This window comes from Alteromonas gracilis, assembly GCF_043642145.1.
Lineage (GTDB): Bacteria > Pseudomonadota > Gammaproteobacteria > Enterobacterales > Alteromonadaceae > Alteromonas > Alteromonas gracilis_B.
The window spans coordinates 403,700-444,676 of the sequence record NZ_JBHZRZ010000003.1 but is presented as its reverse complement, the minus strand read 5'-3'; the positions used below and the strand labels follow the sequence as shown (position 1 = coordinate 444,676).

Below are 40,977 nucleotides of genomic sequence, written 5' to 3'. Positions count from 1 at the left end.
GGCGCGTGTGGAAGGATTCGAACCTCCGACCGCCTGGTTCGTAGCCAGGTACTCTATCCAGCTGAGCTACACACGCGTTAACTTTTATACTTTCGACTTTCACATCGAAAGGTGACGCTTTGAAGTAAGTGGCGCGTGTGGAAGGATTCGAACCTCCGACCGCCTGGTTCGTAGCCAGGTACTCTATCCAGCTGAGCTACACACGCGCAAAAAACTAATTGTCGACCGTCACTGCCAACGAATAATGGCGGAGAGGGAGGGATTCGAACCCTCGATACGCGTATATGCGTATGGTTCCTTAGCAGGGAACTGGTTTCAGCCACTCACCCACCTCTCCTTGACTGCGGGGTGCATTTTACGGATTCGTTGGCTCGAGTCAAACCTTTTTTATAAAGAAATTGTTTACTCGCTGCCATTTTAAACGATTCGACCAAAAAACCAGTAATTTGTTCGTAATACAAGCAATTAAATAAAACTATTCAACGCCTCGTCATGCATTTTTTCTTCGCTGCTCTCTAATACAATGGCACAAAACTGTAAAATTAGTATCTATTTTAAATAAATTAATTACATTCTTCTTTTATATTTTAAGTTCTGCTCTTTTAAACCTGATTTTTTATCGTATTTATCGTTCTCAAAAAGAACACTTAAACACTTTGCCCTACCAGATGAGAAAAATGTTAGGTAAGAATGAGTGATTGAAAACAAAAAAGGCCAGCATAAGCTGACCTTTTCCAATGAAGCGTATAATGCAATTATTCTGCAGAGCCTGGCTGACCGCCTTTCTCTGCTTGAATGCGCATATATATTTCTTCACGGTGCACAGAAACTTCTTTAGGTGCATTCACACCGATACGTACCTGATTCCCTTTTACGCCTAGCACAGTGACAGTTACATCGTCACCTACCATAAGCGTTTCACCAACTCGACGAGTCAAAATAAGCATTCGCTTGCTCCTGTTCCTTAATGCTGAACATCATCCTTTAAAAATTGCTAACCCAGCGGCACGACCCGATGGTAGCGACAGTGATTCCTTGTTTCTGCGTCACTTCAAAAACTCACCGTTATATACAGGAATAATTATAGCTTATCCTGTAACCAAGCGTTAACCGAATCTAACGCTTGGCTTAAGTTTTCAGGCTTGTCACCCCCTGCCTGTGCCATATCAGGGCGACCACCGCCCTTGCCACCGACTTGTGATGCTACAAAGTTCACTAACTCGCCTGCTTTAACTTTACCAGTGAGGTTTTTCGTTACGCCAGCAATAAGATTCACTTTCGCGTCATTAGCCACACCTAATACTACGACACCTTCACCAATTCGGTTCTTAATGTCATCCATCATTGAACGCAATGATTTAGCTTCGACACCTTCCAAATTAGCAACAAGTACTTTTACGCCGTTTATCTCTACTGCATCACTAAGCATATCAGCACCTTGCTGACTCGCCAGTTTTTGTTTTGCAGAATTAAGCGCTTTTTCTAATTCTTTAGTTTGGTTTTGCAAAGCAACCACGCGATCAAGCACATTTTGGCTGTCTGTTTTAAGTAAGCCAGACAGCGAAGCCAACGTGGCTTGTTGAGACTGAACTACTTCAAGTGCTTGCTCACCCGTTACCGCCTCTATGCGTCGAACGCCAGAAGCGATACCTGCCTCGCTGGTGATTTTAAACAAGCCAATATCGCCTGTGCGCTTAACGTGCGTACCGCCACATAGTTCAACAGAGAATGGTCCCATTGTTACCACACGAACTTTTTCATCGTACTTTTCACCAAACAACGCCATGGCACCTGACGCTTTGGCTTCATCTAGATCCATAAGTTCAGTAGCGAGCGTGTGGTTTGCGCGTATTTCTTGGTTAACGCGCTTTTCAATCTCTGCAAGCTGCTGTGCGGTCACCGCTTCAAAGTGCGAGAAGTCGAAACGCATGCGAGGGGCTTCAACAAGTGAACCTTTCTGCGTTACGTGCTCACCAAGAATTTCACGAAGCGCTGCATGCAGTAAATGCGTAGCACTGTGATTCTTTTTAATGGCTTCGCGGTTTGCAGAATCAATTGCTGCGGTTGCCGTATCGCCTTTAGAAACCGAACCTTTTGCAATACCTTTGTGCGCGAATGCATTACCCATTTTTTGGGTGTCGGTTACGATGAATTCACCGTTGGCCACGCGAAGTACACCTTTGTCACCTGCCTGACCACCGCTCTCTGCGTAAAACGGTGTGCTATCTAAAACAACCACACCTTCTTGACCATCTTCTAGCTTCTCGACAAACGCGTTGTCAGCGATAAGCTCAACCACATTAGCTTGGCCTTCTACATCGGTATAGCCTGTGAATGAAGTAGTGTGATCTACTGCCAACTTGCTGTTGTAGTCAGCACCGAAGTTGCTTGCCTGCTGTGCACGAGCACGCTGCGCTTGCATAGCGGCTTCAAAACCTTCCTCATCAATTTTGAGGTCGTGCTCACGCGCTACGTCGTTGGTTAAGTCAGTTGGGAAACCGTAGGTATCATAAAGCTTAAATACCACATCACCCGGTACTGTATCGCCTTCTAGCGTTTCTAACGTTTCGTTAAGTATGGCCATTCCGCGGGCTAGTGTTTTACTGAACTGCTCTTCTTCAACACGAAGTACTTTTTCTAAAACAGGTCGCTGTTCTACAAGCTCGGGATACGCTTCGCCCATTTCGTTAGCAAGTGAAGCAACAAGCTTATAGAAGAAGATGTCGTTAGCACCCAGCTGATAACCGTGACGAACCGCGCGACGAATAATGCGACGTAATACGTAGCCGCGACCTTCATTTGAAGGCATTACACCATCGCAAATTAAGAAACTGCATGAACGAATATGGTCGGCAATTACACGTAGCGATTTATTTTCTAAATCTTCTGTACCAACCGTAGCGGCTGCAGACTTGATTAAGTTTTGGAACAGGTCAATCTCGTAGTTACTGTGTACGTTCTGCAAAATGGCAGAAATACGCTCTAAACCCATGCCCGTGTCGATTGATGGTTTAGGAAGGGGTTCCATGGTACCGTCAGCTTGTTTGTTAAACTGCATGAATACCAAGTTCCAAATTTCGATAAACCGGTCACCGTCTTCTTCAGGCGTTCCTGGAGGACCACCCCAAATATGCGCACCATGATCGTAGAAGATTTCAGAGCAAGGGCCACATGGGCCAGTGTCACCCATTGACCAGAAGTTGTCTGACGTGCTGATACGAATAATCTTTTCTTTTGGCACACCAATATGGTTTTCCCAGATATCGAAGGCTTCGTCATCTTCAGAGTAAACGGTTACTAGAAGCTTTTCTTTAGGGAGACCAATTTCGCTGGTTAGGAAATTCCACGCAAACTCAATTGCTTCTTTTTTGAAATAGTCGCCAAAGCTGAAGTTACCTAACATTTCGAAAAAAGTATGGTGACGAGCGGTATAACCTACGTTCTCAAGGTCGTTGTGTTTACCACCTGCACGCACACAACGCTGTGAAGAAACAGCACGAGTATAGCTGCGCTTTTCTGCACCTAAGAAGCAGTCTTTAAACTGATTCATGCCCGCGTTGGTAAAAAGAAGTGTGGGATCATCTGCAGGTACCAATGACGAGCTCGCTACTGCCTGATGGCCATGGCTTTTAAAATAATCGATAAACTTGTTACGTAAGTCAGCAGTTGATAATGTCATTGAAAACCTAACTTCCTTTATTCTATTTTTGAAAAGTGTGCGTTGCCTGTTCTGATGAGTCTTATAATCGGGGCACTTTGCTATTACACAACGTGCGATTTTGCACTACAAATCTCAGGATAAATAAAATGCACACAAATTTGCGCAACAATACCATGGATAGCGCAAATTTGTTAAGTGTCACAGGGGTGAGTTAGCACCTAATTTTGCTTTAAATCGACAAAAATAGCCGTTATTCACATGAATGATTACAACAAGTGGCGTTTTAACCTAATACGTTAGCTATTCTCGTTCGCATTCACCGCATAATCTATGTGCTCTTGATAGAAGCCACGATACTGCAGAAACTGTTTTTGCTTTTGCCTTAAAGCAAATTCGCTCTCAAAAAACTCGCCAAATTTTTTTTCTTTAACCCTTTTTGCGCTTTCGAACCAATCGGCCTCAATTTCTCGCATGGCATGTTCTGCTGTACTCTCATCTACTCCGTAATGCTGCAAGTCTAGTTTAATGGCACGCGGCCCCTTTCCTTTCAAATATAATGCACGTACCCTACTTTCTGCAAAACGCGCATCGCTTTGGATATCTGCGTCTTTGAACTCTTCCAAAATAGGAATGAACGCATCACTTGATATGCCCTTTTGCTGCAGCTTTCGCATGATCTCACTAAAGCTATACTCTCGTCGTGCCAGCATGCGAGTAATCGCGTCGGTAATGATTTTTCGGTCGAACTCTGACATTTTTGTGAACTTACTCTTGTGTATTAAACGTAGAAATCGCGGTATTTTAGCGCTAAATGTTTATAAAAAGCATCGATAAATAGCATTCTCACATAATGACGATGACAGCCCAAACGCCCCGAAACCTCTACATGATTTATACTGCATGAACGCAATAAACTATCGAATAAAAGTAATCGATTCTGTCGACCAGCTTTCAAAAACGCAATGGAACAAACTTGCGCAAGGTGCAGGTCCGTTCCTTTCCTATGATTTTTTACACGCGCTAGAACAAAGTGGGTCTTGCTGCAATGCGTCTGGCTGGCAGTCGTGTCATTTAGTTATTCATAGTTCACAAGATATTGTTCATGTCATAATACCTGGCTATTTAAAAACCCATAGTTATGGGGAATATGTGTTCGACCACGCTTGGGCAAACGCGTATTCACAGCACGGGTTAGACTATTATCCGAAGTGGATATCTGCGGTGCCATTTACGCCTGTTACCGGCCCTAGAATCTTAAGTGATGGTACCGTTGAATTTACTCCAGAGCTTTTTAATGCACTTGAGCAAATGCTTGTTAGCTACGTTGCTTCAACGTTTGGTGAAACTCTATCATCTCTTCACTATTTGTTTAGCGATATAAATACAACTGCGCTGGTTAAGCCTTCCAGCACAGCATTACCTAACGATGTGACAGAACCCAACGATGCGACAGAACCTAACAACGAAACAAACAGTTCAGCGCATTTTTTGACTCGCTACACGGTTCAGTTTCAATGGCATAATTACAATTACTCACAGTTCGATGACTTTTTAGATACGCTCACGTCGCGCAAACGCAAAGATATAAAGAAAAGTCGACGTAAGTTGACTGATCGTGGCGTTAGCTTTACCTACGCAACTGGCGAACAAATTACGCCAGACACACTGCACTTTTTCACAAAGTGTTACAAGGCTACCTATTTAAAGCGAAGCGGACACGTGGGATATTTAAATGATGATTTCTTTGCACAGCTTGTAGAAAATTTCAGTGAAAATATGCTTATTGTGACAGCGAAGGAAAATAACGACGCGGTTGCTAGTGCGCTGTTCTTTTATGATGAAACAGGCTTGTATGGCCGGTATTGGGGGGCGCTGAAAGAAATAGACGGACTGCACTTCGCTTGCTGCTATTTTGAAGGCATTGAATTTGCAATTGCAAACTCGCTCCCGCTGTTTAACCCAGGCACTCAGGGTGAGCACAAGATATTACGTGGCTTCGAGCCTATTTATTGCCGCTCTCACCACAAATTGCGGCACGCCTCGTTTCATAGTGCCGTAGCAGACTTTTTACACCGAGAAACGCCGCATATCGCTGGCTATTTCAATCAAGCAAAGAATGCTTTACCGTTTAACCAAGCATTCATACCCAATTTAAAAACAAGTAGTGTTATTGCTCCTAACGACGACACTCATAATTACAACGAGAAAAACGATGAAATATAAACTTCTTGCCGTAGCGATTGCGGCATCACTAGGCCTTGCAGGTTGTAGCCAACCTGAGCAGACAAAAGAACAAACGAGCACTGTTGATGCTTCTGAAGTGTCAGGTGAAGCGGAATTAGGCTCTTTCGGCGTTGACTTAACTGCACGAAATGAAGCCGTCAAACCAGGCGATGACTTCTTTATGTATGCAAGCGGAACATGGTATGACAACTATGAACTGCCTGCGGACAAAACGCGTTACGGTGCCTTTACCGGCCTTGCCGAACGCAGCGAAGAGCAAGTGAAGAATATCATTGATGGTCTTATGGAAAAATCATCACTAAACGCCGAAGAACAGCTTGTTCACGACTTCTTTGTTGCTTACATGGACACCGATACCATTAATGAAAAAGGTATTGAGCCTATCAAAGATGTTTTAACCTCTATTGATAGCATCGAAAATAGAACAGAACTGACAAAAGCTTTTGGTAACAGCTGGTTAGTGGGTTCAACTACGCCAATCGCGGGCGGTATGTGGTACAACCGCTTAGACCCTAACGAATATCAACTTAGCGTTGGCGTAAGTGGTTTAGGCCTTCCTGATCGCGATTACTACCTTAGCGACAGCGAACGTTTTGTTAAAATTCGTGAAGCATACGTAGCGCATATTGAGCAAATGCTAAACTTTGCTAATGTTGAAAATGCCGCAGAAAAAGCGGCAAACATTCTAGCTCTGGAAACGCAAATAGCAGATATACAGTGGCCTCGCGAAAAGCGTCGCGACCGCGACCTTACCTTAAACCAAATTGAACGTAGCAAGCTTTCTGATGAGTACCCTGGCTTTGACTGGGATACCTATTTTGCACAAATTGGTTACAAGGTACCTGAGCTAAATATTACTCAGCCTGAACCAGTAAAAAATGTTATCAAGATCATAAACGAAGCTGATCTAGCCGACTGGAAGGCGTACTTGAAATATCACACTATTTCTAACAATTCAGGCTTCCTGTCAGAAGATATTTACCTTGCTAACTTTGACTTCTTTGGTCGCACACTAAGCGGGCAACAGGAGCCTCGCCCTCGCTGGAAGCGCGCCGTTAGCCAAATGTCAGGTACAGAATCATTAGGCTTTGCTATCGGTAAGATTTACGTTAACGAATATTTCCCTGAAAGCTCGAAAGAGCAAATGGCTGAACTGGTTGAGAACCTTCGTACCGCTTTGGGTGAGCGTATTGAGAACCTAGACTGGATGAGTGAAGAAACCAAGGTTAATGCAAAAGAAAAGCTAATGGCATTTAACCCTAAAATTGGCTACCCAGACGAGTGGCAGTCTTTTGAGGGCTTAACGATTAGCGACAAAGATCTTGTGGGCAACGTACGAAACCTGCGCACCTTCTTCCAAGATCAGTCAGTTGAGCGCGAGCTTGAGAAGACAGATCGCAACCGCTGGGGCATGACACCACAGCGCGTAAATGCATACTACAATAGCTCGTTTAACGAAATTGTATTCCCTGCTGCCATATTGCAACCGCCATTCTTCGACCCTAACGCCGACCCTGCTGTTAATTACGGTGCCATCGGTGCGGTAATTGGTCACGAAATGGGTCATGGCTTTGATGACCAAGGTTCAAAGTCTGACGCTAATGGTATTCAGCGTAACTGGTGGACAGATGCCGACAGAGCCGCGTTCGAGCAAAAAGCTGATATGCTTGCCGAGCAATATAGCCAATACGAGCCAATTGAAGGCAATTTTGTAAACGGTCGCAACAGCCTTGGTGAAAATATTGGTGACGTTGGTGGTCTAGCAATGGCTTACCACGCCTACAAGCTAAGCCTTGATGGCAAAGAAGCACCAGTTATTGATGGCCTAACGGGCGATCAACGTTTCTTCTTAGCTTGGGCTCAAGTGTGGAAAGAAAAGCGCACAGAAGAAAGCATGCTTAATCAACTGCGCGCTGGTACACACGCGCCTGGCAGATACCGTGCACAAGCACCAAGAAACCACGACGCTTGGTACGAAGCCTTTGACGTGAAGCCAGGCGACGCGCTATACCTTGCGCCAGAGGAACGCGTAAGAATTTGGTAAAGGATGAGGCTAGCTAATGTAGCGCTTTCGCATTGCATCAGCTACACATGTCTTTAAACATATAAAAAGGGCGGTACGATGCCTAATATCGTACCGCCCTTTCTATTTTGAACAGTTTGTAGCGTTAGTTTTATCCCGTGTGATTAAGCATCAGGCAGCTTACTTACCGTGTTACTTGCCATATTGCGCTACTACATCACGAACGCATTGTTTACAGCGCACCACCGCTTCTGAAAAGTCGCCATTGCCCACGCTTCCCATAGCATATCTTAACCAATATCCGTCGATTAACGCAGCGGTGGATGCAGCAGCGTGTTTGACCTGCTCCGGCTTCAATAACTTGCGAAAGCTAAACGCAAGGTTGCGTTCTAAACGCTTGTGATTAATACATTGCAACCGGTGTAAGCCGTCGTTATGTAAAGACAAAGCCCAAAAGTTAAACCATGTGTTGGTTGCAGAACTTGCACCCTGTGTTTGAGAGAAATTGTTTTCTATAATGAAATCGATGCGTTTTAGCGGGTCATCAATGCGTTTAGTTATTTTTAACGCATTCAGAAGATGCCGCATGGTTGCTTCAATCAACCCTTGTTTATCACCAAAATAGTGACTAATAATTCCTGAAGAAAGCCCAGCTCTTTTACTTATTAAACTGATCGTTGTACCGTGGTAGCCAACCTCTGCCATCACTTCCAATGTTGCTTCAATCAATTGTTTTTTACGAACTGGCTCCATTCCCACCTTGGGCATGCTACAACTCCAACCTTAAATCTGAAAAATAACCTGCGGCAACGCCGCGCTGTCGCAGGCATGATATCACGATTAGAAGGTTAAGCGTGCGTTGACTGCAACGGCTCGTGGAGCACCAATCCAAAACGCATTCGGAGCAATAGTAGACGCGTAATCTTCATCAAATACATTGTTTACAGTTAAGCGCACTTCTAGTTCTTCTACGCCAGGTCCGATGTTTTCGATGAACCCACCAATGTAGAAGTCACTCACGATATAATCGTCAACCGCTGCATTATTCTCAATATCAATGAAGCGACGGTCCACGTATTTAGTTGATAAGCCTGCAAAGTAATTATCACGTGCCCAATCTAAGCTTAATACAGCCATGGTGTCTGGCGTACCAATAACCGTATTACCTTCGATAGCGACTAATGACGTTTCAGGATTATTTGGGTCATCGATAGCAGCTTGCGCATCAGCAAGGGTGTCGTACTGAGTACCAGAACTCCCTACCGTGGCAACATGCTCAGACTCACTTAATGTGATCGAGGAAAACAATGAAAACTCGTCAGTTAACGCAATATCTGCTGAAATTTCAAAACCGTTAGATTCAATGCCGCCCACATTCTTGTATCCACCTGCAGCTGCTTCAAGGAAATCGATACCTTCTGACGTTTCGTTACTGGTAAACTGAATGCGATCGTTAAACTCTATATTGTAATATGTCACGCTAGCATTGAAGCCTGGCGACGCATAGCGAAAGCCAATATCAATGTTGTCTGCCGTCTCGGGTTGAATGAACCTTAGGTCAGTATCGTTTCGCTCTAGTTGTGCATCTTTGATTGCTGCAAAGTTTTCACCAAACCCGGCAAACACTTCAACGCCTTCTATAGGCAGCGGCGCTACAATACCTGCTGAAAACAATGTGTCTGAATCGGTATTAACTGAAAGATTGTTCACAGAATCAAAATTGTCGGTTTTCTCTATATCAACGTTAAACTTTTTCGCGCCTGCGCGAATGCGTGCAAAGCCCACATCAAGCTCATCTTCCACGTAATACATCAGCGTATCGACAGGAAAGGTTCTGTCGTACTGCACCCAGTAAGGAACGTTATCGTAATCAACACTTATAGATGAGTTGGTAATTTTATGCCAGTCCCGAGACTCACCGCGCTCGTAGTCTTCCCACCAAATACCAACACGTACGGTATTATCAAAATCTCCAATTTTGGTGTACCAGATTGCATCAGCGTTGATGCCTATGCGCTGCTTGTCATAGTGCGTGTGGCGGTATGAGCCCACGGGTATAGCGCCTTGCTCATAGCAACCTGGATCGTATTCGGGCCCTGCTCCACCATAAGGAAACGTTAGTGAGCTTTGACAACCTTCTATGGGGCTTAACTGATTGCCCTGTCTATCGACAAAAAAGATTTGTCCAAGCTCTTGTCCACCAAATACCGTATTACCAACCACCAGCTCTGAATGACCTTGTGCACCATCATCAGTGATATCTACAACGTAAGGAGGTACCCACTCACCGCGTCCTTCGTTATCGTGATAATACACGTTGGTCATGAAATCGACTTGGCCTATGGTAAATTCAGCCTGTAAATAAGCGAATAAGTTTTCACGAAGCGTAGACCAACCGCGACGATACGCCTGATCTTGATAGGGCACGCCTGTCCACTCATCGGTGAGTTGATCCCAGTCTGGGTTCTGTTCATATTGCGCAAGGCTGTAAATACGCTGATAGTTATCTTCATGTGTATCGTCGTAAGACAAATATCCAGATAACGCGACCTCGTTTACTGTTGAGACAAACTTCATAGCAAGGTGATCGCGTGTATTTTCTGCTGCTTGCTGCATGAAGTCAGAGCTTTCTTGACTTGAAAGGCTAATCCAAGCGTATGTGTCTTTAAGTATTTCACCCGTCTCATAACGAACATAATACTTTGATGCATCGAACGAGCCTGCCGTTAGGCTTGTCACTAACCCCTGCTGCATAGATGGGTCGATGGTCGTGAAATTAAGAGTTCCGCCCAACGCTTCATGGGAACGAGAGGCAATATCTGCTGTTCCCTGCGATACCTCTATAGCCTGAAGATTTTCAGTATCAATATAGCGATTCGCTTTAGCACCACCACCGTAGTTAGAATTTCCGTTGGCAATGCCGTCAACTGTCATACCAATTTGCTGTTCATTTAAGTTAACCTGAAAGCCACGAATAACGATGGAGGTAGACCAATCATCAGCACCAAACGTATCACCTTCGTTAATGAGCACACCCGGTAAATTATCAACCGCAGCTAACACGCTACTCAAGTTTGCTTGCTGCTTAAACATTTCGTCACTGGTAGCGTTGTTAGCATATGAAACGCTTCGGCCAACCACCATAATTTCTTCTATACGCTCTTCACTATCACGCTTTGCGTTTTGTGCCATAACGTGTGATGGTAGAGACATAGTTGACAAAGCGCTTAATATAGCCAACGCCAATTTATTGTGTGTTTTCATGTTATTCCCTAAAAAGGTTATGTAATGTTTTTATTTACCTTAGGGAGTGTTTGTTACAGTTAGGTTAACTTTAATTGAACAATCAATTAATTTAAAAAGACACATTTTCATCGCGATGAATAAGCACAAAAAAGCCCTCGCAAAGGAGGGCTAAAAAAGGGAAAGGTTTAACTGACCGTTAACTAGTTATGCGGCTTGAAAGCTAGAGCCTTTGCTCTCAGTCTCGGCTACTTGCTTTTTGGCGTAAACCAGCGCGTCGTGAAGCGTGGCAAAGTTAGGAATACCAGGATGCGCTTCATTTACGCCTTCCAGCACTTTGTTTACTGAGGCGTTTGCACCACAAATAACTAGCTGTCGACCCGCCGCCAATGCGTCTGATGTAACCGTATCTACCGCCATCGCAGCAGACACATCCATCAACGGAACACGTGAAAAGTCTAATATAGTCATTGAACCTGGCTTTACGCTCTCACGTACGTGATGCCCTAAATCTGCTGCCGCGCCAAAGCTTAACGGACCGCCAAAACTAAAGATTGATACTTTGTTTTTTAGCGAGGCAAGTAGTTCGTTATCTTTCGGATCGTCAAGCGAGTCAGGGATCTTCTTAAGCTCTTCAATTTGTAATTGAGCAATTTGTTTAACGTACGCTAGTGCAGCTAGAACCACACCTACACCTACAGCGGTAATAAGGTCTACAAACACGGTAAGTGAAAGCACCATAATCATTAGGGCGAAATCCCAACGCGGGCCTTTATGAGCGCGTTTTGCATAGCTCCAGTCAATAATGTCTAAACCGACTTTAACTAGGATACCAGCAAGCACAGCATGAGGAATTTGCGCAGCTAACGGGCTTAAACCAAGTACGATAGCGAGCAATACCAGAGCATGGACCATACCAGATATGTTGTACATACCGCCGCTGCGAATATTTACCACGGTACGCATGGTTGCACCAGCACCCGCGATACCGCCTATAAGACCAGCAATCGTATTACCGATACCTTGCCCAATTAGCTCTTTTCGGCTGTCATGGCGCGTGCGCGTCATGTTGTCTGCAACTAACGACGTTAACAAACTATCAATAGCGCCTAGAACGGCAAGAATGAACGCTGCTTTAAGGATTAGCCACGCTTTGCTTTGGTCAAATACTGGAAGGTGAAGACTTGGCAAACCGGTAGGGATATCACCTAAAACAGGAACAGCTAAGAATAAGCTGACCAGCGTACCGATAATAAGCGCAGCTAGTGCGCCAGGCACAAATTTACCTAGTTGAGGTGGCCACTTGTAAGCAATGATTAGCGTACCCAGACCCAAAGCAAGGGTTGAGAAATTAATGTCAGCCATTGCAGTAGGCAAATACGTAAGTGCTCCAATAGTACCGCTTGGAGGCTCATGACCTAGCAATCGCCCTATCTGCAAGATGATAATAATGGCACCAATGCCCGACATAAAGCCTGATATAACCGGATAGGGAACTAAGCGAATGTACTGCCCTACCCCAATGACACCAAAAATGATTTGGAATATACCTGCCAAAATAACAGCAGTAAAAATTAGGCTAGCGTCACCAGAAAGACTGGCAAACAAGCCTGCAAGTACTACTACCATTGGCCCTGTTGGGCCTGAAATTTGCGCTGGTGTACCACCAAACAAAGCGGCGAAAAAGCCAACGGCGATAGCACCATACAGGCCAGCCATTGGGCCAAGCCCTGAAGCTACACCCAAAGCAAGTGCCAGCGGCAAGGCCACAATACCAGCCGTAAGACCGCCGGTGAAATCACCGCGTAAATTAGAAAGATTTATTTTTACCATTACAACTGGCCTTATTCGTCTCGTGAAAGTTGCGCTTCTGCCGCTGATTGGTCCATGGCTTCAAATTCGCCATTTTCACTGTTGTAGCAAAGCACATCTCCTGAGCCAATGTTATAAACCCAACCGTGAAGCTTTACTTGCCCCGTCGCAATTTTGGCCGCAACAGCAGGATGAGTACGAAGATGCTGAATCTGTTGAACTACGTTCTCTTTTGTTACAGCTTCTAAGTCTTCAATAGAAAGTTCGTTGTGACCACAGCGCTCTTTAACAACTTCTGTTGCTGCACGGCAGTGCCCTAACCACTCTTTAACGTGGGGAAGCGAATCAAGCCCTTCTAAGTCGATTGCACCTTTCATAGCACCACAGTCAGTATGACCACAGATAACGATGTGAGATACACCAAGGGCTGCGACTGCAAATTCAATAGACGCTGTCATACCACCAGTTTGGTTGCTGTGAGGAGGTACAATGTTGCCCGCGTTACGACAAATGAAAAGCTCGCCTGGGTCGGTTTGCGTAACAAGGTTTGGGTCGATACGTGAGTCTGAGCAAGTAATGAATAAAACTTCTGGATTTTGGCCGTTAGCCAGTTTCTGAAACGTTGCTTTCTTGTTCGGATAAACTTCCTTCTGGAATTTTGCAACACCAGATATAACGTGATCCATATAAAACCCCCAAATTTTTTAATATTTGTAATCATTATGTAATAGGTCAGTTTCACCTGATAGATTAATAGTTTAATATACTAACTCGCGATAGCTATTTGCTATCACCGCACAGTCGGCACCTTTTGTAAGTTTAGTAAGAGAGCTAAATTCAACATGCAATTTAACGGTAAAACCCCGTCAATCAACCAGATCCGCTATTTTGTAGCAGTGGCAAAATACCTCAGTTTTAGGCAAGCGGCTGGCATTCTGGGTATAAGCCAACCAACTCTGACCAGTCAGATTAGTGCATTAGAAAGTCTTTTAGGGATAACGTTGTTTGAGCGATCTCGAACTGGCACACTATTATCACCGCAGGGAAAAGCGTTATTAGATGCAGCGGAAGAAGTATTGCAGGCTACCCAGCGCTTCGGTGAAATTGCTCGCGATTTGTCAGAAGGTGAAGTGGTCACTTATCGATTGGGCATTCCTCCAACGCTTGGCCCCTATTTACTTCCTTTTGTGTTACCAGATTTGCACAAGCGAAAACCTGGATTGCGCTTTTATGTTCGTGAGGGCGCGCCCAACGCACTGCAACACGGTTTACTACGTGGCGAATATGATTTAATTCTTTCTCCTCTTTCAGGTGAAAACTCGCAATTGATCACGCAACCGCTTTTTAAAGAGCCGCTAAAATTCGTCATGCCTTCCGACCATAAGCTAACAGGCAAAGCTTTTGTGAAGCCTGAAGAGATAAGTGGTGAGAAAATTCTCACACTGGAAGATAGACATCACTTTCATCATCAAGTACAGCGTATTTGCGATGAAATAGGCGCAGACTTGCAGCGAGATTACGAAGGGACCAGCTTAGATACACTGCGTCAGATGGTTGTTATGGGCATGGGAGTTGCTTTTCTTCCCGGCCTTTACATTCATTCAGAATTGCACAAGCCCGAAGCACTTCACGTGTGCGAAATTGCAGATATGCCCATTGAACGTCAACACTCACTCGCTTGGAGAAACACTGCGCCAGGAAGAAAGACCTTCAGAGAAATCTCAATTATTATTAAAGAGATTATTGAGGCCCGCCTTTCTAACGCCGTGACGATTGTCAACGATATGCCTAAATCCACCCAAAAACGTTAATACAGTTGTGAGCCGCTATGATTGATAGACAACACTTGCGAATAGTTAAAGCGATTGATGACGAAGGCACAATGACGGAGGCAGCAAAATCTCTTTTTCTGACCCAATCGGCGTTAAGTCACGCCATGAAAAAGCTGGAAGCACACTTTGAAGTGCCATTATGGAAAAAAGACGGGAGAAGACTCACGCTTACTCAGGCAGGCCAGAGTGTGCTTGCGCTAGCACATCGTGTGCTACCGCAGTTTGAACATACAGAGGCTCAACTTCGCCGCTTCGCTGACGGCAAGCAAGGTATTTTGCGCATTGGTATGGAGTGCTACCCTTGCTTTGAATGGCTGTTAAAGGTAGTTGCGCCTTTTTTAAAAGCATTTCCAGACGTAGACGTCGATGTGCGCAGAGCATTTTCTTTTGGCGGGCTTCAAGCATTGCATGGATATGATATCGATATACTGCTGACGCCAGACCCGCTCTCCCTCGAAACCATAACCTACACCCCTGTATTTGAGTATGAGCAAGTTCTAGTTATGGACAAGCACCACCCATTGGCGGATAAATCTTATATTCTGCCTCAAGATTTGGCCAGTGAAACACTTATTACCTACCCTGTGGAATTAAGTCGGCTTGATGTATTCACGCATTTTCTTACGCCAGCTAATTGTACAGTGAAGCAGCACAAAACCATTGAAACAACCGAAATAATCTTACAAATGGTGGCAGCAAGTCGCGGCGTTACAGCTCTTCCTAAGTGGTTAATTGAGGAATCGCAAGAGCGGGAACTGTTAGCCTTTCGTTCACTAGGCGAATACGGCGTGTCAAAAACGCTGTATTTGGGGCACAGAAAAGCGCAAGATGTCTTAGGATTTGTTGATGACTTTATCAACCTCTCTCAGGCGCACAAACCTTAGTTTTGGCTTAAGTATTACACTTTGAGGAAGTTGGCCAGTTGGCCGCTCAGCCAGTCAATGTTGCGCATGAGCTAACTGAGCGTTCTTAATTAAGCAGGTCTTTTTTCCCTTCTCGCTAAATTTTAAATTGCCCTACTAAGTCTTTTAAGTCACCAGAAACAGCGCTTAGTTGAGTGGCTTCAACAGCAAGTTCTTCAGCGTGCTGGCTTGTTCTATCGCTTAGGCCAGTAATGGTGACAAGCGATTTATTAATATCTTGTGCAACTTCAGTTTGCTGCTCAGTTGCCATAGCGATATGAGTGCTTTGCTCGTGAACTAGACCAATTGACTGGGTAATATCTCGCAGCGTTTCCACAACTTTTTCGGTTTTCTCCACGCCAGATTGTGAGCGTGTTTTACCTTCTTGCATTACGCTATTGGTCTGCTCAGACATTGCTTGTAATCGTTCCACCATTTTCCTGATATCGGTTGTCGATTCTTGTGTCCGGCTTGCTAACGAACGCACCTCATCGGCAACTACAGCGAAACCTCTGCCTTGCTCACCTGCTCTGGCTGCCTCTATTGCAGCGTTTAGCGCAAGTAAGTTGGTTTGTTCTGCAATACTATTAATAACATCAATCACCGCGCCAATGTTGTCTGACTCTTGACTTAAACCGCTAACGACTTCAACACCCTGGCTTATTGCATCGGCAAGCGAACGAATTTCTCTCATGGCTTCTTGAACCTGTTCGCTGCCGCTTTGCACTAGATCATCGGCCTTAGTGGCTGCGTCACTCGACTGTGCTGCATTTTTAGAAATTTCGACCACTGTCGCGGCCATTTGTGTTACTGCGCTAGACACGTTATCTACTTGACTGCGCTCTTGGTTAATTTCCTGACTTGTCGCACGGCTAACATCGCGAAGATGATCCGCCGCATCAGACACAGCTCTAGTACTTATTGCTGTATCTTTAAGCAGTGCTCTAAGTTTGTCAGTGAAGGTATTAAACTCTACAGCAAGTGCGCCAATTTCATCGTTGCTCTTTACTTCTAAACGTTTTGTTAAGTCACCATCACCGTGAGCGATCTCAGCCATAGCATTGCGCATCTCAAGCAAAGGCTGGGTCAATTTTGCACTGGCAAAATAAGTGATTAGCGCAATCAAACCAATAATGACGATGGCGACTACAATGGCTGTAGTAATAGCACTATTAATTGGGCTATTTATAATACTTGCAGGAATAAGGATCCCTAACGACCAGTTCATTTGAGGGTTGGTCAATTTAGCGTGCTCAAAAACTGCAACATAATCTTCCCCTTTCCAAGTAACATGTACGATACCAGATTCATTAGCTGCAATATTACTAGCCAGCTTTCCAAAACCTTCAGTGTCATCAAACACACTGTCAAAGTTGCGAATAGCGGAGCTTAATGGTAACGCCTTGCTTTGCTTGGGAAAATAAACAATGTTCTGATTTTCGTCGAGCAAAAACGCTGTACCTTGGTTTTCATAGCGAATAGCATCAACTACTTTACCCACGGTACTAATCAATATATCAACACCGCCAACACCTAACAGCGCACCATTTTTATAAATTGGCGTTTGTACTACTGCAGACACACTCCCATCTTGAGAGTCTACAGCAGGCGGTGTTACATACAGCTTTCCTTTCTCTATAGCAGTAGTGAACCACGGTCTTTTAGTTGCGAAATAACCTGCGTTAGAGTTACCAGCGTCTGGACCTGACGTATCAACGCCCACACGCCCTTCTTCATAAAAGTATTCACCTGTTTTCGCAGAGCCGAAAAACGCCGACTTAATAATAGGATCTTGGCTGCTGATGTTTTCGAAAGTGGCGTAAATTTCTTTTGAATTTGTTAGTTGCGCCTCAGCCGCTCCACGCGTGGTATGCTGCTCGAAAAAGTCTTGAAAAAACGGGCTACTTAAAAAAGCGCTAGCCACACCTCCATAAGTCGCAAAAAATCCTTCGACATCATTTGCTTCGCGAGCAACTAAGGATTTCACTTCTTTTTCAACGCGAATTCGCGTGTTATCTGCAACAGTGTTTACTAAGAAAAGGGCGGTGATTAGTAGCATTAACGCTATGCTACCGCCAACGATAAGCATGAACTTTTTTTGGAGTGATATGGACTTCATCTATACTTCTCTTTGTTTACTAACCGCCATAATGAGTGATTTGTGATTTCCAGCACTAAGAATTCGCACACATTACGGGTTTAGTTTTATTAGTATTAAAGACGGTACTGTTTAAAGTTTACAACCGTCTTCATTACTTTGAGATATACAGAGAAATTTTACAACCTTAGTTTGTCAATTCGACGAAAGTTTGAATTGATGCGCAACATCATCATACACGCAGAAAAGGAATTGGCAGATACGTTTTCTTTGATAGAAATTAACGCTTAGCCTTTAGCCGAAAAATTTTGCGAAGACTTACAGCGCTTCCTCATGGTCTACGCCTTTTGCCAAACAAGCATGTGGTTATTAGCTGGCATGTCTATAGTTTTTATTAATCTTAACCCAGGCGCCCATTCGGTGAGCTCATTAATATCGCGATAGCCACCGTAACCACGCTCTAGAAGCGATAAATGAAAGGCTTGGTTACTTTCAGATGTAAATTTTCCGCTGTGTGTAAAAGGGCCATACTGGCAAAACATTCCCCCTTGGGGTAAGTGCGATGCCACTAATTCCATCAGCAACTTCACCTCTTCTCTTTGCATAATATGCGCTGTGTTAGCTGTAAACACACCGTCTACATCAATATGAGGAAAAGCATCATGCCCAATAGTAAAAGGTATGGGATGTTTTAGATTTCCTACGTTTGCCTCATCAATCCACGCACTGATACCTTGGTGATAATGAGGCTGATCGCTAGTATGCCAAATAAGGTGAGGCAGGTGTTCGGCCAAAAACACAGCGTGTTGGCCAGTACCACTGCCTATTTCTAATACTTGGCGACAATTAGCAAAAGCCTGCTCTAACACGCGCAATATTACACGCTTGTTGTTCTCGCAGGCCTGACTAAATGGCTTATCGTTTGGTATATGATTCATTTGCTTCCAGCAAGCCTTAATCGCTCAAGTTGGGGCCTAGCCATTTTTCTGCTTCTTCTAACGTCCAGCCTTTGCGCTCGGCATAGTCTTCAACTTGGTCTGCCTGAATTTTAGCAACCGCGAAATACTTAGCTTCTGGATGCGCAAAGTACCACCCTGACACCGATGCGCCCGGCCACATGGCGTAACTTTCCGTCAACTTCATGCCCGTGTGCTGCTCTGCCGATAGCAAATCCCAAATAAGCTGCTTTTCCGTGTGTTCAGGGCATGCCGCGTAGCCTGGGGCGGGTCGAATGCCCTGATACTTTTCGCGAATAAGCTCTTCATTGCTTAGTGATTCGTCAGCGGCATATCCCCAATAATGCTTACGTACTTGCTCATGAAGGTATTCAGCGAATGCTTCAGCTAATCTATCTGCCACGGCTTTAACCATAATGCCATTGTAATCATCACCCGCATTGCTGTAGCTATCGGCCAGCTCATCTTCACCAATGCCGCCTGTTACCGCAAAAGCGCCTACATAATCGTTTATGCCGCTAGCCTTTTCGGCCACGAAGTCAGCTAAACAATAGTTAGCGAACTTATCTTTCAAGGTTTGCTGACGCAGATGATGGGCAACGCCTTGAATTTGGCTTCTTGTCTCATCGCTGTAAATTTCAACATCATCATTTACGCGGTTTGCAGGAAACAAACCGATTACGCCCTTCGCCTTGAGCGTGTTGTCTTCAATAATTTTATCCAGCATGGCGTTGGCATCGTCAAAAAGCGACTGTGCCTGCTCGCCCACTACTTCGTCTTGCAAAATGCGCGGGTATTTTCCTGCCAATGACCAGGTTAAGAAGAACGGTGTCCAATCAATATAGTTACGTAGTGTCGCTAAGTCAGCAGTAACCGGCGTAACACCTAAGCTTACAGGCTTTACAGGCAAGGTCGTAAAATCTGGCTTAAAGGCGTTTTCTCTGGCCTGAACTAACGTTACTGGCTTACTGCGCGGCTTTTTACGAGCGTGCTGTTCGCGCACAGTATCGTATTCTTTGGCAAGTTCTTGGGCGTAAATATCTCGCGATGATTTATTTAATAAGCGCTGACAAACTCCCACAGCTCGACTTGCATTGGGAACGTAAGCCACAGGCGCGTGATAATTTTGTTCTATTTTTACTGCGGTATGCGCTTTTGACGTGGTTGCACCGCCAATAAGTAGTGGAATATCAAAGCCCTGACGCTCCATCTCCTTAGCCACGTGCACCATTTCATCAAGCGAAGGCGTAATGAGACCTGACAAACCTATCATGTCCACGTTTTCGTCTTTAGCCGTTTGTAAAATGGTTGCCGCTGGCACCATTACGCCTAAATCAATCACTTCGAAGTTATTACATTGAAGCACCACACCCACAATGTTTTTACCAATATCGTGAACGTCGCCTTTTACTGTGGCTAATAGAATTTTTCCGTTACTCTTAGCATCGTCTGACTTTTCGGCCTCGATATACGGCTGCAAATGCGCTACCGCTTTTTTCATTACGCGAGCCGACTTCACCACCTGTGGAAGGAACATTTTCCCTTCACCAAACAAATCACCCACCACATTCATGCCATCCATCAATGGCCCTTCAATAACGTGTAGCGGACGCTCAGCCTGCTGTCGAGCTTCTTCGGTGTCTTCAATGATGTAGTCGGTGATGCCTTTGACAAGGGCGTGCTCCAAGCGCTTGTTCACCTCTTGCTCCCGCCAGCTTAAATCTTCTTTTGCTGCCGCTTTACCGTCACCCTGATAATTAGGCGCTATGTCTAGCAAGCGCTCGGTGGCATCACTTCTGCGATTTAAAATAACATCTTCAACTGCATCGCGAAGCTCAGTGGGAATTTCGTCATACACCTCTAGCTGGCCTGCGTTAACAATGGCCATGTCCATGCCCGCACGAATGGCGTGATATAAAAATACCGAGTGCATGGCCTCACGAACTGGGTTATTCCCCCTGAATGAGAAAGATATGTTAGAAAGACCGCCCGAAATATGGGAATACGGACAGGTTTTGCGTATTTCACGGGTAGCTTCAATGAAATCAACCGCATAGTTATCGTGCTCTTCGATACCTGTGGCTACTGCGAAAATGTTCGGATCGAAAATAATGTCTTCAGGTGGAAAGCCTATTTCTTCGGTTAGCAGCTTGTAGCTGCGCTGACAAATCTCTACTTTGCGTGCCTGCGTGTCGGCCTGACCGGTTTCGTCAAACGCCATAACCACCGTTGCAGCACCATAGCGCTTTATTAACTTAGCTTGATTTAAAAATAGTTCTTCCCCTTCTTTTAAGCTAATTGAATTAACAATTGCTTTGCCCTGTACACACTTAAGCCCGGCTTCGATAACGTCCCATTTAGATGAATCAATCATAATGGGCACGCGACTGATATCAGGCTCAGAGGCTATTAGGTTCAAAAAGGTGATCATGGCTTGCTTGGAATCAAGCATGGCCTCATCCATGTTGATATCGATGATTTGTGCGCCGTTTTCGACTTGCTGTCGCGCGACATCAAGGGCGGCCTCGTAATCACCATCAAGAATAAGGCGTTTAAAGCGAGCGGAGCCAGTTACGTTGGTTCGCTCACCGATGTTAATAAATGTGGAAAATTCTGCGCTCATTATGCCCTCCTAGTGTACAAACGGCTCTAGGCCTGACAAACGCATTTTAGGTTCAAATTGCGGTACGTTGCGCGGCGCTATACCCTCAACCGCATCGGCAATATCACGAATATGCTCAGGTGTGCTTCCGCAACAACCGCCCACAATATTCACCAGCCCTGACTGTGCCCACTCTTTGATGTGTTCGGCCATCTCAGGACCTTGCATATCGTATTCACCAAACTCATTAGGCAAGCCCGCGTTTGGGTGCGCAGAGATAAAACATTCGCTAATTGTGGCAACTTCGTCAACGTACTGACGCAGTAAATCAGGGCCCAGTGCACAGTTCAAACCGAAAGAAAAAGGGTTAATATGGCGCATTGAATAGTAAAAGGCTTCTGCCGTTTGTCCTGATAGGGTGCGTCCTGAAGCGTCGGTTATGGTACCTGATACCATTACAGGCAATGATTTACCAAGCTTTTCAAATACAGATTCAACAGCGTATGCCGCCGCCTTGGCATTTAACGTATCAAAAATAGTCTCTAGCATGATCAGATCAGCACCACCTTCTATCAGCGCCTCAGTCGACTCGCTATACGCTTCAACGAGTTCATCAAAGGTTACATTGCGCTTTCCTGGGTCGTTAACATCAGGTGATATAGATGCCGTACGGTTTGTTGGACCCAGTACGCCAGCAACAAAGCGAGGTTTATCAGGCGTTTTTGCTGTGAATGCATCGGCAGCTTTTCGTGCCAACTTTGCTGCAGCAAGGTTGATATCGCGAGACTGGGCCTGCATGTCGTAATCGGCCATAGCGATGGTTGTGGCATTGAAGGTATTGGTTTCAACGATATCCGCGCCCGCTTCAAAGTAGTCACAATGAATTTGATAGATAATATCGGGCTGAGTGAGCACCAGTAAGTCATTATTACCTTTAACATCACAGTGCCAGTCGGCGAACTGTGTACCGCGGTAGTCTTCTTCTTCGAGTTTGTGACGCTGGATCATGGTACCCATTGCGCCATCAAGTATTAGTATGCGTTGTTTAGCGGCTTCTGTAAGCGTTGCCTGCGCGTTAGAAGGGTTTCTTTGGCTCACGTGCTACCTCTTTGGCTGTGACTTTTCAGCAAGCTGACTTAAATCATAAGGTGTAGTTTGATAGACATAGTAATTCAGCCAGTTCGTAAACAATAGGCTGCCGTGTGAGCGCCACTGTACAATTGGAGAGTTGGCTGGATCATTGTCTTCAAAATAATGCGTTGGTATTGCCGGTGATTGTCCGGCGGCAACGTCTCTAAAATATTCTTCCTTCAGTGTATCTGGATCGTATTCTGGATGGCCAGTTACAAAAACCATACGTTTATCGTCAGATGCAACTATATATGCACCAACATCATCAGATTCTGCCACAACACTTAACCCTTCAACACTGTTATAAAGTGAAGTGTCAATGTGGCCATAACGAGAATGGGGCGCGTAAAAGGTTGGGTCGAAACCTCGAAGCAACTCATTGTGAGGGTCGTTCACTTTATGCTTGAAGACACCGGAGAACTTTTCCTCTCTCAGTTCGCGCGTTATACCGTAAAAATGATACATGGCAGCATGCGCAGCCCAGCATAAATACAGGGTGGAGTTAACGTGACGCTGCGCCCACTCAAGTATGGTAGTCATGGTGTCCCAGTATTTCACTTTTTCATAGTCGATAAGGGCAAGGGGAGCACCGGTCACAATAAGGCCGTCGTATTTCTTATTCGCCACCGCAGAGAAGTCATGATAAAAAGCGTCCATATGCGATTGCGGCGTATTTTTAGGCGCCTGGTTATCAATGCGAATAAGGTCTACATTAATTTGCAGTGGCGTATTCGACAGCAAGCGCAGCAGCTGAACTTCTGTCTCGATTTTGTTGGGCATTAAATTAAGAATACCAACTTCGAGAGGACGAATATCTTGATTGGCTGCCCTGTCCATGTCCATAGTGAAAATGTTTTCACCTAACAGTACATTCTGTGCAGGTAATTGCTCAGGAATACGAATTGGCATAGCGGGCTCCAGTGATAAATGACAATATCTGTATTGTGTCTATAACTGGCAATATGTCAACATCTTTACGTCTAGACGTCTAAACGTTTTTTTAAATAGCTGCTTTAGTGAAGCTAGCTGTTTTGCTTGTGCACCATCACCAGCATTTCAGCTTCTGCTCGAGGGATGTCACAGGCTTCAATAATTTCATCGATACTGGCCCCTTGTTTAACCAGATCGGCCGCTCGTTGGTAAAGTCGCAGTGATGGGTCTTGCATTTTAAGCTCGCGAAGCTGGTTCTCAACTTCAGTCTGCTTTTCGTCTAATTCTTGAAGGTGACGAGTAATAACCAACGTTCTGGCCTGCGCCTCTGTCTGCTGGTTATTAGCATTTTTCGCTAACGCTTCTACGCGCATTAATGCTTCGGTATTTTTGTCTTCGCTGTCTTTAAGTGCATGGCGAAGTTTTCGTATATGCGAATACATTACGACCATAGCGGCAGTAAGTACAACGATAAGAACACACAGGATAAGTTCAAATAAGGTAGGTGCAGCAAGCTGCCAATCCATGGACGTAACCCTTGGGCAAAAGAAGGCAGCGTCTATTAAGACACTGCCTTTTTACTTATTTAGATATTGCTAAGCTCATCCCACTCTTCATCGCTTAACAACTTATTAAGGTCTACAAGAATAAGTAGTTCGCCATCGCGGTTACTCACACCTTGTATAAACTTGGCGCTTTCTTCTGTGCCGACGTTCGGTGCGCTATCAATCTCTGAAGATTTCAAGTAAACCACTTCTGCAACACTGTCTACCAAGATTCCAACGACTTGTTCGTCAGATTCAATAATAACAATACGCGTATTATCGGTAATTTCTGTTGGCGGTAAACCAAAGCGGGCGCGGGTATCAATGACCGTAACCACGTTACCACGCAAATTTATAATACCTAGCACGTAATCAGGTGCACCAGGTACTGGGGCTATTTCGGTATATCGTAATACTTCCTGCACTTGCATTACGTTAATACCATACGTTTCTTCACCTAAGCGGTACGTTACCCATTGAAGGACTTCGTCGTTGCTGTCGGTTGTGTTGCTATTTGAACTTTTTTCGCTCATGAACCTGGCTCCCAATACTATGGCGTCTGGTCGTTACTGCCTAAGCCTTTGTTAAGCATAGATATTAATTCTTCAACGTCAATTAACGCGCACATTTTTTCTTTAACCATCCCTGCTAACCAGGGGCGTTTACCTGTGGACTCGCGCCATTTAACATCATCGGTAGTCAAATTGACCGTATTAACAAGTTTCTCGCTTGCTAGACCCCAGGCACTCTCTCCTAACATTATAAGATATCGGTAGTTAAGCGATTGTGCGAGGTTTTCATCATATTTTTCTGGCATTACCCATTTTGCAGAGTCGACAACATTGAGTTTAGACTCTCTGTACAACATTACACCCATAAACCAATCAGGTTTTCCAAATAATGGACCTACCTTCTCAATTTGGTGGATTCCACCTAGCGATGTTAATGGTACCGCAAGGGTTAACCCAGCAACTTCAAAGAATAACGCTTGAAAACGAAAACCTAGCGTATCCTTTAGTGGAACTTTTGTTTTTTCAGAGCAACTTAACTCTGCTTTTTGCTCTTCGGCTATTGGCGCTTCACTTGCCTGTTGCTCATCGTCAATCTCTTCTACTTTTCGAGTTTCAATTAACGAGGTAACCTTTTGTGCTATCGCGTCTTGCTCATTGGGTAGCGACTCTGTGTCTTTAGCAGTGGCTGCAAGCGCCGACTCAGCCATTTGCTGAGAGGCCTTTTCAAGCAATTTTGCCGTGCGTGCAGTAACATCTTCCGGTGTTTCTGGCTCTTTGAGAAGGCTGTCAAGATATGCCTCCATCACTTCTTCACGGGCAAATGGCGATTGCTTGCTCATTATTTTATTAGTGCTCCAACACAGCTAAAAGTTTTTCATACGCAGACACGCCACGTGTTTTGGGGTACGCCGCAGATATGGGCAGCTGTACCAAACTGGCATCTCTGAAATGTGTATCGACTGGAACTACTCCATCCCACACGCGTTCGCCATAGTCATTCATTAAACGTTTTCTCGACGCCAACGCAGCATTCGTACGCTTGTCAAACATTGTTGGAATGATGACTGTATCAAATGTTTTATCCAATGAACGCCCCATTATCTCCATGGTACGAATCATTCTATCTAAACCTTTAAGTGCCAAGTATTCCGTCTGCGTAGGTACAATTACCTTGTCACATGCAGCCAAAGCGTTAACCATAAGCACGCCCAACACTGGCGGGCAATCTATAATAGCAACGTCAAATTCATCGGCTATTTTGGCCAAGGCTTTTTTAAGTACTAAGCCCATGCCCTGCTCGCTTCCCATCGTTCTGTCTAACGTTGCGAGCGCCATAGTTGCAGGAAGCACATACAAGTTGTCCAACTTTGTTGGGCACAAACAGTCCATTACGTTATCGGCAGTAATGTCGTTTGACTTAATAAAAATGTCGTAAACTGAGTGACTTGATGCCTCAGCGTCAATTCCGAAATAATAGCTCAACGAAGCGTGAGGATCTGTATCAATCATCAGTACCCGGTTGCCTTTCTGTGCAAGCAGCCCACCAAGGCTTACCGTAGTGGTTGTCTTCCCCACTCCACCTTTTTGATTCGCAACTGTCCACACTTTCATATCTGCTATTCCATTACGGTGTAAACCGCTATCGCATTTCGGTTTGAATGCAACTGCTTATATCATCGATATTAATATTTTTACTGGATATATTTGCGGCAGCTACAGCCTGAGGCATGCCATATACTACGCAAGAATCCTGATCCTGAGCCCAGATGGTCGCGCCCTTATCTTTGAGCATGCGACAACCTTCTCTGCCATCAGCTCCCATCCCTGTTAATATAACGCCAAGCACATCCCCTCCGTATGCTTTCGCTACAGAGCTGAAAGTAAGGTCAACGCTTGGTTTATAACTAACTTTGTCGTTTTCACTTGCGTCTACAATCGCAATGCGTTTATTCGTACCGACGGTTTCAAGCAGCATTTGTTTGCCACCGGGTGCAAGGTAAGCGTGACCAGGTTTTAGAATATCACCATGCTCTGCTTCCTTAACGCTAATCTTACAATTTGTATTTAAACGCTGTGCGAATGCCGAAGTAAAAGTGCCGGGCATGTGTTGTACAAGCAATATGGGATGCGGAAACGTTGCCGGCAGTGGAGAGAGCACTTTCTGAAGTGCTACAGGTCCACCTGTTGAAGCCCCGATTGCTAAACACTTGTATTGTTTTCCCGTTGCTCGCACTGATGAGACAGTCGGTTGTATTGCGGCATCTTTATGACCTGACAACAAACCCGACGTTTTAAAAAACGCTTGTTTGGGCGCATTGTCTGGAAGCTTCCTCGTTTCAACAGAGCGAAACGACGGGCGTTTAAGACCGATACCTCTTCGTGCAATCAATCGAACTTTCGTACACAAAAGTCGCGATGCATCTTTTCTATCTTGAGCAATGTCTTCGAATTTCTTTGGCAGAAAGTCGAGCGCGCCTGCTTCAAGTGCATCTAAGGTAGCTTGAGCACCATGATGCGTTAGCGAGGAAAACATAAGAATAGGCGTTGGCCGTTTTTCCATTATGGCCTTAACTGCTGAAATACCGTCCATGACGGGCATTTCAACATCCATCGTTATAACATCCGGTTTGAGCGCTTCTGCTTTTTCGAGTGCATCACGCCCGTTTTTCGCTTCCCCAACAACTTCAAGTTCCCTATCGCCATCGAGTATTTCTCTTACTCGACGACGATAAAAGGTCGAGTCGTCCACGACAAGGACTTTAAAGACCATGGATTATTATTCCTATTAATTCATCGCCTTACTTGATGGGTTTACGCGCGTACCGTTTTAGCAGGCTCGGAATATCTAAAATTAGTGCAATACCACCGTCTGACGTGATCGTTGCGCCAGCCATACCAGGCGTGCCCTGCAACAATGCATCAAGCGGCTTTATAACCACTTCTTCTTGGCCTATTAGCGCGTCTACAACGAATCCAACCTGTTGGGTACCAATTTGTACAACAACAACGTGCCCCTTTTCTCTGTCGATATTTTTGGGGCCTCGAATTAACCATTCACCAAGGAAGAACAGCGGAATTGCTTTTGAACGAACTATCATTGTTAGCTGGCCATCAACCGTGTTGGTTTTCTTGATGTCCATGTTTATTATTTCGTTCACTGCGCCTAATGGTAACGCAAAGGTTTGTTTTCCTACAACAATCATTAAGGTAGGAAGAATAGCTAACGTCAACGGAACTTTAATATCCAGTCGCGTGCCTTTGCCTAACTGAGAATCAATATTCACAGTACCATTGAGTTGGTTAATTTTAGTTTTAACCACGTCCATGCCTACACCACGACCAGAAATATCACTAATTTCGGTTTTGGTAGAGAAGCCTGGAGCAAAGATTAAGTTAAACGCTTCTACGTCAGACATACGTGCTGCCGCATCTGCATCTAACACGCCACGGCTAATGGCGATCTCTTTAAGTTTTTCAGGGTCCATCCCTTTACCATCGTCTTCAATAGTAAGAAGGATATGATCACCTTCTTGAGACGCTGATAACTGCACTGTACCCATACGAGGTTTACCAGCCGCAGCGCGGTCATCTGGCATTTCAATACCGTGGTCGACTGAGTTTCTCACCAAATGCACAAGCGGGTCGGCCAGTGCTTCAACCAGGTTTTTATCTAAATCGGTTTCTTCACCCACCAGCTCAAGGGTGATTTCTTTCTTCAAGCTTCTTGCAAGGTCACGTACAACGCGAGGGAAACGACCAAACACCTTTTTAATAGGCTGCATGCGGGTTTTCATTACCGCACCTTGAAGGTCTCCTGTCACCACGTCAAGATTAGCGATGGCTTTAGACATGCTTTCGTCGTTGCTGTTTATGCCCAAACTAATCAGTCTGTTTCGAACCAGTACCAACTCACCCACCATATTCATAATTTGGTCTAGGCGTTTGGTATCTACACGTACTGTTGTTTCTGCAGGAGGAGCAGCGGGAGCCGCTTTCTTCTCTTCTTTTTTAGGGGCTGCACTCGATGCTTTTGTGCTTGCAGGTGCGCTTGCTTTGGCTGAAGAAGCACTAGGTGCGGCAGATGCTTTTGGCGCAGCTGGAGCCGCTTGCTTAGCTTTTTGAACTGCTTCGGTTGCCACCTTATCTACAGGTGGTTCAGGTGCCTTGGAAACAGCGTCTTGTTTGGTAGGACCTTGTCCAGAACCATGTAGCTGATCTAGCAATGCTTCGAATTCGTCATCGGTGATCTCTTCATCACCAGCGGCGCTTGGCGCTGCAGAAGAAGGGGCTGGCGCAGATTCAACAACACTTTGCTCTTCACCACCAAACTTGCCTTTACCGTGCAGATCATCGAGTAAAGCTTCAAATTCTTCGTCTGTGATATCGTCGCTATCATTACTAGGGGCTGGCGCTGAGACTTTTGCAGGCTCGGTTTTGGCCGCGGTTGATTGACCCGGCGCTCTTGAACCGTGAAGCTCATCAAGTAGCGCTTCAAACTCGTCTTCTGTAATCTCGTCAATACCACCGCTGCTATCGCTTGCGCTAGCTGCCTGTGCAGTAGGTTCTTCAACAACTAATTCAGGCTCGTCAGCAACAGGCTCAGGCTCTGCAGCCGCTGCGCTTTGCTCGCCAAAAATGTTTTCATCTGGAGATTCTGGGCGACTTAGTTTGTGTAGCAAGTCGACTAGATGTGCATCTGCAGGCTCTAGCGGCTCTCGCGCTTTTACCTTTTCAAACATTTCCACCACCACATCAGTGGCTCGCAAAATGGTGTCCATCAATTCAGGTGTGAGTGTTCTTTGACCATTTCTCATAACATCAAAGACGTTTTCTGCACCATGACAGATTTCAACTAGCTCAGTGAGTGAAAGAAAACCTGCTCCACCTTTTACTGTGTGATAGCCGCGGAAAATTGCGTTGAGCAAATCCGCATCTTCAGGATTGTTCTCAAGATCAACGAGCTGTTCTTGTAATTGTTCAAGTATCTCTCCAGCCTCAACTAGAAAGTCCTGTAATATATCCTCGTCAACATCAAACGACATGCGCCCGCTCCCTTAAAAACCTAAGCTAGACAGAAGGTCATCAACATCATCTTGGCCAGACACAACGTCGTCGCGCTGGTCGGCATCAATGATTGGGCCCTCTGCCTCTACACCATCAACTTTATCGGCCTTAACGCTAGAAGGTTTAGCTTGTTCTGTACCTTCGCGTTCACCAAACATGGTCAGCATGTTAACCAAACTATCTTCAACTTCTTTAACCAAGTCGATAACGCGACGAATGACCTGACCCGTTAAGTCTTGGTAGCCTTGAGCCATCAATACTTCGGTGAGTAATTGTGTTAGTTTAGCTGACTGTGTGGAACCTTCTTCCAATAATTCGTCTAAGTCTGCGCAAAGTGCCTTAAATTCGCCTAGTTCAATCTGGCGATTCATTAACTTTTTCCACTCTGGCATTACTTTATCGATACGTGCTGAAAGCATTTCTGCAATAGGCATGCTCGCTTCAACAGCATCCATAGTAGTATTAGCAGCTTTTTCTGTTTCTTCAATTACATAGGTTAGGCGGGTCTGCGCATCGGGAATATCATCAGTTGCAAGATTTTTGATGCGATCGTCTATTTGAAAGTTATTGAGCGCGTCATGGAGTTGACGTGTCAATTTCCCTACCTCAGCAAACAACTCAACATTTTCCTTCATTGAGGCAGCTTCAAGTAGGGCGTTAGCCGAAGCGTTGTCACCTTCTTCTAGAAAAGCGACAAGTTGTTTTGCTTCTTCCAACGAAATTGGAACGTTTACATTCGTTGACATCCAGTAAACCTCATATCTCTGGTGAGCGTCTGGATCAACCTAAACGTTCGAAAATTTTATCTAATTTTTCTTTAAGTGTTGCTGCTGTGAACGGCTTAACTACATAGCCATTAACACCGGCTTGCGCTGCGGCAACAATTTGTTCTTTTTTCGCTTCGGCTGTAACCATAAGTACTGGAAGGTGCTTAAGTTTGTCATCGGCTCTGATAGCGCGAAGCAAATCTATACCTTGCATACCCGGCATGTTCCAATCGGTAACAACGAAATCGAAATCACCTTGCTGTAGCATAGGCAATGCAGTGCTTCCGTCATCCGCTTCCTGGATGTTGGAAAAACCCAAATCTTTTAATAGGTTTTTGATGATACGTCTCATGGTAGAAAAATCGTCAACCACAAGAATTTTCATGCTTTTGTCCAAAATAGCCTCCAGTGAGGGGTTAATTGTTATTAATTTCTATTCTTCGTCAGTTTGCCACGACTTCATTCGTGATTTGAGTTTTAACATGGCCTGACTGTGAATCTGACTGACTCTCGACTCGCTCACGTCAAGAACTTCACCAATTTCTCTTAGGTTTAGTTCTTCATCATAATACAGCGAAAGTACAATCGCTTCTCGCTCAGGTAATGTCGTAATGGCATGGGCGAGCGCTTTTTGAAAAGCCCCTTGCATCAAATCTTCTAACGGTGCGTCGCTACCCCGATTTTGTTCAGTCGAAATAACATCTTCAGACACACCTAAATCTTCAATACCAACCAGCTTTCCGGCATTTACTTCATTAAGCATTTGGTGATAGTCCTGTAAGCTTACATTAAGCTTATCAGCAATATCAGAATCTCTGGCATCTCGGCCCGTTTCGCTCTCAACCTGAGAAATAGCCTGTGTGATGGCGCGACCATTTCTGTGTACTGAACGCGGCGTCCAGTCTCCTTTGCGTATTTCATCTAGCATAGCACCGCGAATGCGAATACCTGCAAAGGTCTCAAAACTTGCACCTTTTGAACCGTCAAAATTTCGTGCAGCTTCCAATAGGCCTATCATGCCTGATTGAATCAAGTCGTCAACAAGCACACTTGCAGGCAATCGCGCTATCAAATGATGCGCTATACGCTTAACCAAAGGCGCATGTCTTTCGACTAACTGCGACTTATCGGTTTGTTGTTGATAAGCGGCTGCCTTGCTGTTCAACGCTGATTTCCTACGGCTTTTTCTGCAACTAACTGCTCAATAAAAAATTCTAAGTGACCACCAGGCTGAGCTGGTATGGGCCACGTAAGGGCTTTACTTGCCAGTTGTGTGATTGCAACAGCCGCTGGAGAACCGGGATAAGCGTCGACAATAGCGGTCTGTTTACGCACGGCTTTGCGAATATTCTCATCAAATGGCACTGTCGCCACTAATTCTAGTGCAACATCGAGAAAACGCCCTGTTACCTTACTCAACTTACTAAATAATTCTTGCCCTTCTCGCACATCGCGAACCATATTGGCTACGACTTTGAAGCGAAAAACGCCATGCTCTCTGTTGAGAATTTTTATCAAGGCGTAGGCATCAGTAAGCGATGTCGGCTCGTCACACACTACAACCATAATGTCTTGTGATGCTTTTGAAAAGCTCAACACCATGTCGGAAATGCCCGCTGCGGTATCTACAATCAGCACGTCTATCTGTGAGCGCAGTTCACTAAAAGCGCGAATCAAGCCCGCATGCTGTGTAGGAGACAACTCGGCCATTGATTGCGTACCTGACGTGGCAGGGGCAATTTTAATTCCGTGGGGGCCGGTAACTAGCACCTCATCTAATGTACATTCTCCCGAAAGTACATGTGCCAGATTCTTTTCTACGCGCAGGCCTAACATAACGTCTACATTTGCCAGACCGAGGTCTGCATCGAGAACCATGACACGTTTACCTTGCTTCGCCATAGCGATAGCGGTGTTGAGTGTGATGTTTGTTTTACCTACGCCACCTTTACCACCGGTGACGGCGATTACTTTGATTAACCGTGATTGCTTCATTTTTCTTAAGCTACTCGCTTGGTCGTCAATCATACTGCTTATGCTGTTTTAATTGCGTTGTTACCACTAGTATGATTCAAACCGTACTTTTTATAAAGCTTTGCAGCAGCGGAAACTAAAGATTTCGCTTCTGCAATCTTAATGTCTTCAGGTACTTTTTGACCATCGGTGACATAACTAACCGGTAATTGGTATTCAACCGCTGCACTAAGTACCTCCCCCAAAGAGTAGCACTCATCTAACTTTGTGAAAATACAGCCACTTAGTTCGACATCATCATACGCCTGGATGATTCTCTGCAAAGCAGGGTATTGCGTATTTGCCTGAGCAACCAAATATTTTTTCACATTAGGCATTTGACCGTTATCAAATTGTCTAATTTGTTTAATTAACCGACAGTCGCGTTGACTAAAGCCAGCCGTATCAATCAATACTAGTCGCTTATGGCGAAGTTGGAATAGTAAATCCGCAAGTTCTTCGCTAGTCTGCGCTTTTCTAACCGTACAGCCAATAATTTTTCCGTATGTCGCAAGTTGCTCATAGGCTGCAATTCTATACGTATCAATAGTAATCATGGCAACAGACTCTGCCCCATACTTTTGGGCATAGCGCGCGGCTAGCTTTGCTACCGTGGTTGTTTTACCCGTTCCAGTTGGTCCTACTAATGCAACCGCACCTTGTGAACTAAGTATATCGTTTCCTGTCACATTTATGCGATTAGCCAATAGGTTAAGAAGGTACGCCCATGCATCACGCTCATTGTAATGCGCGGGGGTATAACTAATTAGCTGTTTAGCCAGTGCGCTACTTAATCCCATGTCTGTTAGGCGGGTCACTAAATATTGATGAACAGGTTTTTGACGCTTGTTTTTCGCTTCCATCAAGTCAGCAACTTGATACTGCAACACATCGCGTAGCGACGCCAATTCTTCTTTAATTTGAGCAAGCTCTGCAGATTGCGTTGCCGGCGTCTCACCTATGCTTGAAGCTTGATGTTCGGGGTATACACCTTGGTCGCTAAGATCGTGGTTAGGTTGCTGGTTCTCAACGTCATCTAAGAACGCTTCAGAAAAGTCTAAGTGTGACGCAATTTCGTTGGCATGTTTGGCGTTAGCAGACATCGGCTGCGCACTAGCGGGCGCTTGTGGCTGTGAAGAGGCCACAGCTGAAGGTGAAGCGCCGTGCTGTTTCTCAAGCAATGCTTTTAAGCTATCAGGGCCATCATCACCAATGATTTCACTCAAACTTGGCATTGTTTTTTGACCAGGTGCTTTTGGCGCTGGTTTAGGTACAGCTAACTTTGCCTCTGGCTCTTTATCATAGGCTGCAACAAGCTCAATGCCATCAGCGACTTTGCGATTTGACATAATTACCGCATCACTGCCCAATTCAGCTTTTACTTGGCTTAACGCCTCACGCATGTCTTTGCCGAAGAAACGTCTAATTTTCATTGCAACCTCTCCAATCACCCAGTGTCAGATTATTGACCGACCGAACTGACTATTTTTATTTGTTTGTCGTCAGGCACTTCTTGGTATGACAATACGTGAAGCCCAACAACAGAATACTTTAAGAAGCGAGACAGAACGGGTCGTAGCATGCCTGAGGTAAGGAGTACTGCAGGTTCTCCCTCTAACTCTTGCTGCTGACTGGCTTGCTGCAATGATTTCTGCAGCTTATCTGCCAGACCTGGCTCTATGCCAGCGCCATCTTCGCCACCTGCTTGAAGTGACTGGTGCAACATCTGTTCCAACTCTGGCGCCAAGGTTATGACAGGTATCTCTTTTGCCCCTTGCGTGATTTCCTGCACGATAAGACGTTTAAGGGCAATACGCACCGCAGACACCAGTACGTCTGGATCTTGGCTACGTGTTCCATATTCACTAAGCGTTTGAACAATGGTACGCATATCGCGAATTGGCACGCCTTCAAATAGAAGCGTTTGAAGTACTTTAACTACCGTACTTAAGGGCAGAATATCTGGCACTAAACCTTCAACCAATTTAGGGTGTTGCTTAGCCAGCATGTCCAGCAGCTGTTGCGCTTCCTCATGCCCAAGTAGTTGATATGCATTATTGGTGAGCAATTGGCTTAAGTGAGTTGCTACAACTGTCGCTGCATCAACCACTGTATAGCCAAGTGTTTGAGCGTGTTCGCGTTTATTTGGCTTAATCCATACTGCATCTAAACCGAAAGCAGGGTCTTTGGTTACGCGTCCTTCTAGTTTACCGAATACCTGCCCTGGATTGATTGCAAGCTCTTCATCGTGACTAATGATGGAATCGCCAATAGTTACGCCTAGCATGGCGATGGTGTATGTATTGGGTTCTAAATCTAAGTTATCGCGAATATGCACAGGTGGAATGAGGAAGCCAAGTTCTTGCGAAAGCTTTTTACGCACCCCTTTTATACGCGTCAACAACTCGCCGCCTTGCGATTTGTCAACAAGTGGGATCAAGCGATAACCTACTTCCAACCCAATGGTATCTACTTGCTGAACATCGTCCCAACCCAGCTCTTTCACTTCAGGTGCAACCGATTCGTCTTTTACGACATTATCAGGCACGGTTGGCTCAGCGGCTTTTTTCTTCTCTTGCACAGACTGCCAGTAAGCGAACCCAGCAATTAAGAATGAAAAGCCCAAAAACGCGATATGAGGCATGCCAGGAATAATTCCCATTACAAACAACACACCCGAGGCAATGTAAAGTGCTTGAGTGTTGCCTAGCTGACCGCGAATTTCTTTACCCATTTCTTGAGTTTCATTTTCACGGGTAACGATAATTGCCGTTGCTACAGACAATAGCAATGATGGAATTTGTGCAACAAGACCATCACCAATGGTCAAAATGGTATAAATTTCTATGGCGTTACCAAAGTTGAGGTCGTGTTGGATCATGCCGATAAAAAGGCCACCAACAATATTGATGAGCATGATGAAAAGGCCCGCCACTGCATCACCTTTTACGAACTTTGACGCTCCGTCCATAGAGCCATAGAAGTCGGCTTCAGCGGTAATTTCTTCACGACGTTTACGGGCTTGGTCTTGGTCGATATAGCCAGCATTCAAATCTGCATCAATTGCCATTTGCTTACCGGGCATAGCATCTAGCGTAAAGCGAGCACTTACCTCTGATATACGACCAGCACCTGCGGTTACTACTTTGAAGTTGATAATAAGCAGAATAGCGAATACAACAATACCTACCGCGTAATTACCCCCAATTACCACGGCCCCAAAAGCCTCGATAACTTTACCTGCCGCATCGCCCCCTTCGTGTCCGTATAAAAGCACCACACGGGTAGAAGCCACGTTCAAGGCAAGTCGCAATACGGTTGCTATTAAAAGCACGAGTGGAAAGATGCCAAAATCTACTGGCTTTTGCGTCAATACAGCTACCAATATAATGACCAAAGATAAGGCGATGTTAAAACTAAATAGCACATCCAAAAGGAATGGCGGCATGGGTAGAATAACCATGCCCATGATAGCCAGAAGAACAATAGGCGCGCCTAAACCACTGGTAAAGTTTTGCAGCTGATTTTTATCGAATCGCTGAAGATAACCGGATAACTGCATGGCTTGGTGTCTCTCTATCAGAAAATTGACGCTTTACATAAATCTGACAGGTGGTTTTCAACTAACGTGCCAGCTTTGTGTATTGAAGCGAAAGAAGTGTAGATTTCTCATTACGTTTTTTGAGAACGCCGACCCGTTGGTCAATGCGATTACCCTAATCATTCAATCAAAAAATATTGCAGCTAACACGATGTGTTAATGGCGGTACTCCGGTGGAATTGGCAAATCACGCTTGAGCGGTTTAGGTCGCTTACCTTTCCCTGCTCGGTGTGCTTTTAACTGATAGACGTGGGCAAGCACTTGGGCGACCGCCATAAATAAAGCGTTGGGTATTTCATCATCTACTTCTGTCGAATAGAAAATAGCGCGGGCCAGCACAGGAGAGGGAATTAACGGAACATCGTTAGCAGTGGCAATCTTTCTAATATGCATTGCCAATTCATCAGCGCCTTTTGCAACAACAACTGGTGCTCTAATTCCCTTTTCATCGTACTTAATGGCAACCGAGAAATGCGTCGGGTTGGTAACGACCACGTCAGCTTGCGGCACTTCTTGCATCATTCGCTTAGTTGCAGCCTGATATTGTAATCGTCGAATTCGTCCCTTTACCATTGGGTCGCCTTCTGCATTTTTACGCTCGTCTTTAACCTCTTGCTTGGTCATTTTCATTTCTTTATTGTGCTTATAAATTTGATAAGGCACATCAATAAGGGCAATAGGAATCATGCCGCACGCAAGAATGAGAAACGCCCATTGGAGCATATCAAGGGCATGGAAAATGTTTCTCGGATATAACTCCATGTCTAAATGCAGCGCTTCATTTTCAAAGTACAATAGCGCGCCTATCGCCATGGCAATAATCACAACAACTTTTGCAATAGACTTTAGTAACTCAACTAGCCCGTTCATTCCAAACATGCGTTTGAAACCTTGAATGGGGCTCATTTTAGAGCCTTTGAACTTGGCGCCTTCCCACGTAAAGTTATAGCCGCCAAGCGCTATAGAGCCATAAATCCCTGCGATCATGGCTATTATCATGTATAGCAGCACAGCAGGCGCTACCGCAGACAGTGCTTCTCCCCAAGCGCTAAACATATGAGTAATGTCATACGTTTCGTCACGGGAAAGTATAAACATGCGCCGCGTAAGCTTATAAACAGACTCTGCAACCCATCCGCCTACCAAAAGAAACATAAACGCACTGACTATCAATACTAGCGTTGTCGATAACTCTCGAGATCGGGCCAGCTGCCCTTTTTTTCGGGCGTCTTCGAGTTTTTTCCCCGTGGGGTCTTCTGTTTTTTCGCTTGAATCTGCCATGTCAGTCCTACGGACAAATGTTCAGAAGCTCGCACATAAACTGTTCGGCTCTAAACCATTGAGTCTCAAAATGCGCGGTAAAGTTTTCTAACGTTATCCAGATAATTAATAACCCCATTACCTGTGCAATGGAAAAACCAATACTGAAAATGTTCAGCTGAGGCGCTGCCTTTGTCATTACACCGAATGCTAGGTTAACGATTAACAGTGAGACAATAGGCGCGAGAGATAGCGTAATTGCAGAGACAAACATCCATCCCGCCCAATGCGCTATGTCTTGGAATTGATCGCCTGTCCACCAAGCCTCGCCTATCGGGAAAGCCTCAAAACTCATCACAATCATGTGGATCATAGACAAGTGGCCATCAAGTGTCCAAAATAGCAAGGTTGCTAAAATTAAGTAAAACTGGCCAACCGCAGGCACGTTTATGCCATTTACAGGGTCGACGATTGAAGCAAACCCCAATCCCGTTTGCATAGCGATAATCTGCCCAGCAAGAACAAAGGTGTTCAGTACCATCATTGAAATAAAGCCGATAGCAATTCCAATAAGTAATTGCTGAATTACAATTAGGAATGTGCCTACATCGACCAAATTCTCTATTGGAGAAGGCGGAACCACTGGTATGATGATGAGCGTCAACATGATGCCCAACAACGCTCTAACTTGCGGCGGAATAGATTTTGCGCTCAATCCAATCATTGCTACAAACAAGCCACTGATCCGCATAAAAGGAAGCAGCATGTCGGCAAGAAATTGATTGATGGTCGCTAGTTCGAATTCCACAATTAAAGACCGTTACCCTACTACCTGCGGGATCATATCAACCATTCTAAAAGTAAAATCCATTATCTGTTGAACTAGCCAATTCCCTCCCCAACTCAGTGCCAAGAGCGTGACAAGCAGACGGGGTAAAAAGCTCATTGTTTGTTCATTGATACTGGTCGCCGCTTGGAATACGGCAACAACTAAACCCACGATTAGACTGGGTACAATAACAGCTGACACCAAGACGATAACCATAAACATGGCTTCTCGTAGTATTTCAACAAAGACTTCTGGTGACATAAGCCCTCCTAGACGCCCATACCAAAACTGGTCGCCAACGTACCAAAAATAAGGTTCCAGCCATCAACAAGTACAAAGAGCATCAGTTTAAACGGCAAAGATACAATCATAGGTGATAGCATCATCATACCCATTGCCATCAAAATAGAGGCGACGACCAAATCGATAATAAGAAACGGAATAAACAGCATAAAGCCAATTTGGAAAGCCGTTTTAAGTTCGCTGGTCACAAAGGCGGGGATGAGAATCGTGAGCGGCACTTCGTCAGTGTCGGCGTATTTACCTTCATCACCAGCAATACGCACAAAAGTCTCTAAATCTTTAACTCGCGTTTGCGAAAGCATAAACGCGCGCATTGGGCCTTTGGCTTGCTCGAATGCTTCTTTACTCGTCATAGCCTCATTCAGATAAGGTTGCAACGCCCTCTCATTCACCTCTTCAAACACTGGCGCCATAATGAACAATGACAAGAACAAACTAACCCCAATCAGAATTTGATTAGAGGGTGACTGTTGTAGTCCTATCGCTTGCCTTAGTATCGACAGAACCACGATAATGCGAGTAAATGACGTCATCATCATGATGAAAGCAGGAATTAAGCTAAGCGCTGTCATGATAAACAGCGCCTGAAGTGTCATTGAATAGTCTTGGGTTCCATCTTGATTAGTGGTAACAGTAACCGCTGAAATCCCTTGCTGCGCGTACGCAGGCTCTATAATAAACAATAACGGTAGTAAGGTTAGTAACCAAGCAAACTTACGCATCTCTCGCTTTTTCCTTTGAATCATTCTTTTCTAAGTTTGGGTTAAGCTTTTCCGCCATGGCTGCAACCAACTTTTGCTTAAACGCATCGGCACCATTTTGATGCTCGCCTGTGGTTTTGTTTACACCTTTCACAGGCACATCGAGATTCTTATCTAATTTGCTTAAATGAGAGATATTATGGCTGGTTACGCCAATAAGGTGCTGCTCTTCGCCCACCTGAATAACCATAATTTTTTCTTTTGTGCCAACAACCATACTTGCCGCGACTTTCATTTGATTGCCACCCATCGCAGTGACATTAAATCGACGCATCACATAAGCAAGGGCGAAAATAACGCCAACAACGACAAGTAAAGAAAGGAAAATTGACAGTACCGACGTGGGATTAGTGATTGACTGCGTTGACTGCGCTAAGGCCAGTTCACTGAATAAAAGGGGCAGCATTGCGCAACCCCTTAGTTTATAAGAAGTTTTATCTGAGCTTCTTAATTCTCTCAATTTGACTAATAACATCCGTTAATCGAATACCGAATTTGTCGTTGACCACTACTACTTCACCATGAGCAATCAACGTGCCATTTACTAATACATCTAGTGGCTCACCGGCAACACGATCCAGCTCCACCACAGAACCCTGGTTCAACTGTAGCAGATTTCGGATACTAATTTGACTACGACCTACTTCCATCGAGATTGTCACTGGAATATCTAGGATTGTATCTAGCTTTTTCTTTTCTTCTTGCGTAATTGGCGCATCGTCAGTTAATTCGTCAAGTTCAGCAACTTGAACATCTTCGTTTTCGCCAGCGTCTTGTTCCGCTTCAGATTCGGCTTGCTCGGCCATTGCCGCTGCCCAATCGTCCATACCGTCTTCACTCATGGGAACTCCCCTCTACCTTACAGGTCTTCTTCGAGTACTTGCAGTTCTGCGTCATTATCGATAATGCGCCCACCGCGGGTTAATAACTGTAGCTCAGACTTCACTGAAGTCGGTCTTGCAATCTTCTCTACAATTTTCAGCGCCAAATTATCTCGACTGCGACCTAACTTGGCTCTGAACGTAGGTAAATCTTCAATTAGTACGGTGATGGTTTCAGGCATTTCAACCGGAATGATATCGCCTGGCTTGAACTCCATCACATCGCGAAGCGGTACATCAACATCCAGCATGTGCGTAGTTAATGCCACTTTAACGTCCATAATTTCATCGCGAAGCGCCTTGCTCCAACGTAAGTCCGTATCTTCTTTATCGCTTTGAACACCTGCATCTAGCAATTCACGAATGGGTTCTAGCATTGAGTATGGCAACGACACGTGGAAATCTCCACCGCCCCCATCTAGCTCGATATGGAACGAACTTATTACTACAACCTCGGTGGGGCTAACAATGTTAGCCATTGCAGGGTTGACCTCTGAGTCTAAGTACTCAAACGACACGTCCATCACCGGGGCCCACGCCTCTTTATAATCTTCAAAAATTATTTTCAGAAGCATTTGGATAATACGTCGCTCTGTAGGCGTAAATTCGCGGCCCTCGATTTTTGCATGGTAACGTCCATCGCCACCAAAGAAGTTGTCCACCAAGATAAATACCAAGCGGGCTTCCATCGTAATCAGTCCCGTGCCCTTTAGGGGACGGAAACGCACCATGTTAAGACTGGTCGGCACGAATAACGTGTGAATGTATTCGCCGAATTTAATCATTTGAATACCGTTAATCGACACTTCAGCCGAACGACGCATCATATTGAATAAACTCACACGCATGTGTCGCGCAAATCGTTCATTCACGATTTCAAGCGTAGGCATTCGCCCACGCACAATTCTGTCTTGCGAGGAGAAGTCGTACTCGAGCGTAGAAGCATCAGAGTCGCCTTCGCCGACCTCATCTTCTTCTACATCATCTACCCCGTGTAATAGGGCATC

The 40,977-nt window shown here is 45.0% G+C and carries 35 protein-coding genes and 3 tRNA genes (1 of these 38 running past the window's edge); 4 read left to right on the top strand and 34 right to left on the bottom strand.

Annotation, left to right across the window (positions count from 1 at the left end):
- Positions 1-2: 2 nt before the first annotated feature.
- The 6 genes from ACHUFN_RS08915 to ACHUFN_RS08890 form a co-directional block, all read right to left on the bottom strand.
- Positions 3-76: transfer RNA gene (locus tag ACHUFN_RS08915), tRNA-Arg, on the bottom strand.
- Between the two features lie 53 nt (positions 77-129).
- A tRNA-Arg gene (locus tag ACHUFN_RS08910) sits at positions 130-206 on the bottom strand.
- Positions 207-245: 39 nt separating this feature from the next.
- Positions 246-337 (bottom strand) — tRNA-Ser (locus ACHUFN_RS08905).
- Positions 338-755: 418 nt separating this feature from the next.
- Positions 756-947 (bottom strand): carbon storage regulator CsrA, encoded by a 192-nt coding sequence (gene csrA / locus ACHUFN_RS08900; RefSeq protein WP_012517705.1) that lies wholly within the window; start codon positions 945-947, stop codon positions 756-758.
- Between the two features lie 134 nt (positions 948-1,081).
- Entirely contained in the window at positions 1,082-3,679 is a 2,598-nt protein-coding gene (gene alaS, locus ACHUFN_RS08895) for an alanine--tRNA ligase (RefSeq protein ID WP_394221992.1), read from the bottom strand.
- Between the two features lie 278 nt (positions 3,680-3,957).
- On the bottom strand, positions 3,958-4,416 hold the full coding sequence (locus tag ACHUFN_RS08890) for a regulatory protein RecX (protein WP_394221991.1): 459 nt from the start codon (positions 4,414-4,416) through the stop codon (positions 3,958-3,960).
- Positions 4,417-4,561: 145 nt separating this feature from the next.
- On the opposite strand from ACHUFN_RS08890, the gene ACHUFN_RS08885 reads away from it, so the two are divergent.
- Together ACHUFN_RS08885 and ACHUFN_RS08880 are read left to right on the top strand one after the other, a co-directional pair.
- Positions 4,562-5,884: a GNAT family N-acetyltransferase gene (locus ACHUFN_RS08885; protein WP_394221990.1), complete on the top strand. Its 1,323-nt coding sequence runs from the start codon at positions 4,562-4,564 to the stop codon at positions 5,882-5,884.
- Positions 5,874-7,949: a M13 family metallopeptidase gene (locus ACHUFN_RS08880; RefSeq protein ID WP_394221989.1), complete on the top strand. Its 2,076-nt coding sequence runs from the start codon at positions 5,874-5,876 to the stop codon at positions 7,947-7,949. Before ACHUFN_RS08885 ends, ACHUFN_RS08880 begins: the two co-directional genes overlap by 11 nt.
- A gap of 171 nt (positions 7,950-8,120) precedes the next feature.
- Here the strand turns inward: ACHUFN_RS08880 and betI are convergent, their stop codons facing one another.
- From betI to ACHUFN_RS08860, 4 genes are all read right to left on the bottom strand, one after another.
- Positions 8,121-8,696 (bottom strand): transcriptional regulator BetI, encoded by a 576-nt coding sequence (gene betI / locus ACHUFN_RS08875; protein WP_394221988.1) that lies wholly within the window; start codon positions 8,694-8,696, stop codon positions 8,121-8,123.
- Positions 8,697-8,768: 72 nt separating this feature from the next.
- Positions 8,769-11,192: a TonB-dependent receptor domain-containing protein gene (locus tag ACHUFN_RS08870; protein ID WP_394221987.1), complete on the bottom strand. Its 2,424-nt coding sequence runs from the start codon at positions 11,190-11,192 to the stop codon at positions 8,769-8,771.
- Positions 11,193-11,378: 186 nt separating this feature from the next.
- Positions 11,379-13,004 (bottom strand): SulP family inorganic anion transporter, encoded by a 1,626-nt coding sequence (locus ACHUFN_RS08865; protein WP_394221985.1) that lies wholly within the window; start codon positions 13,002-13,004, stop codon positions 11,379-11,381.
- Positions 13,005-13,015: 11 nt separating this feature from the next.
- Positions 13,016-13,669 carry a carbonic anhydrase gene (locus ACHUFN_RS08860; protein ID WP_394221984.1) on the bottom strand — a complete coding sequence of 218 codons (654 nt, stop codon included), beginning with the start codon at positions 13,667-13,669 and terminating at the stop codon, positions 13,016-13,018.
- Positions 13,670-13,825: 156 nt separating this feature from the next.
- Here ACHUFN_RS08860 and ACHUFN_RS08855 point away from each other — a divergent pair, with 156 nt between their 5' ends.
- Together ACHUFN_RS08855 and ACHUFN_RS08850 are read left to right on the top strand one after the other, a co-directional pair.
- Positions 13,826-14,794 carry a hydrogen peroxide-inducible genes activator gene (locus tag ACHUFN_RS08855; protein ID WP_394221983.1) on the top strand — a complete coding sequence of 323 codons (969 nt, stop codon included), beginning with the start codon at positions 13,826-13,828 and terminating at the stop codon, positions 14,792-14,794.
- Positions 14,795-14,811: 17 nt separating this feature from the next.
- Positions 14,812-15,699 carry a LysR family transcriptional regulator gene (locus ACHUFN_RS08850; protein WP_394221982.1) on the top strand — a complete coding sequence of 296 codons (888 nt, stop codon included), beginning with the start codon at positions 14,812-14,814 and terminating at the stop codon, positions 15,697-15,699.
- Positions 15,700-15,814: 115 nt separating this feature from the next.
- Here the strand turns inward: ACHUFN_RS08850 and ACHUFN_RS08845 are convergent, their stop codons facing one another.
- From ACHUFN_RS08845 to fliM, 24 genes are all read right to left on the bottom strand, one after another.
- Complete coding sequence (locus ACHUFN_RS08845) at positions 15,815-17,836, bottom strand: methyl-accepting chemotaxis protein (RefSeq protein ID WP_394221981.1); 2,022 nt, start codon at positions 17,834-17,836, stop codon at positions 15,815-15,817.
- 317 nt (positions 17,837-18,153) lie between these two features.
- Positions 18,154-18,753 carry a DUF938 domain-containing protein gene (locus ACHUFN_RS08840; RefSeq protein WP_394221980.1) on the bottom strand — a complete coding sequence of 200 codons (600 nt, stop codon included), beginning with the start codon at positions 18,751-18,753 and terminating at the stop codon, positions 18,154-18,156.
- 16 nt (positions 18,754-18,769) lie between these two features.
- Positions 18,770-21,394 (bottom strand): methionine synthase, encoded by a 2,625-nt coding sequence (gene metH, locus ACHUFN_RS08835; RefSeq protein ID WP_394221979.1) that lies wholly within the window; start codon positions 21,392-21,394, stop codon positions 18,770-18,772.
- 9 nt (positions 21,395-21,403) lie between these two features.
- Positions 21,404-22,471: a homocysteine S-methyltransferase family protein gene (locus ACHUFN_RS08830; RefSeq protein ID WP_394221978.1), complete on the bottom strand. Its 1,068-nt coding sequence runs from the start codon at positions 22,469-22,471 to the stop codon at positions 21,404-21,406.
- A gap of 3 nt (positions 22,472-22,474) precedes the next feature.
- Complete coding sequence (gene metA / locus ACHUFN_RS08825) at positions 22,475-23,413, bottom strand: homoserine O-acetyltransferase MetA (protein ID WP_394221977.1); 939 nt, start codon at positions 23,411-23,413, stop codon at positions 22,475-22,477.
- 113 nt (positions 23,414-23,526) lie between these two features.
- A complete protein-coding gene (locus ACHUFN_RS08820; protein ID WP_394221976.1) occupies positions 23,527-23,961 on the bottom strand; it encodes a DUF2802 domain-containing protein in 435 nt (144 codons plus the stop codon).
- A 59-nt stretch (positions 23,962-24,020) separates the two neighbouring features.
- Positions 24,021-24,512 carry a chemotaxis protein CheW gene (locus tag ACHUFN_RS08815; protein ID WP_394221975.1) on the bottom strand — a complete coding sequence of 164 codons (492 nt, stop codon included), beginning with the start codon at positions 24,510-24,512 and terminating at the stop codon, positions 24,021-24,023.
- 17 nt (positions 24,513-24,529) lie between these two features.
- Positions 24,530-25,330, bottom strand: a complete 801-nt coding sequence (locus ACHUFN_RS08810) for a chemotaxis protein CheW (RefSeq protein WP_394221974.1) — start codon at positions 25,328-25,330, stop codon at positions 24,530-24,532.
- A gap of 7 nt (positions 25,331-25,337) precedes the next feature.
- Positions 25,338-26,102 carry a ParA family protein gene (locus tag ACHUFN_RS08805; RefSeq protein ID WP_394221973.1) on the bottom strand — a complete coding sequence of 255 codons (765 nt, stop codon included), beginning with the start codon at positions 26,100-26,102 and terminating at the stop codon, positions 25,338-25,340.
- 28 nt (positions 26,103-26,130) lie between these two features.
- Positions 26,131-27,261: a protein-glutamate methylesterase/protein-glutamine glutaminase gene (locus ACHUFN_RS08800; RefSeq protein WP_394221972.1), complete on the bottom strand. Its 1,131-nt coding sequence runs from the start codon at positions 27,259-27,261 to the stop codon at positions 26,131-26,133.
- 28 nt (positions 27,262-27,289) lie between these two features.
- On the bottom strand, positions 27,290-29,533 hold the full coding sequence (locus ACHUFN_RS08795) for a chemotaxis protein CheA (RefSeq protein ID WP_394221971.1): 2,244 nt from the start codon (positions 29,531-29,533) through the stop codon (positions 27,290-27,292).
- Positions 29,534-29,545: 12 nt separating this feature from the next.
- Entirely contained in the window at positions 29,546-30,301 is a 756-nt protein-coding gene (locus ACHUFN_RS08790; protein WP_394221970.1) for a protein phosphatase CheZ, read from the bottom strand.
- Positions 30,302-30,335: 34 nt separating this feature from the next.
- On the bottom strand, positions 30,336-30,719 hold the full coding sequence (cheY, locus tag ACHUFN_RS08785; protein ID WP_012517682.1) for a chemotaxis response regulator CheY: 384 nt from the start codon (positions 30,717-30,719) through the stop codon (positions 30,336-30,338).
- 36 nt (positions 30,720-30,755) lie between these two features.
- Positions 30,756-31,487: an RNA polymerase sigma factor FliA gene (locus ACHUFN_RS08780; protein WP_394221969.1), complete on the bottom strand. Its 732-nt coding sequence runs from the start codon at positions 31,485-31,487 to the stop codon at positions 30,756-30,758.
- The gene (locus tag ACHUFN_RS08775) at positions 31,484-32,350 is read right to left on the bottom strand and encodes a MinD/ParA family protein (RefSeq protein ID WP_394221968.1); all 867 of its coding nucleotides are present in this window, start codon (positions 32,348-32,350) and stop codon (positions 31,484-31,486) included. The genes ACHUFN_RS08780 and ACHUFN_RS08775 overlap by 4 nt, the downstream gene beginning before the upstream one ends.
- Before the next feature lie 5 nt (positions 32,351-32,355).
- Positions 32,356-33,768: a flagellar biosynthesis protein FlhF gene (gene flhF, locus ACHUFN_RS08770; RefSeq protein WP_394221967.1), complete on the bottom strand. Its 1,413-nt coding sequence runs from the start codon at positions 33,766-33,768 to the stop codon at positions 32,356-32,358.
- Between the two features lie 29 nt (positions 33,769-33,797).
- Positions 33,798-35,897: a flagellar biosynthesis protein FlhA gene (gene flhA, locus ACHUFN_RS08765; protein ID WP_394221966.1), complete on the bottom strand. Its 2,100-nt coding sequence runs from the start codon at positions 35,895-35,897 to the stop codon at positions 33,798-33,800.
- Between the two features lie 195 nt (positions 35,898-36,092).
- Entirely contained in the window at positions 36,093-37,217 is a 1,125-nt protein-coding gene (gene flhB, locus ACHUFN_RS08760; RefSeq protein ID WP_394221965.1) for a flagellar biosynthesis protein FlhB, read from the bottom strand.
- A 7-nt stretch (positions 37,218-37,224) separates the two neighbouring features.
- Complete coding sequence (gene fliR / locus ACHUFN_RS08755; RefSeq protein WP_394221964.1) at positions 37,225-38,004, bottom strand: flagellar biosynthetic protein FliR; 780 nt, start codon at positions 38,002-38,004, stop codon at positions 37,225-37,227.
- A gap of 12 nt (positions 38,005-38,016) precedes the next feature.
- A complete protein-coding gene (fliQ, locus tag ACHUFN_RS08750; protein ID WP_394221963.1) occupies positions 38,017-38,286 on the bottom strand; it encodes a flagellar biosynthesis protein FliQ in 270 nt (89 codons plus the stop codon).
- 8 nt (positions 38,287-38,294) lie between these two features.
- Complete coding sequence (gene fliP, locus ACHUFN_RS08745; protein WP_394221962.1) at positions 38,295-39,050, bottom strand: flagellar type III secretion system pore protein FliP; 756 nt, start codon at positions 39,048-39,050, stop codon at positions 38,295-38,297.
- Positions 39,043-39,495, bottom strand: a complete 453-nt coding sequence (fliO, locus tag ACHUFN_RS08740; RefSeq protein WP_394221961.1) for a flagellar biosynthetic protein FliO — start codon at positions 39,493-39,495, stop codon at positions 39,043-39,045. The genes fliP and fliO overlap by 8 nt, the downstream gene beginning before the upstream one ends.
- A gap of 28 nt (positions 39,496-39,523) precedes the next feature.
- A complete protein-coding gene (gene fliN / locus ACHUFN_RS08735; RefSeq protein ID WP_394221960.1) occupies positions 39,524-39,931 on the bottom strand; it encodes a flagellar motor switch protein FliN in 408 nt (135 codons plus the stop codon).
- Between the two features lie 17 nt (positions 39,932-39,948).
- Positions 39,949-40,977, bottom strand: the 3' portion of a protein-coding gene (gene fliM, locus ACHUFN_RS08730) for a flagellar motor switch protein FliM (protein WP_394221959.1). Its footprint extends 30 nt past the window's final position; 1,029 of the gene's 1,059 nt are visible here — the last part of the coding sequence; its start codon lies off the right edge, out of view; its stop codon occupies positions 39,949-39,951.

What these genes read in the sequence shown, in the direction of transcription:
- ACHUFN_RS08775 (WP_394221968.1), bottom strand. Translation starts at nt 32,350, where the DNA reads ATGATTGACGACCAAGCGAGTAGCTTAAGAAAAATGAAGCAATCACGG.
- ACHUFN_RS08855 (WP_394221983.1), top strand. Translation starts at nt 13,826, where the DNA reads ATGCAATTTAACGGTAAAACCCCGTCAATCAACCAGATCCGCTATTTT.
- alaS (WP_394221992.1), bottom strand. Translation starts at nt 3,679, where the DNA reads ATGACATTATCAACTGCTGACTTACGTAACAAGTTTATCGATTATTTT.
- betI (WP_394221988.1), bottom strand. Translation starts at nt 8,696, where the DNA reads ATGCCCAAGGTGGGAATGGAGCCAGTTCGTAAAAAACAATTGATTGAA.
- ACHUFN_RS08810 (WP_394221974.1), bottom strand. Translation starts at nt 25,330, where the DNA reads ATGAGCAAGCAATCGCCATTTGCCCGTGAAGAAGTGATGGAGGCATAT.
- metA (WP_394221977.1), bottom strand. Translation starts at nt 23,413, where the DNA reads ATGCCAATTCGTATTCCTGAGCAATTACCTGCACAGAATGTACTGTTA.
- fliN (WP_394221960.1), bottom strand. Translation starts at nt 39,931, where the DNA reads ATGAGTGAAGACGGTATGGACGATTGGGCAGCGGCAATGGCCGAGCAA.
- ACHUFN_RS08795 (WP_394221971.1), bottom strand. Translation starts at nt 29,533, where the DNA reads ATGTCGTTTGATGTTGACGAGGATATATTACAGGACTTTCTAGTTGAG.
- ACHUFN_RS08885 (WP_394221990.1), top strand. Translation starts at nt 4,562, where the DNA reads ATGAACGCAATAAACTATCGAATAAAAGTAATCGATTCTGTCGACCAG.
- flhB (WP_394221965.1), bottom strand. Translation starts at nt 37,217, where the DNA reads ATGGCAGATTCAAGCGAAAAAACAGAAGACCCCACGGGGAAAAAACTC.
- ACHUFN_RS08805 (WP_394221973.1), bottom strand. Translation starts at nt 26,102, where the DNA reads ATGAAAGTGTGGACAGTTGCGAATCAAAAAGGTGGAGTGGGGAAGACA.
- fliO (WP_394221961.1), bottom strand. Translation starts at nt 39,495, where the DNA reads ATGCTGCCCCTTTTATTCAGTGAACTGGCCTTAGCGCAGTCAACGCAG.
- ACHUFN_RS08815 (WP_394221975.1), bottom strand. Translation starts at nt 24,512, where the DNA reads ATGAGCGAAAAAAGTTCAAATAGCAACACAACCGACAGCAACGACGAA.
- ACHUFN_RS08820 (WP_394221976.1), bottom strand. Translation starts at nt 23,961, where the DNA reads ATGGATTGGCAGCTTGCTGCACCTACCTTATTTGAACTTATCCTGTGT.
- ACHUFN_RS08850 (WP_394221982.1), top strand. Translation starts at nt 14,812, where the DNA reads ATGATTGATAGACAACACTTGCGAATAGTTAAAGCGATTGATGACGAA.
- ACHUFN_RS08860 (WP_394221984.1), bottom strand. Translation starts at nt 13,669, where the DNA reads ATGGATCACGTTATATCTGGTGTTGCAAAATTCCAGAAGGAAGTTTAT.
- fliQ (WP_394221963.1), bottom strand. Translation starts at nt 38,286, where the DNA reads ATGTCACCAGAAGTCTTTGTTGAAATACTACGAGAAGCCATGTTTATG.
- ACHUFN_RS08790 (WP_394221970.1), bottom strand. Translation starts at nt 30,301, where the DNA reads ATGTCAACGAATGTAAACGTTCCAATTTCGTTGGAAGAAGCAAAACAA.
- flhA (WP_394221966.1), bottom strand. Translation starts at nt 35,897, where the DNA reads ATGCAGTTATCCGGTTATCTTCAGCGATTCGATAAAAATCAGCTGCAA.
- ACHUFN_RS08890 (WP_394221991.1), bottom strand. Translation starts at nt 4,416, where the DNA reads ATGTCAGAGTTCGACCGAAAAATCATTACCGACGCGATTACTCGCATG.
- ACHUFN_RS08870 (WP_394221987.1), bottom strand. Translation starts at nt 11,192, where the DNA reads ATGAAAACACACAATAAATTGGCGTTGGCTATATTAAGCGCTTTGTCA.
- ACHUFN_RS08845 (WP_394221981.1), bottom strand. Translation starts at nt 17,836, where the DNA reads ATGAAGTCCATATCACTCCAAAAAAAGTTCATGCTTATCGTTGGCGGT.
- ACHUFN_RS08865 (WP_394221985.1), bottom strand. Translation starts at nt 13,004, where the DNA reads ATGGTAAAAATAAATCTTTCTAATTTACGCGGTGATTTCACCGGCGGT.
- ACHUFN_RS08840 (WP_394221980.1), bottom strand. Translation starts at nt 18,753, where the DNA reads ATGAATCATATACCAAACGATAAGCCATTTAGTCAGGCCTGCGAGAAC.
- ACHUFN_RS08880 (WP_394221989.1), top strand. Translation starts at nt 5,874, where the DNA reads ATGAAATATAAACTTCTTGCCGTAGCGATTGCGGCATCACTAGGCCTT.
- csrA (WP_012517705.1), bottom strand. Translation starts at nt 947, where the DNA reads ATGCTTATTTTGACTCGTCGAGTTGGTGAAACGCTTATGGTAGGTGAC.
- ACHUFN_RS08800 (WP_394221972.1), bottom strand. Translation starts at nt 27,261, where the DNA reads ATGGTCTTTAAAGTCCTTGTCGTGGACGACTCGACCTTTTATCGTCGT.
- flhF (WP_394221967.1), bottom strand. Translation starts at nt 33,768, where the DNA reads ATGAAAATTAGACGTTTCTTCGGCAAAGACATGCGTGAGGCGTTAAGC.
- metH (WP_394221979.1), bottom strand. Translation starts at nt 21,394, where the DNA reads ATGAGCGCAGAATTTTCCACATTTATTAACATCGGTGAGCGAACCAAC.
- fliP (WP_394221962.1), bottom strand. Translation starts at nt 39,050, where the DNA reads ATGCGTAAGTTTGCTTGGTTACTAACCTTACTACCGTTATTGTTTATT.